Raw genomic sequence first — 57,671 nt, forward strand, 5'->3', positions numbered from 1 at the left:
GGAACAGCATTTTACCCAGCCGCCTCCGCGCTATACTGAGGCCCGATTGGTTAAAACGCTTGAAGAACTAGGTATCGGCCGTCCTTCCACTTATGCTCCGACGCTTGATACGATTCAGCGGCGCGGGTACGTTGGTCTGGATAATAAACGGTTTGTTCCCACAGAATTAGGGCAGATCGTGCTTGAGTTGATCATGGAATTTTTCCCTGAAATCATTAACGTTGAGTTTACGGCAAAAATGGAAAAAGACCTTGATAATGTTGAGGAAGGCAATATAGAATGGGTACAGATTATTGATAACTTCTATACCGATTTTGAAAAGCGCGTGAAAAAAGCCGAATCAGAAATGAAGGAAGTTGAAATTGAGCCTGAATATGCCGGAGAAGATTGTGAATTCTGCAGTTCTCCTATGGTGTATAAAATGGGCCGATACGGTAAATTCCTAGCTTGCTCCAATTTCCCCGATTGCCGGAATACAAAGCCGATTGTCAAACAAATCGGTGTGAAGTGCCCGAGCTGCGGAGAAGGAAATATTGTTGAGCGAAAATCGAAAAAGAAACGGATTTTTTACGGCTGTGACCGTTATCCGGACTGTGAATTCGTTTCCTGGGACAAACCAATTGAACGAAAATGTCCGAAATGCGGAAAAATGCTTGTTGAGAAAAAGCTCAAAAAAGGCATACAAGTCCAATGCGTGGAATGCGATTATAAGGAAGAACCACAGAAGTAGCGGTGAGCAGGGTCTTGCTCACCTTCTTTGTGTGTTAAAAGAAGACAATGAATAATAAACTAGGAGATGTGAAAGATGAACCAACAAACAGTGAATGTAATCGGAGCCGGACTTGCAGGCAGTGAAGCGGCATGGCAGCTTGCCAAACGGGGGATTCAAGTCAGATTATATGAAATGCGCCCAGTCAAACAGACGCCTGCCCATCATACTGATAAATTTGCAGAACTGGTATGCAGCAACTCTTTACGCTCCAATACACTTGCTAACGCTGTAGGTGTATTAAAAGAAGAAATGCGTGCGCTTGATTCAGCAATTATCGCTGCGGCTGACGAATGCTCAGTGCCTGCCGGCGGCGCACTCGCGGTAGACCGGCACGAATTTGCGGCAAGTGTGACAAACCGGGTGAAAAACCATCCCAACGTTACTGTTATTAATGAAGAAGTAACAGAAATACCGGAAGGACCAACAATTATCGCAACTGGTCCGTTAACTTCAGAATCATTGTCTGCACAGTTAAAAGAGCTTACTGGAGAAGACTATTTATACTTCTATGATGCAGCGGCGCCTATCGTAGAGAAAGACAGCCTTGATATGGATAAAGTGTATTTGAAGTCCCGTTATGACAAAGGAGAAGCGGCTTATCTAAACTGCCCGATGACAGAAGAAGAGTTTGACCGATTTCATGAAGCTTTGACTTCGGCGGAAACTGTGCCGTTAAAAGAATTTGAAAAAGAGATTTTCTTTGAAGGCTGCATGCCGATTGAAGTAATGGCAAAACGAGGAAAGAAAACAATGCTTTTCGGACCGATGAAGCCAGTGGGATTAGAGCATCCTGTTACCGGAAAACGTCCATATGCAGTCGTTCAGCTTAGACAGGATGATGCGGCGGGAACTCTCTATAATATTGTAGGATTCCAAACTCATTTAAAATGGGGAGACCAAAAGGAAGTCCTCAAATTGATTCCCGGACTTGAAAATGTGGAAATCGTCAGATACGGCGTTATGCACAGAAATACATTCATTAATTCTCCAAGCTTGTTAAAGCCGACTTACCAATTTAAAAAACGGAACGATTTGTTCTTCGCAGGACAAATGACGGGAGTAGAAGGATATGTGGAATCTGCTGCTTCTGGACTTGTAGCAGGTATTAATGCGGCTAAACTTGTTTTAGGAGAAGAGCTTGTCACTTTTCCTCAGGAAACAGCAATAGGCAGTATGGCTCACTATATTACAACAACAAACCAGAAGAACTTCCAGCCGATGAACGCAAACTTTGGGCTTTTAAAAGAATTGCCTGTTAAAATTAAAAATAAAAAAGAGCGTAATGAACAGTACGCAAATCGGGCGATCGAGACAATTCAAACAATTTCGAAAACAATTTAGGTATTGATTGCAACTTGAACGCGATTTGTGATACCATTTAAAAGCCCTTCCTGGGGAGGTATTTGGCATGGAGAATGTTAAGAATTTCGTAAACTTATTCGTTGAATATTTACAAATTGAAAAAAATTATTCACAATATACTATTGTGAATTATGTGGATTCAATTGAAGAATTTGAGACTTTCCTGCGTGTTCAAGGTATAAATGGATTTGAAGAAGCTGCATATCAAGATACTAGAATTTTTTTGACGGAAGCCTATGAAAAGGGTTTATCAAGAAGAACAATCAGTAAAAAAATTTCTGCATTGAGAAGTTTTTACAAATTTCTGATGCGGGAAAAGCTTGTTGATGATAATCCGTTCCAGCTTGTTCATCTGCCGAAACAAGAGAAACGGATACCGAAGTTTCTATATCAAAAAGAGCTTGAGGAACTGTTTGAAGTTTCAGATATAAGCCAGCCGACCGGCATGAGGGATCAAGCGCTATTAGAGCTTCTCTATGCCACCGGAATGAGGGTCAGTGAATGCTCTTCCATAACGGTTCATGATCTTGATTTATTTATGGACACTGTGCTTGTTCACGGGAAAGGCAAGAAGCAGCGTTATATCCCTTTTGGGTCTTACGCCCGCGAAGCGTTGAAGTTATATATGAATAGCGGAAGACAGTGCTTGCTGAAAAAAGCAAAGGAACCTCATGATCTATTATTCGTGAATCAAAGAGGCGGACCGCTTACAGCCCGAGGCATTAGGCACATTTTAAGCGGGCTTGTCAAAAAAGCGTCCGGCACTTTACATATCCATCCGCATATGCTTCGACATACGTTCGCCACTCATCTGTTAAACGAAGGAGCAGATTTGAGGAGCGTTCAAGAACTGCTCGGGCATTCCAATCTGTCTTCGACACAGATATACACGCACGTTTCGAAGGAAATGCTGAGAAACACATATATGTCTCACCATCCAAGAGCTTTTAAGAAAAATTAAAGGAGGCCCTTTATGTCATCTTTTCATGCGACTACAATCTTTGCAGTACAGCATCAGGGACGAAGCGCAATGTCCGGAGACGGTCAAGTTACATTTGGTCAGGCTGTTGTAATGAAACATACTGCGAGAAAAGTAAGAAAACTGTTTAACGGCAAGGTTCTCGCAGGATTTGCGGGATCTGTTGCAGACGCTTTCACTCTATTCGAAAAGTTCGAAGCGAAACTTGAAGAATATAATGGCAACTTAAAACGGGCTGCTGTTGAGCTTGCAAAGGAATGGCGAAGCGACAAAGTACTTAGAAAGCTTGAAGCCATGCTGATCGTTATGAATCAAGATACCTTGCTTCTCGTATCGGGAACTGGTGAGGTTATCGAACCGGATGACGGCATTCTGGCAATTGGATCAGGCGGCAACTACGCTTTGGCAGCCGGAAGAGCGCTGAAAAAGCATGCCGGTGACAGCATGACTGCAAGTGAGATTGCTAGAGCTGCGCTGGAAACAGCGGGCGAAATTTGTGTATACACGAACGATCAAATCATACTGGAAGAGCTTGAATAGAAAGGACTTGAGGCGCATGGAAAAAACACCGTTAACACCAAGACAGATTGTAGATCGGTTAGACCAATACATCGTCGGTCAGCAAGACGCGAAAAAAGCTGTCGCCGTGGCATTAAGAAACCGCTATAGAAGAAGTCTTCTGGATGAAAAGCTGAAAGACGAGGTCGTTCCGAAAAACATTTTAATGATGGGGCCTACCGGGGTAGGGAAAACTGAAATTGCCAGACGAATCGCTAAGCTTTCAGGTGCGCCATTTATCAAAATTGAAGCAACAAAATTTACAGAAGTCGGCTATGTAGGCAGAGACGTTGAATCAATGGTCAGAGACCTTGTGGAAACTTCTGTACGTCTTATAAAAGAAGAAAAAATCAACGAAGTGAAGGAGCAGGCTGAAGAAAATGCAAACAAACGCATTGTGCGCCTGTTAGTCCCAGGGAAGAAAAAACAATCAGGCGTTAAAAACCCGTTTGAAATGTTTTTTGGCGGCAGCCAGCCAAACGGCGAAGATGAAACGGAAAGCCAGGAAGAAGCAAACATTGAAGAAAAAAGAAAACGCATGGCTCATCAGCTGGCATTAGGAGAGCTGGAGGACCACTATGTTACTGTAGAAGTTGAAGAGCAGCAGCCTTCTATGTTTGACATGCTGCAGGGCTCGGGTATGGAGCAGATGGGCATGAATATGCAGGATGCACTGAGCGGATTGATGCCAAAGAAAAAGAAACGCCGTAAAATGACAGTCAGAGAAGCCAGAAAAGTCCTGACGAATGAAGAAGCAAGCAAACTCATTGATATGGATGAAGTCAGCCAGGAAGCTGTCCATAGGGCAGAAGAGAGCGGAATTATCTTTATCGACGAGATTGATAAAATTGCAAAAAACGGTGGCGCGTCATCTTCAGCTGATGTATCAAGAGAAGGTGTTCAGCGGGATATTCTCCCAATCGTTGAGGGTTCTACCGTTGTCACTAAATACGGTTCAGTTAAAACAGACCATGTATTGTTTATCGCAGCGGGAGCATTCCATATGGCCAAACCGTCTGATCTGATTCCTGAACTGCAAGGGCGTTTTCCAATTCGTGTAGAACTGAGCAAACTGACGGTTGACGATTTCGTGAGAATCTTAGTTGAACCCGATAACGCGCTCTTAAAACAATATCAGGCATTATTACAGACAGAAGGTATATCTCTTGAATTTTCTGACGAAGCTATTCATAAGATTGCTGAAGTCGCCTATCATGTGAATCAGGAAACAGATAATATCGGTGCGAGACGCCTTCATACAATACTCGAACGTCTGTTAGAAGATCTTTCTTTTGAAGCCCCGGATGTAACAATGGAGAAAATAACGATTACACCGCAGTATGTGGAAGAAAAGCTCGGAACGATAGCTAAAAACAAAGATTTAAGTCAATTTATATTGTGAAAATTTAATAAGAGGAATGTTTAGGAGGATCATTTATCATGGCTTTATTACAAAAAACAAGAATTATTAACTCCATGCTGCAAGCTGCGGCAGGGAAACCGGTTAACTTTAAAGAAATGGCGGAAACGCTTCGGGATGTAATTGATTCCAATATTTTCGTTGTGAGCCGCAGAGGAAAACTTCTCGGGTACTCTATCAACCAGCAAATTGAAAATGACCGCATGAAAAAAATGCTTGAGGATCGCCAATTCCCAGAGGAATATACGAAGAATCTGTTCAACGTCCCTGAAACATCTTCTAACCTGGATATCAATAGTGAGTATACTGCTTTTCCTGTTGAAAACAGAGACTTGTTCCAAGCTGGTTTAACAACAATTGTGCCGATCATCGGAGGCGGAGAAAGATTAGGTACACTCATTCTTTCACGTTTACAGGATCAGTTTAATGATGATGATTTAATTCTTGCTGAATACGGCGCTACAGTTGTCGGAATGGAAATTCTGAGAGAAAAAGCAGAAGAAATTGAAGAAGAAGCAAGAAGCAAAGCAGTCGTACAAATGGCAATCAGCTCTCTTTCTTATAGTGAGCTTGAAGCAATTGAACACATCTTTGAAGAGCTTGACGGAAACGAAGGCCTTCTTGTTGCAAGTAAGATTGCAGACCGTGTCGGCATTACTCGCTCAGTTATTGTTAACGCACTCAGAAAGCTTGAAAGTGCTGGAGTAATTGAGTCAAGATCATTAGGAATGAAGGGTACTTATATCAAAGTGCTGAACAACAAATTCCTGATTGAATTAGAAAATCTGAAATCTCATTAATGAACAGAAGAACCCCTTAAAAGAGGGGTTCTTTTTTGCATTCAAATAAAGGAAATCAATAAGCTTTATTTCCTGGGCGAAAAGTCTTTCTCTGTAATATGTTAATAAAATTGATGATTTTCTTCATAAAAACAGAAAAAAGACGATAAATGAATGGGGAAATACAGAAATTAAGCTATTTTCAGCCTTATATTAATGTAAAAAACATAGTTCAAATAATCTAGGACTATGTACCTATTTGTAAAATAGATATATATGAGGACATTTTTTTACACGAACTTCATAGACTTTATGCCTGTTATTTCTTACAATAAGCATATGGTTTTACAAATCTCGACAAGGATATTGAGGGTGAAAAAAACTGAAATGGAGGTAAGTGGATTTGAGCCTATTTTCTGGAACGATACAAAATCTTGAAAATGCCTTGGGCAGAGCGAATATTAAGCAAAAAGTCATAACCAATAATATTGCTAATATAGATACACCGAACTATAAGGCGAAAAAAGTCTCTTTCCAAAATTTATTAGATCAAGAATCCTCTCGTCTCGAATCTATAAAAACAGACTATCGGCATGTTGATTTTTCTGATGCTGATTCAAATTATTCAATTGTAACGAGCGGAGATACATCTTATCAGCAAAACGGAAATAACGTTGACGTTGACAAAGAGATGACAGAACTAGCAGAAAATCAGATTAACTATCAAGCTTTAGTTGAAAGAATGAACGGAAAATTCAATTCTCTGAAGACCGTACTAACAGGAGGAAAGTAATGACAGCTTTTCAAAGCTTAAATGTTTCAGCATCAGCTTTAACTGCTCAGCGCCTCAGAATGGATGTTGTATCGTCTAACTTGGCGAATATGGATACGACAAGAGCCAAGCAGGTAAACGGTGAGTGGTTGCCTTACAGAAGGAAAATGGTTTCGCTTCAGTCAAAAGGTGAATCGTTCTCATCGATTTTGAATTCTAAAATGAGCGGCAGCGGCAATGTCGGAAATGGGGTAAAGGTTACAAAAATCACTGAGGATAACTCTGATTTTAATCTGGTCTATGATCCGACCAATCCTGATGCAAACGCTGAAGGATATGTGCAAAAGCCAAATGTTGATCCATTAAAAGAAATGGTTGACCTTGTCAGCAGTACGAGATCATACGAGGCCAATGTCACAGCGATGAATGCCTCAAAGGGAATGCTGATGAAGGCTCTAGAAATCGGAAAGTAAGGTGATGAATGTGATCAATAAAATTTCTCCTTTTCAGGTTCAAAATACTCAAAACACTCAAAATGCAACAAATCAAGTAAACAATAGCCAAAAAACAGATTCTTCAAATCAAACAAGCTTTTCGGAGCTTTTAAAAAACTCTATAAGTTCGTTAAATGAGTCCCAAGTAGCTTCTGACAATATGACTAATGCCTTGGCTGCAGGGAAAGATGTGAATCTTGATGAGGTCATGATCGCCGCTCAAAAAGCAAGCATCTCTCTGACTGCTGCAACTGAGTTCCGCAACAAAGCTGTGGAAGCATACCAGGAGATTATGAGAATGCAAATGTAGGGGGTCTGACGAGAAAGAGAAAGAGTGGAATGACCGGGGGTTAACATGAATCGTACTCTAATGCAAATGAAAAACAAAACGAGTGAGTTTTGGAAAAATAGATCTAAATTACAAAAGATTTTAATGATTGGTGCTTTAGCGGCAATTATCATTCTTGCCATTATTATCAGTATTTTTTCTTCTAATCAGAAAATGGCGCCGCTGTACAAAGATTTGTCAGCTGAAGAAGCCGGACAGATCAAAGAAGAACTGGATGCGAAAAAAGTGCCTAGCGAACTTTCAAATGGCGGTACGGTTATTAAGGTTCCGGAAGATCAGGTTGATTCACTGAAAGTTCAGCTGGCTGCAGAAGGGCTTCCTAAAACCGGATCAATTGATTACTCATTTTTTGGACAGAACGCCGGCTTTGGTTTAACAGATAATGAATTTGATATGGTGAAAGTCAAAGCCACACAAACGGAACTGTCCAATCTGATTAATGAAATGGACGGTATCAAAAATTCAAAAGTAATGATTAACCTTCCGAAAGACGCTGTCTTTGTCGGTGAAGAGCAATCAGCAGCATCTGCTTCAATCGTTCTGCAGATTCAGCCTGGATACACACTAGATCAAAGCCAGATCAACGGATTGTATCATCTGGTATCAAAAAGTGTGCCGAACTTAAAAGAAGATAATATCGTCATCATGGACCAGAACTCTACATACTACGACAAAACAGACAGCGGTGCAGGGTCCTACGCGGATAGTTATTCTTCACAGCAGGGAATTAAATCCCAAGTTGAAAAAGACATTCAAAAACATGTTCAGTCATTGCTTGGAACGATGATGGGGCAGGACAAAGTTGTAGTTTCTGTCACGGCCGATATTGACTTTACAAAAGAAAAACGGACAGAAGACATCGTCGAGCCTGTTGACAAAGAAAACATGGAAGGCATTGCGGTTAGTGCTGAAAAAGTATCGGAAACATATCAGGGAGACGGCGCAGCTAATGGCGGAACTGCCGGAACCGGGGATGAAGATGTAACAAACTATCAAGCTGACGGCGAAAATACCGAAAGTGGGAACTACGAAAAAAGCAGTAATAAAATCAATTATGAGGTTAACCGAATCCATAAAGAAATAGCTGAAAGCCCTTATAAGGTAAGGGATTTAGGGATTCAAGTAATGGTAGAGCCGCCTGATGCCAAAAACACGGCGTCGCTATCAACCGAAAGACAGGATGATATACAAAAAATTCTTTCAACTGTTGTCAGAACATCATTGAATAAGGATGAAACACAGAACCAGAACCTTTCTGATGAAGATATCAGTAATAAAATTGTTGTCTCCGTTCAGCCTTTTGATGGAAAAGTAAGTCTTGATACTGATACGGAAAAATCCTCCGGTATCCCAATGTGGGTATATATCGTTGGGGGCGTTTTGATCGCAGTCATCATCATTCTGATCATTATGTTTATCAGAAAGAAACGCGCTCAAGAGGATGAATTTGAGGAATACACGTACGAAGTGCCTCAGGAGCCTATCAATTTGCCTGATATAAATGAAGAGGAAAATGAAACAGAGGAAACAGTCAGACGAAAACAGCTTGAAAAGATGGCGAAAGATAAGCCTGAAGACTTTGCAAAACTGCTGAGAAGCTGGCTGGCCGAGGATTAGGAGGGATTAGAAATGGCGAGACGTGATCAAGATAAGCTTACAGGAAAACAAAAAGCAGCCATTCTCATGATTTCCTTAGGTTTAGATGTGTCAGCTTCTGTATATAAGCATTTAACCGATGAAGAAATTGAAAGGCTTACTCTTGAAATATCAGGAGTTAGAAGTGTCGATCATCAAAAAAAGGATGAAATTATAGAGGAATTTCATAATATAGCGATTGCCCAAGATTATATTTCTCAGGGCGGTTTAAGCTATGCCCGACAAGTTCTTGAGAAGGCGCTGGGAGAAGATAAGGCTGAAAACATACTAAACAGGCTGACTTCTTCTCTGCAAGTTAAACCATTTGACTTTGCCAGAAAAGCAGAGCCAGAACAAATTTTAAATTTCATTCAACAAGAGCATCCGCAAACGATGGCTTTAATCTTGTCTTACCTTGACCCTGTGCAGGCCGGACAAATTTTATCCGAGCTGAATCCTGAGGTTCAGGCAGAAGTCGCAAGAAGGATTGCGGTAATGGACAGAACGTCACCTGAAATTATTAATGAGGTAGAACGGATTCTGGAACAGAAATTATCCTCCGCATTCACTCAGGACTATACACAAACCGGCGGAATCGAAGCTGTTGTTGAAGTCTTAAACGGTGTAGACAGAGGAACAGAAAAGACGATATTGGATTCCTTGGAAATTCAGGATCCTGATCTTGCTGAAGAGATCAAGAAGCGGATGTTTGTCTTTGAGGACATTGTTACACTTGATAACCGCGCAATTCAGAGGGTTATTCGCGATGTTGAAAACGACGATCTGCTCCTTTCATTAAAGGTGGCAAGCGAGGAAGTCAAAGAAATTGTATTCAACAATATGTCACAGCGTATGGTTGAAACATTCAAAGAAGAAATGGAATTTATGGGCCCTGTACGTTTGAAGGATGTAGAAGAGGCTCAATCAAGAATTGTAAGCATCGTCAGAAAGCTTGAAGAAGCCGGTGAAATTGTGATAGCAAGAGGCGGAGGAGACGATATTATTGTCTAATATCATTAAACAAGAATCATCTTTTTCCCCACAGCAGGAAAGAAGGAAGCTTTCTTTACAAGAGGTTCGGATCGATCATTCACATCTTTTACAGAATGAAGAAAATCCGGAAGCTTTAATGGCCCGGGTCAAAGAAGAAGCTAATCGGATTTCCGAGCAAGCGAACAGCCAGATGGAAGATATCCGCCGTCAAATTGAGCAGGAAAAAAATGATTGGGCGGCTGAAAAACAGCAGCTTATTGAAGAAGCGAAAGCAGAAGGATTCGAAAAAGGTGTGGCATTAGGGAAAACTGAAGCCTTACAACAGTATGCTGAGCTGATCAGTCAAGCAACCAGCATAATGGAAATGTCCAGAAAAGCTGTAGAGGATAAACTTGAAGATGCCTCCGGAGAAATCGTTGAGCTTGCCGTTGCGTTAGCTAAAAAAGTATGGCAGCAAAAATCTGATGATAAAGAGGCCTTTATCCTGCTTGTGAAACAGGTGGTAAACGAAGTAAAGGAATATGACGATATATCAATATATGTAGATCCTTATTACTATGAAACAGTTTTTCAGCATAAAGACGAAATTCAGCAGCTTCTATACAAAGAATGCCGGCTTGGTTTATACGCCGACGAAAAAGCTGAAAAAGGATCATGTTATATAGAAACTCCCTTTGGCAGAGTAGATGCAAGCATTGATACCCAGCTGGTGCAACTGAAGCATAAGCTCCTTACAGCACTGGAAGCAGGTGCGGATCTATGAAGACACAGAGTCTGATAGATTGCATAGAAATGACAGACTCGTATAAGCGTTATGGAAAAGTGAAACGGGTAATCGGCCTGATGATTGAATCAAAGGGGCCGGCAAGCTCAATTGGTGATCTATGCCTGATTTACGCAAAGGGTCAATCAGGTAAAGTCATCAAAGCTGAAGTTGTTGGCTTTCAGGAAGAAAATATTCTGTTAATGCCCTATTTAGAGGCCGCAAGCATTGCGCCCGGGAGCATTGTTGAAGCCACCGGTGAATCTCTTCGTATAAAGGTAGGAGCCGGTCTGATCGGACAAGTCATTGATGCGTTTGGCGAACCGCTCGACGGGAAAATTTTGCCAAAAGGACTTTCGCCTGTATCAACGGAGCAATCACCGCCTAACCCGATGAAACGTCCGCCTATCCGTGAAAAGATGGGTGTTGGAGTCAGGTCTATTGACAGTCTGCTGACTGTCGGAAAAGGCCAGCGGATTGGTATTTTTGCAGGAAGCGGCGTCGGAAAAAGCACATTAATGGGAATGATCGCTAAACAGACCGAAGCTGACTTGAACGTAATTGCACTCGTCGGAGAACGCGGTCGAGAGGTTCGGGAGTTTATTGAAAAAGATCTGGGAGCAGAGGGACTGAAGCGGTCAATTGTAGTCGTTGCTACCTCAGATCAGCCTGCATTAATGAGGTTGAAAGCCGCATATACGGCGACAGCCATTGCTGAGTACTTTCGTGATAAAGGCCAAAATGTCATGTTTATGATGGATTCTGTCACAAGGGTGGCGATGGCTCAGAGGGAGATCGGACTTGCCGCTGGAGAGCCCCCGACGACAAAAGGATATACACCCTCTGTGTTCGCTATTTTACCTCGGTTGTTAGAGAGAACAGGTGCAAATGAACACGGAACAATCACAGCGTTTTATACAGTGTTAGTAGACGGAGATGACATGAATGAACCTATTGCTGATACGGTACGCGGAATTTTAGACGGACACATTGTGTTAGACAGGGCTCTTGCTAATAAAGGCCAGTTTCCTGCCGTCAATGTGCTAAAAAGCATCAGCAGGGTGATGTCAAACATCTCGACAAAACAGCACTTAGACGCAGCGAATAAATTCCGTGAACTTTTATCAACGTATCAAAATTCTGAAGACCTGATTAATATTGGAGCTTACAAAAGAGGGTCCTCAAGAGAAATTGATGAGGCGATACAATTTTATCCGCAGCTTATTCAATTTCTGAAGCAGGGAACAGAAGAATCAGCATCATTGGAAGAAAGCATTGCAGCATTAACTAGTTTGACAGGAAATGAGGAATAGAACGTGGCCTATCAATTTAGATTCCAAAAGCTGCTGGAACTAAAAGAGAATGAGAAAGACCAGTCTTTATCTGAGTATCAGCAATCAGTTTCTGAATTCGAAACTGCAGCGGAGAAACTATATGAGAACATGAGCAAAAAGGAATTGCTTGAACAGAATAAAGAAAACAAACTGAAAAGCGGGATGAGCGTTCAAGAGATGAGGCATTATCAGCAATTTGTCTCAAATCTTGAAAACACAATTTATCACTACCAAAAGCTTGTCATTATGAAAAGGAATCAAATGAACCAAAAGCAAGAAGTATTAACAGAAAAAAATATTGAAGTGAAGAAGTTTGAAAAGATGCGTGAAAAACAGTTTAAAATGTTTGCTCTTGAAGACAAAGCTGCAGAGATGAAAGAAATGGACGATATCTCGATCAAGCAGTTTATGATTCAAGGCCATTAGGAGCGAATGTAATGTCCGGCAAAAAGAAAGAATCAGGTAAATTCCGATCGGTGTTGCTGATCATTATCCTTCCGCTGATTTTTCTGCTTATAGCAGGGGGGATTGTTCTCTGGGCGGCTGGTGTCAATGTCTTAAAGCCGATACAGGAAGCTGCAGCCAAAACGCCAGTGCTTAAAGAATTGGTTCCTGAGACCGAAGATAGAAAAGATACATCATCAACAGCTAAGAATAACAGTAATACGGCGGCTCTGGAAAAAACCATTAAGGATCAAAAAAGTGAGATCAGTATTTTGAATAAAGATTTAGAAACAAGCAAATCTGAAATTGACAGGCTGAATCAAAAGATCCGTTCTCTTGAAAAAACAGCGGAAGACCAAAAAAAGACATCAAAGGATAACTCAGAAGAATCATCAAGTTCTGATACAGCTTCTAATGATAAAGTCATCAGTGTTTATAAAAGCATGGACAGCGGAAAGGCTGCGAAAATCATTGCCCAATTAAAGGAGAAAGAAGCGCTGAAAATATTGAATGGACTGAGCAAAAAGCAGCTTGCTGAAATTTTGGCAAAAATGACTCCTGAGCAAGCGGCAACATATACAGAAAAAATTGCTGCCAGCCAAGAATAGGGGGAATAAAGGTGAAGCTGCTTGAATTAGCCGGACCTCGGCTGCAAACTACAGCAGGGACAGCTGCTAAAACAATCAAAAATAGCCAGGGAGTTTTTCAAAATTGGCTTATGTCTGAAGCCGGCTCGAAAGAACCTTCATCACAAGGAAAAGGGACTCTGACTGACGATCAGCTTTTGAAAGATGCATGTAAAAAGATCAGTGGTTGGCTAAAAGCAACTCCTGAAAATCAAGACAAGCAAAAAGCCGATCTTCTGCAAACGTTAAGTGAACTAACAGGAAAGCAACTGGATGAATCCGCTCAGCAAATATTACAGAGCCTACTGCAAGCAGTTGAATTAAAATTGGCTGACGAAACTGATCAACTGCATATGGGGCAAATACTTGCTGAAAAAATCATTTCTGAAGATAAAACGGCTCTGACTGCAAAGAATTCAGCTGGTGATGCCGCTACTGATGAACTCAAGTCTGATAGAGAGCAAGGAGTTCAGGAAAATGAGGCATCAGCAGAAGTTGATAAAGCGCTTATCTATATCCAAATGCTTATCAGTCAGCTTTTAGAAGGAAATAAAATGACTGACGGTGATAATCAAGCTCATACTGTCTACAAAAATGGAGATGAATTTCTTTCTGCATTAGAAAAAAAGGGCATATCTGAACAGCTTATTCAGGATCTTAAACAGCAGATATTTACTAAAGATGAGTCAAGTTCAAAGCTTTATACGATGTCAAAGTCAGAGCTGAAAAGTTTTCAAAGCTTAATGGAACAGATGTCATTGCTTCCTCAAAAAGGGACGAAGGAATGGAATATGACTGAAAGTCAGCTGAAAGCTTTCTTGTTATCGAAATCATCCGAATCATCACAAGATGTCGCAAAACGTGCCTTTACACCGGACACTCCAACGCCAGGTAATAAAAGTACGACAGACTCCTCTGTGAGTATTCAGCCAATAGATAGTAAGTCAGGAATTCAAATGATGTTTTCAGGCTACCGGAGCACCGGAGGAGTTCAGACACTCGATTTGCAGCTCTCATCTGATTTACATACAGCAGAAACAAAAACGGTTGCTGATCAAGTGATCAGTGCATGGAAGCAGATGAAATATACACCCTTTGGGAGATCAACCGGCAGCTTTACAATTCGGCTGAACCCTGAACATTTAGGATTTGTCACAATTAAGCTGACAAATGAAAATGGAATGTTCCAGAGTAAAATCATTGCATCCAGCCAATCTGCAAAAGAGCTGCTCGAACAACATCTGCCTCAGCTGAAGCAATCACTGCCCAATATGGCTGTCCAAGTTGACCGTTTTACTTTGCCGATTCAAAGCGGTGACCAGCCGATATATGGCCAGCTTGCTGATGAACAGAAACAGCAGCAAGAGGGTCAGAAGCAGCAAAGACAGAAAAAGCAATCAAACGAGTTTGGAGACTTGCTTGATGAAGTGTCAATGGTTGAATTGGAGGAAGAAGAATGACATCAATAAGCTCAGAATATAAATTGCCTGAAAAAAAAAGCAGCACTGCGCCTGGAAGCAACAGCAGCTTGGGAAAAGACGAGTTCTTAAAAATATTAATGACTCAAGTCCAAAACCAAGATCCGCTTAATCCGGTTGATGACAAAGAATTTATCAGCCAGATGGCAACTTTTTCAAGTCTGGAACAGATGATGAATCTGAATACGACGATGACGAAATTCGTTGAAAACCAAGATCCGTTTACAACGTATGTTGATTGGATGGGAAAAGAAGTATCTTGGACTGATGGTAAAAGTGCAACAGATAAAACAGGCACAGTAAGCTCTGTTAAACATTCTCAAGGAAAATATTATCTCGTTCTTGATGATGGGACCGAGATCAGTCCGGCGAATGTCATGTCTGTGGGACAGTCTTCTAAATAAAAACATCTGGGGGAATATATTATGTTACGTTCACTTTATTCTGGAATCAGCGGTATGAAAAACTTTCAAACTAAACTTGATGTTATCGGCAACAATATTGCCAACGTAAATACAGTGGGATTCAAAAAGAGTCGGGTTACATTTAAAGATATGGTGAGTCAAACGATTGCCGGCGGTTCTGCTGCTGGTGCAACAATCGGCGGAACTAACTCTAAGCAGATCGGTTTAGGTTCATCATCTGGCACAATTGATACCATTCATTCAACAAGCGCAACACAAAGCACAGGAAGAACGCTTGATTTAGCGATTGACGGCGACGGTTATTTTCAAATTGATACAGGTGATGGAACGGCTTACACAAGAGCCGGAAACTTCTATTTAGATAATACCGGAACATTGGTGACTGGTGACGGCTACCATGTATTAAATATGACCGGAGGAACAATAAAAATTCCTCTTGATGCTCAAAGCTTTAGCATCGGATCTGATGGAAAAGTATCAATTGTTGATGCTGGCGGTAAACCGCAAGATGGCGGCCAGATTGGAGTTGTTACTTTTGCAAACAGTGACGGTTTAGATAAAATCGGAAGCAACTTATATCGTGAATCTTTGAACTCTGGAACTGCTAGTGCAGCTAATCAGCCTGGTGATGGCGGTACAGGTGCCTTGAAGTCAGGATTTATAGAAATGTCTAACGTTGATTTAACTGACGAGTTTACTGAAATGATTGTTGCTCAGCGCGGGTTCCAATCAAACTCCAAGATTATTACAACATCGGATGAAATCCTTCAAGAGCTGGTTAACCTTAAACGTTAAGGAGGGAGGGGAGGCGAGTAATCGCTTCTCCGCTGTTTTATGATTAAAGTAACCCGTTTAAATGGGCAGCCCTTTACGCTGAATGCGTTATTTATTGAACAGATTGAATGCTTTCCGGATACTACAATCACACTGTCGAACGGTAAGAAGTTTGTAGTAAAAGAAGATGAAGAAGCTGTTCTGGAGAAGATTGTGTCTTTCTATCAAAAAATACAAATATTTTCAATGGACCATGGAATAGAGGAACCGGAATGAAGAAAAAATTATTGATCATTTTACTCATTATTCTAATCGTAATTGGTGCTCTCGGGGCGGCGGCTTATTTTGTTTTAGGCGGAAAGTCCGAAAAAAGTGAGGCAAAACGAAGTATTGATGAAATCGTTGCATCTTCTGTTGATGTAGCAGAAATCACAACGAATTTAAAGTCCGATAACATTATTCGCTTAGCGATTAAACTTGAAACTGACTCTGATAAATCAAAAGAAGAGCTTGAAAAACGTGATTTTCAAGTGAAAGATGCTGTTATATCACTGCTGGCTGATACGAATGCTGATGAGATTGAGGGAGACAAGGGAAAAGAAACCTTTAAGAAGGAACTAAAAGATAAAGTAAATAGCTACCTCCAAGAAGGAAAAGTAGAAAAAGTGTATATTACCTCTTTTAATCTGCAATAAAGCATAATTTGACAGAATACGGAGGTGAGGAAAATGTCAGGAGAAGTTCTCTCCCAAAATGAAATAGATGCACTGCTTTCTGCAATATCAACGGGTGAAATGGATGCTGAAGAGCTGAAAAAAGAAGAAAAAGAGAAAAAAGTAAAGGTTTATGATTTCAAACGCGCGCTGCGGTTTTCTAAAGACCAAATCCGCAGTTTAACAAGAATTCATGACAATTTTGCAAGACTTCTTACAACTCACTTTTCTGCTCAGCTCAGAACGTATATCCATATATCGGTCAGCTCTGTTGATCAGGTTCCATACGAGGAATTTATCCGATCCATACCGAATATGACGATTCTGAATTTATTCGATGTCCATCCGATGGAAGGCAGAATTATGATGGAGGTCAACCCGACGATTGCCTATACGATGATGGATCGTGTGATGGGTGGCATCGGGATCAGTCATAATAAGGTTGATAGTTTAACAGAAATTGAAACGAAAATTATTTCTAATTTATTTGAAAATGCACTGGGAAATTATAAAGAAGCTTGGCAGTCCATAGCTGATATTGAACCCGAAATGACTGAGTTTGAAGTGAATCCGCAATTTGTTCAGATGGTATCTCCTAATGAAACGGTTGTTGTTATTTCACTCAATACCCAAATCGGGGAAATCAGCGGTGTCATTAATCTTTGTATCCCGCATATCGTCCTCGAGCCGCTCATACCAAAGCTTTCGGTCCATTATTGGATGCAATCAGAAAGAAATGAACCGAAACCTGAGGAAACAAAGTCGCTTGAAAAACGTATCATGACAGCACAAATACCTGTCGTGGCCGAACTCGGCACATCTGAACTGACAATAGAAGAGTTTTTAAGTTTAGAAGTCGGAGACTGCATAACTTTGGACAAATCAGTAACAGATCCTCTTACTGTATTGGTCGGAGATAAGCCGAAATTTTTAGGACAAGCCGGCCGGGTGAATCGAAAACAGGCAGTGCAAATTTTAGACCACGACATAAGAGGTGAACAAGATGGAGAATAACAGATTATCTCAAGATGAGATTGACGCGCTTCTTAACGGCACGAGCAGCACACCTGATGAGCCTGAGGCTCCGGAAGTGCATGACTTATCGGACATGGAGCGTGATGCGATCGGTGAAATCGGAAATATTTCATTCGGCAGTTCAGCGACAGCTTTATCCACGCTTTTAAATCAAAAAGTTGATATTACGACTCCAAACGTAACTGTCATCCCAAGAAGCAAAATCAGTGATGCGTTTCCTGAACCGTATGTTGCAATTGAAGTGAATTATACGGAAGGTTTCAGCGGCAGCAACCTGCTAGTCGTCGAACAAAGTGACGCGGCGATTATTGCGGACCTAATGATCGGGGGAGACGGGAAAGGTGCAGATCCTTCACTTGGAGAGATCCATTTGAGCGCGGTTCAAGAAGCGATGAACCAAATGATGGGGTCGGCAGCAACGTCAATGTCTACTGTATTCAGTAAAAAAATTGATATTTCACCCCCGCGTGTAGAACTGCTTGATGTAAATGAAGAAAAAGGAACAGACCGTATTCCTGCTGATGAAATGCTGGTTAAAGTTTCTTTCCGCTTGAAGGTGGGCGAGTTAATAGACTCTAACATCATGCAGCTATATCCGCTGACATTTGCTAAAGATTTGATCTCGAGCCTTATGAACACGGAGGAAAGTCCAGTTGAAGAAACAACACCGGAGCCTGAGGTTACATATGAACAGCCGAAAGAGCCTGTGATGCCCGAGCCACGGAACGAACCGCAGCAGCAAGCGCCGGCTAAAAGGCAGGGGAAACCGAAGAAAGCCGCGCCTGTTCAAGTTTCACCAGTGGAATTTTCATCATTTGATCCGAATGAGAGCACACAAGCTCCTATCAACAATCTGGATATGCTTTTGGATATCCCGCTTTCGATCACTGTTGAACTCGGCAGAACGAAAAGAAGCGTAAAGGAAATTTTAGAGCTTTCAGCCGGAAGTATTATTGAGCTTGATAAATTAGCCGGTGAGCCGGTAGATATTTTAGTGAATCAGCGTATCGTTGCCAAAGGCGAAGTCGTGGTCATTGAGGAAAACTTCGGAGTAAGGGTCACTGACATTTTAAGCCAGGCAGAACGCATTAATAATTTAAAATAAAGAAACACGAGGAGAGAGAAAAAATTATGGCACATAGAATTTTAATTGTAGATGACGCAGCATTTATGAGAATGATGATCAAAGATATTTTGGTGAAAAACGGTTTTGACGTAGTTGCAGAAGCCGAAAATGGCGCTCAGGCTGTAGAAAAATTTAAAGAGCATTCTCCTGACTTAGTTACAATGGATATCACAATGCCAGAAATGGACGGTATCACTGCATTAAAAGAAATTAAACAAATTGATGCGCAAGCTAAAATCATTATGTGCTCTGCCATGGGACAGCAATCAATGGTTATCGATGCTATTCAAGCAGGCGCTAAGGATTTTATCGTAAAACCTTTCCAGGCAGACCGTGTGCTTGAAGCAATCAACAAAACATTAAGCTAAAGGGTGTACGACTGTTGAAAAAGAGTCAATATTTCATTGCTTTTATATGTTTTTTCATTTTATTCAGTGTACATCCGCTTGCTGCTGATGCCGCGGCATCTGAAGATTCAACTGTAAACGAATGGTTTCAAAAGAAAGATGAAAAGACCGCAGATAAGTCAGAGCAAAAGAAAGAAAAAACGACACAAACTGCTGATGAGACGGAGGGAGCTGCTGCTCCTTCTGTTTCAGCCTTTGATTTTGTGAAGATGATTTTCGCTTTATTGTTTGTCATCGCGCTGATTTACGGGCTTGTTAAGCTTATGAACAAAAGAAACCGGCTGCTAAAGCCTTTTCAATATGTCGAAAATATCGGCGGAACATCGGTTGGCCAAAACCGATCTATCCAATTGATTAAAGTCGGCAACAGTGTTCTCGTCGTTGGGGTAGGAGAGACAATCCAGCTTCTTAAAGAAATTGAGGATGAAAAGGAAATCGAAGACATTCTCAGTCAGCATGAAGAGGCGATGTCAAGCAAAATAGAATGGCAAAAGCTTGCGAAACCCCTAAAGGGTTCTGAGAATCAGCCGCAGCAAAAGCTGACTTCATTTTCAAAAGCATTAAAAGAGCAGCTTGAAGAGCTAAAACAAAACCGTTCAGAAGGAAAAAAGAAAGGCCCACGTCATCATGAATGAGTTTATAAATATTTTCAGTTCAAGCGATCCGGATAACGTCAGTTCAACGGTTAAACTACTATTATTGTTAACTGTATTTTCAGTGGCGCCTGGAATATTGATTCTTATGACCTGTTTTACCCGCATCGTCATCGTTCTGTCTTTTGTCAGAACTTCACTGGCGACGCAATCAATGCCGCCAAATCAGGTCCTTATCGGCCTTGCGCTATTTTTAACGTTTTTTATTATGGCTCCCACTTTTTCAGAGATTAATAAAGAAGCGCTGACACCATTGATGGACAATAAAATCAGTTTGGAAGAAGCGTATACAAAAGCTGAGGAACCGATTAAAGAATTTATGAGTAAGCATACAAGGCAGAAGGATTTGGCACTGTTTATGAATTACGCGAAAATGGATAAACCCGAATCGTTAAAAGATATTCCTCTTACAACGATGGTTCCCGCTTTTGCCATTTCGGAGCTCAAAACAGCGTTTCAAATTGGCTTTATGATTTTTATCCCCTTTTTAATTATTGATATGGTAGTGGCGAGCGTTCTGATGTCAATGGGGATGATGATGCTCCCTCCAGTTATGATTTCTCTGCCCTTTAAAATTTTACTTTTTGTTTTAGTAGACGGCTGGTATTTAATTGTGAAATCTTTGCTTCAGAGCTTTTAGGGTAGGTGCTAAACGTGAATTCAGAATTTGTAATTTCTATGGCGGAAAAAGCTGTATATGTAACGCTGATGATCAGCGCGCCTCTGCTTGCGATTGCTTTATTGGTCGGATTAATCGTCAGTATCTTTCAGGCCACAACTCAAATCCAGGAACAGACTTTGGCGTTTATTCCCAAAATCGTGGCAGTCCTGTTGGCACTGATTTTTTTCGGGCCATGGATGCTGTCGACGATCCTTTCGTTCACAACAGAGCTGTTTTCTAATTTAAATCGATTTGCAGGGTAATACAGTGATGAATTCAATTATTGATTTATTTCCTGCTTTTTTATTGGTTTTTATTAGAATCTCTGCTTTTTTTGTAACGGTCCCGTTATACGGCCACCGAAACGTACCGGCTGTACATCGTGTCGGATTTGCTTTTTTTCTTGCAGTCATATGTTTCAGCACGATTGATAAACCCCCGTCTATGGAGGTTGACGAGCAATATATGCTGCTGGCGTTTAAAGAAGCTTTGGTGGGGCTGTGTCTTGGTTTGATTGCTTATATGATGATTGCTGCTGTTCAGATAGCCGGTTCGTTTATTGATTTTCAGATGGGTTTTTCAATTGCGAACGTTATCGATCCGCAAACGGGTGCACAGAGTCCATTGATTGGCCAGTTTATCTATACGATGGCTCTTTTGTTTATGCTGAGTGTCAATGCGCATCATTTGCTGCTGGACGGTATTTACTACAGCTTTCAGTATATTTCAGTTGATCAGGCATTTCCGAATTTTGGCGATGAAAAGTTTGCTTATCTTATCGCCAAAAGCTTTAATGCAATGTTTATTATCGCATTTCAAATGTCGGCACCGGTTGTGGCCAGTTTGTTTCTTGTGGATCTTGCATTAGGCATCGTAGCCCGGGCGGTTCCGCAATTAAATGTATTTGTTGTCGGTCTGCCTTTAAAGATCGCTGTCAGTTTTATCATGCTCATCGTGTGTATGTCCGTTATCTTCGTCGTTGTTCGGAATGTTTTCGGCTTAACGATTGAAACGATGCGGAATCTTTTAGCATTGGTCGGTGTTTCTTAATGAAGCTAAGAATTGACCTCCAATTTTTTGCGGGAGAGAAGACCGAGAAAGCCACTCCGAAAAAACGGAAGGATACTAGAAAAAAAGGGCAGGTTGCAAAAAGCTCTGATGTGAATACCGCCGTTTCATTATTAGTCATCTTCCTTTCGTTTATTGCGATCGGTCCGTATATGAGAGACAGGCTGCTGTCATTTATAGAGACATTTTACACGGAGTCACTCACAATGAAGCTCTCAGAATCAAATGTACATACCCTGTTTATCAGCTTATTAAAGGATACTGGCATCGTACTTGCTCCGATTCTGCTCGTCGCTCTTGTTGCAGGAGTTGTAAGCAACTATATGCAGGTTGGATTTTTATTTTCTACGGAAGTGATCCAGCCTAAGCTTGAAAAATTGGATCCGATAAAAGGCTTTAAACGGATATACAGCATGAGGGCGATTGTAGAACTGCTTAAATCGGTTTTGAAAATTGCTGTAGTCGGGTTTGCGGCGTTTGTTGTGCTTTGGGTGCACTATGGAGAAATTCTCCGTCTCCCGCTTTTGACACCTGAAGAAGCGCTTTCCTTTGTTTCAAAACTCACCCTGTGGATGGGGCTGAGCGGAGCAGGGGCTTTGTTGATTCTTGCCGGACTCGATTATTTATATCAGAGATTTGACTATGAGAAAAATATCAAAATGTCAAAGCAGGATATAAAAGATGAGTACAAAAAATCTGAGGGAGACCCGATTATTAAGTCTAAAATTAAGCAAAGACAACGGGAAATGGCAATGAGGCGGATGATGCAGGAAGTGCCGAAAGCTGATGTCATCATCACAAACCCGACTCACTATGCGATCGCACTTAAATATGACGAAGAAAAAATGGACGCACCTTACATTGTTGCAAAAGGTGTTGACCACCTTGCATTAAAAATAAGAAAGATTGCTAAAGAGCATGATGTCATGATGGTAGAAAACAGGCCGCTTGCCCGTGCGTTATATGATCAGGTTGAAATTGATCAGGCAGTGCCGGAAGAGTTTTTTAAAGTCTTGGCAGAAATCCTGGCTTACGTATTTAAAACGAAACAAAAAGTAAATTGAATTTTATGATTCAAAAGGAGAGAAAAAACAGCATGTCAACAAGAGATTTATCCGTTTTAATAAGTGTTGTCCTCATTGTGGCAATGCTGGTGATACCATTTCCTCCATGGCTGTTAAGTATTTTGATCATTATTAATATTTCTCTTGCGTTGATCGTGCTTCTCACCACAATGAATATGCAAGAACCGCTGCAGTTTTCGATTTTTCCGTCTCTGCTGCTGCTTTTGACCTTATTTCGTCTGGGCTTGAATGTGTCCACGACGCGTTCGATCCTTTCGCACGGTGAAGGAGGGAAGGTTGTTGAGACCTTCGGTAACTTCGTTGTCGGCGGAAATGTTTTAGTCGGACTTGTTGTATTTATTATCTTAATTATTATTCAGTTTATCGTCATCACAAAGGGCGCGGAACGTGTTTCCGAGGTTGCGGCAAGATTTACGCTTGATGCAATGCCGGGGAAGCAGATGAGTATTGATGCAGATTTAAATGCAGGCATGATCAATGAACAGGAAGCGAAACACCGCCGTGAAAAAGTAGCTCGGGAAGCAGACTTTTACGGTGCGATGGACGGTGCCAGCAAATTTGTGAAAGGTGATGCAATTGCCGGAATTATTATTGTCATGATCAATAGCATTTTCGGAATCATTATCGGTATGCTGCAGCAAGGCATGGCGATACAAGAGGCCGCCTCTCATTTTACGATGCTGACTGTAGGGGATGGAATTGTATCGCAAATTCCGGCACTTTTAATTTCTACAGCTACAGGTATTGTCGTGACAAGAGCAGCCTCCGAAGGAAACTTAGGTCATGACATCACAGGCCAGCTGTTCGCTTATCCAAAGCTCTTATATGTTACAGCAGCAACCATTCTGCTTCTTGGCTTGTTTACTCCGATTGGTATTTTCCTAACAGGGCCGCTTGCAGGTCTGCTTGCTTTTGGCGGTTATACGCTATCTAAAACAGGCAAGGAAAAAGAAGAAGTGGATGAGATTCTTGAGGAAGAGGCTGAAGTTGACGAGCTCAAAAGCCCCGAAAGTGTTGTACAGCTCTTGCATATAGATCCGATAGAATTCGAGTTTGGCTATGGCCTGATTCCGTTGGCGGATGCTAATCAGGGCGGGGATTTATTAGACCGGATTGTGATGATTCGCCGTCAGCTGGCGCTGGAACTTGGGCTTGTCATTCCTGTCGTGCGTATCAGAGACAATATTGCTTTGCAGCCCAATGAATATCGATTAAAAATTAAAGGAAATGAAGTAGCGAAAGGCGAGTTATTACTAGATCATTATCTAGCAATGTCGCCTACGCCTGAAGACGACTTGATTGAAGGGATCGAGACAGTAGAACCGTCGTTTGGACTTCCAGCCAAATGGATTGGTGAATCAGTGAAGGATGAAGCTGACATGTTGGGCTATACAGTTGTAGATCCGGCTTCAGTTGTTTCAACACATATTACAGAGAAAATTAAGCAGCATGCTCATGAATTAATCGGCAGACAGGAGACGAAACAGCTGATTGATCATTTGAAAGAAACGTATCCGGTCCTGGTGGAAGAGGTTACGCCAAATCCATTATCTGTCGGAGATATTCAGAAAGTGCTTGCTAAGCTGTTAAAAGAAAAAGTTTCAATCCGCAATTTGGTAACCATTTTTGAAACGCTTGCCGATTATGGAAAACTGACAACAGACTCTGATCTTTTGACAGAGTACACAAGGCAGGCGCTTGCTAAGCAAATTACTGCCCAGTTTGCCAAAGAAAATGAAGTGTTAAAAGTTATCACTTGCTCGGGCCGTGTAGAAAAGGCTATTGCTGACGGCGTACAGCAAACAGAACATGGGAACTATTTGTCGCTTGAACCTGATGTGTCGGAAAGTATTGTGCGCTCTGTTGCAAAAGAAGCCGAACAGCTCTCAATACGGCAAGAAACTGCGATCCTTCTTTGCTCGCCGCCTGTAAGGATGTATGTGAAACAGCTTCTGGAACGATATTTTCCAGATCTCCCTGTTCTTTCTTATAACGAGCTTGAGGCTAATGTCGAAGTTCAAAGCATTGGAGTGGTGGATATTTAATGAAAATCAAAAAATTTACTGCTGCTTCAATGCAAGAAGCGGCACTTCTTATCAGAAAAGAACTAGGGAATGAAGCGGTTATACTAAATTCTAAAAAAATCAATAAGCGAAAATGGTTCGGGCTTTTAAAAAAACCGGCTGTTGAAGTAATTGCTGTATTGGATCAAGATTTTCTCGAGAAAAAGACAGCTGAAAAGGCAGCAGAGCCGAAACAAACGTCAAAATCACCTGTCAGCAGTCCGAAAATAGAGGAGGGGATAACCCCTCAAATGCCTGCTCAATCTGAGCCAGGCGATTTTTCAGCTTATCAATCCGTACTTCCTGAATCGCTCAGAAAAGCTGAACTGCTTTTGGATGAAACCGGTGTTAATGAATCAATTAAGACCAGTACTATGAAAAAAATACTGCAATTCTCTGTTGAATCGGGCGGACTGACGGAAGAAAATGTGGTCGGTAAACTTCAGGATATTCTGTGCGAGGCACTTCCTCCAGCAAACAAGTGGCAGGAGCCCATTCATTCGAAATATATCGTGCTGTTTGGTTCGACGGGTGCGGGAAAAACAACAACGCTTGCAAAACTAGCAGCGTCTTCTCTGCTTGAAAAACAGAAAAAAATTGCTTTTATTACAACAGATACTTACCGGATTGCAGCTGTTGAACAGTTGAAAACATATGCCGAGCTGCTGCAGGCTCCTCTGGAAGTTTGTTATACAAAAGAGGAATTTCAGCGGGCGAAAGAATTATTTGCTGAATATGATCATGTATTTATCGATACAGCAGGCAGAAACTTCAGAGAACAGCAATATATTGATGAACTGAAAGAGACGATTCCTTTTGAAAGCAGCATTCAGTCATTTCTCGTTTTGTCAGCGACTGCAAAGTATGAAGATATGAAACAAGTTGTCAGACGTTTTTCATCTGTTCCTGTCAATCAGTTTATCTTTACTAAAATAGATGAGACTGCTTCATTAGGCTCTGTATTCAGTATACTGGCAGAATCGAAGATAGGCGCCGGGTTTATCACAAACGGCCAGAATGTGCCGGAGGATATACAGACAGTCTCTCCGCGGGAGTTTGTAGGGATGCTGTGCAGATGAACAGATTTGACCAAGCAGCAACTTTACGGGCGAAAATGAAGAAGCGTCAGCGCGATCTGCCGATTGTTTTTGAACAGAAAGCTAAAACACTTGCAGTCATCAGCGGCAAGGGCGGTGTCGGAAAATCCAATATCACTTTAAATATGGCTCTTGCGCTGCAGGATAAAGGTAAGAAGGTACTGCTTATTGATCTTGATATCGGAATGGGGAACATTGATATATTAATGGGAAACTCATCCTCCGCCACGATTATTGATGTTCTAACTGAGCGCAAGCCTTTTATGCAATCCATATCTACAGGGCCAAAGGGTCTACGGTATATATCTGGCGGAACTGGGCTGGATGTGATGTTTCAGCTGGACCAGGAAAAATGGCCCTTTTTTGCTAATGAGCTTTCTCATGCGTTAAGTCAGTTCGATTATGTACTGTTTGACATGGGGGCGGGCTTATCAAAAGACCAGCTGCCTTTTATTTTATCAGCAGAAGACATTTTGATCATAACAACCCCGGAGCCTACAGCCATTATGGATGCATACAGCGCTGTCAAACATCTCGCTCTGACAGGAAATCAGCTTTCAATGAAAGTAGCAGTCAATCGGTGCCGTGGTCAAAAGGAAGGGCTTGACGCTTTTACCCGCCTTTCCCGGACCATTCAGATGTTTTTAGGCGAAGCGGTTCAGTTTGCCGGTTCAGTCCCTGACGACGTGATCGTGAGCGAAGCAGTTGTCGAACAGGTTCCTTTTTTATTAAAAAGTCCTCAGGCAAAAGCCAGCCGGTCAGTCCGTCTCTTAGCGGACGCCTTGTTTGAAAGAGAAGAAACTAGACACAAAGAAGAAAAACAGACATTTATTGAGAAATTATCTTCTTTTTTAATGAGGAGGGCTTAATTTGATTCGTGTGCTTGTAGTTGATGATTCGGCATTTATGAGAAAAATGATAAGTGATTTTCTAACCGAGGAAAAGCAGATAGAAGTAATCGGAACTGCGAGAAACGGAGAAGAGGCACTTAAAAAGATAGAGTTGCTGAAACCGGATGTTATTACACTTGATATTGAAATGCCGGTGATGAATGGAACAGACACACTACGGAAAATTATTGAGATTTATCAGCTGCCGGTTATTATGGTTTCAAGTCAGACCCAGCAAGGAAAAGAGTGCACGATTAACTGTTTAGAGATAGGAGCCTTTGATTTTATTACAAAGCCATCTGGTTCTATATCTCTAGATTTATACAAAATTAAAGAACAATTAGTTGAGCGGGTCATCGCGGCTGGACGTTCTACTCACCAAAAAGCTGCGGCTCCGACGGTCATTCGGCCTGAGCCTAAACCTAAACCCATCGCTAAGCCAGTATGGAGTCAGCCAAAATCTGGTCCAAACAGACATATTGTTTGTATCGGCACGTCAACGGGCGGCCCAAGGGCGCTTCAAAAGGTAATACCAAAGCTTCCTAAAGATTTAAACGCGCCTGTAGTCGTTGTACAGCACATGCCTGAAGGTTTTACTGCTTCTCTGGCTGATCGGCTGAACCATCTGTCTGACATTCATGTAAAGGAAGCAAAAGATGGAGAAGCAGCTATTAACGGCTGTGTGTACATAGCTCCGGGGGGAAAAAACATATCCGTTATCAAAAACAGCGGCAGCCTTAAAATCGTGCTTGATAATCACGATACACCAAGCCGTCACAAACCATCAGCAGACTACTTGTTCCGTTCTGTCGGCAAACTTGCAGACTATGAAAAAGTAGCGGTCATTATGACTGGAATGGGCAGCGACGGTACTGCCGGTCTTAAGGACATGCTTGCGTCCGGCAATGTGAAAACCATTGCAGAGTCTGAAGAATCTTGTGTTGTATTTGGGATGCCGAAAGCAGCCGTTAAGGCGGGCCTCGTTCATGAAATTAAACATGTGGAAGATATCGCAGCATCCATCACAAGCTGTGTGAAAAAAGAGAGGGTGTGATTCAAATGGATATGAATCAATATTTAGATGTCTTTATTGATGAAAGTAAAGAACATTTACAAACATGTAATGAAAAGCTGCTCCTTTTAGAGAAAGACCCGACAGATCTTCAGCTCATCCACGATATATTCAGGGCTGCCCATACACTAAAAGGAATGAGTGCAACAATGGGTTATACGGATTTAGCCCATTTAACCCATTTGCTTGAAAATGTATTGGATGCTTTTCGAAACGGAGATATGGCAGTTACATCAGACTGGATGGATATCTTGTTTGAAGCTCTGGATCATCTGGAAGCAATGGTTCAGTCTATTATTGACGGCGGGGATGGTAAAAGAGACATCTCTGAAGTGAGCGCAAAGCTTGACGTGAACGGTGTGCATGCTGAGACTGCTGCTTCAGCGGAACCTGCTGAAGCGAAGGGTTCAGCATCTGACTGGGAATATGATGAGTTTGAACGAACAGTAATAGAAGAAGCAGAGGAGCAGGGTTTCAAACGGTATGAAATTACAATTTCTCTGAAAGAAGACTGTATGTTAAAAGCAGTCCGTGTATATATGGTTTTTGAAAAGCTAAATGAAATCGGAGAGGTAGCCAAAACAATACCGAGTGCGGAAGTGCTTGAGACGGAAGATTTCGGCACTGACTTCCAGGTTTGCTTCTTAACGAATCAAACGGCAGAAGACGTTGAACAGATCATCAACGGAGTTTCAGAGGTTGAGCAGGTTGAAATTATTCAGGGCTCGCCTCTACAACCAGCTGAAAAACCGGAAGAGCCTCAGGCGGATATACCAGCTGCTGCACAGACACCTGTTAAGCAGGACAAACAAAAGCAGCCTGCTAAAAACGATGAACAGTCGAAGCATACAGCCGGCGGATCTAAAACAATTCGTGTCAATATTGACAGACTTGATTCTTTAATGAACCTGTTTGAAGAGCTTGTCATTGACCGCGGGCGTCTTGAGCAGATTGCAAAAGAGCTTGAGCACAATGAATTGACTGAAACAGTAGAGCGAATGACGAGAATTTCCGGCGATTTGCAGTCTATTATACTCAACATGAGAATGGTTCCGGTTGAAACCGTTTTTAACCGTTTCCCGAGAATGATTCGCCAGCTTCAAAAAGAGCTGAATAAAAAAATCGAACTCTCCATCATCGGCGCGGAAACAGAACTTGATCGAACAGTAATTGATGAAATTGGAGATCCGCTCGTTCACTTAATCAGAAACAGTATTGACCATGGGATTGAGTCTCCGGAAACGCGTTTGCAAAAAGGGAAACCTGAGTCTGGCAAAGTTGTGCTGAAAGCTTATCACAGCGGAAATCACGTCTTTATTGAAGTGGAGGATGACGGAGCAGGCCTTAATCGAAAAAAAATCCTTGAAAAAGCGCTTGAGCGCGGTGTCATTACAGAAAGAGAAGCTGAAACATTAGAAGACAATGAAATTTATGAATTGATATTTGCTCCGGGGTTCTCTACAGCTGATCAAATTTCGGATATTTCCGGACGGGGCGTCGGACTTGATGTTGTAAAAAACAAACTCGAATCACTCGGCGGTTCAGTCAGTGTGAAATCTGCAGAAGGACAAGGATCACTATTCAGCATCCAGCTTCCGCTTACATTGTCCATTATTTCAGTTCTGCTGATCAAATTAGAAGAAGAGACATTTGCGATTCCGATTTCTTCTATAATTGAAACGGCCGTTATCGATAGAAAAGACATTCTGCAAACGCATGACCGTGAAGTCATCGATTTTAGAGGCCATATTGTCCCTGTCGTTTATTTAAAAGAAGAGTTTAAAATAGAAGATACTAGACAAGATGCGGAACAGCTCCATATCATTGTCGTGAAAAAAGGCGACAAACCTACTGCATTTGTGGTGGACTCCTTTATTGGCCAGCAGGAAGTTGTGCTGAAATCACTCGGAGATTATTTAACAAACGTCTTTGCAATTTCCGGAGCTACTATTTTAGGAGACGGAGAAGTAGCGCTCATTATCGATTGTAACGCACTGATTATTTAACCATACGAGGAGGTGTCTCACATGACTGCAGAAATTAAAACAGGCGAAAAAATGATTGTCTTTATGGTAAACGGCAAAGAATATGCCATTTCTGTCACTCAGGTGAAATCAATTGAGAAATGGCAAAAGCCGACGAGAGTGCCAGGGGTTGAGCCTTATATTTGCGGAGTGATCAATTTGCGCGGCGTGGTGACTCCAGTTATTGATTTAAGAAAGCGTCTCAGCTTGCCTGAGTATGAAATTACCGATGAAACACGAATTATCATTATTGCTTATCGTGATATTGAAGTCGGCTGGATAGTGGATGAAGCAAATGATGTCATAACAGTACAGGAAAGTGAAATAGAGTCCGCTCCAGAAAGTGTTCAAAAAGACACGTATGTGTCGATCAAACAGATTGTAAAACAAGAGAACAGGCTCTTAAATATTATTGATGCAAATGCGGTTTTGGATAAAGAATCATCTCAGTCCGCTGTGCCCGATCAAGCTTAATCTTAAAGGGGTTATGACATGAGTATTTTTAATGGAATCAAAGAAGAGCAGATGGACATTTTGCGGGAAGTCGGCAATATCGGAGCCGGCCACTCTGCTTCTGCAATGGCCCAGCTGTTAAATAGAAAGATTGATATGGAAGTCCCGTTTGCAAAGTTATTATCGTTTGATGAACTTGTAGACTTTTTCGGCGGAGCAGAAATGCCGGTCGCCAGCATTTTTTTAAGAATGGAAGGCGATTTGACGGGCTCGATGTTCTTTATAATGCCTTTTTATCAGGCGGAACAGTTTATCAGAGAGCTGATAGGCAACCCGGATTTTGATATTGAAAATTTGGGTGAAGATCATATGAGTTCTTCCGCTTTGCATGAACTGGGCAATATTTTAGCAGGATCATATTTAACGGCATTGGCTGATTTGACGAAACTCCAGCTTTACCCGAGTGTTCCAGAAGTTTCACTGGACATGTTCGGTGCTGTCATCAGTGAAGGTCTGATGGAGCTCAGTCAGGTTGGGGAACATGCAATTGTTGTTGACACGTCAATTTTTGATCAAAGCCATCAGCAGGAGCTAAAAGCGCATATGTTTATGCTGCCGGACTATGATTCATTTGAAAAGCTCTTTGTTGCCTTGGGTGCTTCATTATGAGTACGACTGAGGCTGCTGTTGTAAAGGTTGGAATTGCGGACGTGAAGATTGCCCGCTTCCCGGATTCGATCCGGACGTCTGGTTTAGGGTCGTGTGTGGGGCTGGTGCTTTACGATAAAGAAAAGCAAACGGCGGGGCTTGTTCATGTCATGTTGCCGGATTCGACGTTATCCAAAACAGCTGAACTCAATCGGGCAAAATATGCCGATACCGCTGTAAAAGCTACGATTGATATGCTGGTAGAAGCGGGCTGCCGAAAGTTTGCGTTAAAAGCAAAGCTTGCCGGTGGATCAGAGATGTTTAAATTTAAAATGACGAATGATTTGATGAAGATCGGACCGAGAAATGTCTTAGCGATAAAGGAACAGCTGTCATTATATAATATTCCGATTATCAGTGAAGATACGGGCGGCTCAAGCGGCCGGACGATAGAATTTGAACCGAAGTCCTGCATGCTGCATATTCGAACTGTTAAACAAGGTGAAAAAACGATTTAATTAAGGTATTAGGGGGATAACAATGCAATCCTTGAATTATGAAGATCAGGTGCTTTGGTCGCGCTGGAAAGAGTGGAAAGATCCTAAGGCCGGTGATGATTTAATGCGCCGTTATATGCCGCTTGTCACATATCATGTAGGCAGAATTTCTGTCGGACTGCCAAAATCGGTGCATAAAGACGATCTTATGAGCCTTGGTATGCTTGGTTTATATGATGCCCTTGAAAAATTTGACCCTAGCCGGGACTTAAAATTTGATACCTACGCCTCGTTTAGAATTCGCGGTGCAATTATTGACGGGCTTCGTAAAGAGGATTGGCTGCCCAGAACCTCGCGTGAAAAAACAAAGAAGGTAGAAGCGGCGATTGAAAAGCTTGAACAGCGCTACCTTCGGAATGTATCGCCCGCAGAAATTGCAGAGGAACTCGGAATGACGGAACAGGATGTAGTGTCAACAATGAATGAAGGTTTTTTTGCAAACCTGCTGTCAATTGACGAAAAGCTTCATGATCAGGATGACGGGGAAAACATCCAGGTCATGATCAGAGATGACAAAAATGTCCCGCCGGAAGAAAAGATCATGAAAGATGAACTGATTGCGCAGCTTGCGGACAAGATTCACGAACTCTCTGAGAAAGAACAGCTTGTGGTCAGTTTGTTCTATAAAGAGGAATTGACATTGACAGAAATCGGACAGGTATTGAATCTTTCTACGTCCCGTATATCACAAATACATTCAAAGGCACTATTTAAATTAAAGAATTTGCTGGAAAAAGTAATTCAATAAAGAATTCTCATGATTAGCGAGTGAAAAACATGTCAACACTATTATGGCTTTTAAGCTTCACGCTTCACGGCGTTCTTCTGTACGCTGTCATCATCCTGTATATGAGGCTCGCAGCTGTGAAAGAAACAGAAAAACAGCAAAAGAAGATGCTGGAAGAGACGGAGAACACACTTGCGGCATTTCTTCTTGAATTAAAAGAAGAAAATGAGAAGTTGATAGACAACTTGGATGCAGCTTCTAGTCAAACTGAAGAAAAACAGAAGACGGAGCATCTGCACGCTGAACAACATTCAGAGCGGAATGCTGTTCAGGAAGAAGATAACACTCTTCCCGAGCATATCGAAGGTCTCATCAATGAGGTTGAGAGGACGGAAGAGAACGTAAACAGCGATGCCCGATCATTTGAAGATCAAGTTATGGCATTACATGAGCAGGGATATTCAGCTGGTGAAATTGCTCAGAAATTGAAGAGCGGAAAGACAGAAATCGAGCTATTTTTAAAATTTCGCTCCAAAGCTGTAAAGGATTCTTGATTGTCGCATAAAGCTGTGTTATATTATGTCTTGGTGTTAAATACACACGCTTAACGATTTATGCAGAGGGTGCTGCAGGCGGCAGTTCTGCACAAAAATGACCTAAGCGGAGGAAAAAAACCATTATATTAGGAGGAAATAACATGTCAGTCATTTCTATGAAGCAATTGCTTGAAGCTGGTGTTCACTTCGGTCACCAAACACGCCGTTGGAACCCAAAAATGAAGCGTTATATTTTCACGGAGCGTAACGGAATCTACATCATTGACCTTCAAAAAACAGTCAAAAAAGTAGAGGAAGCTTACAACTTCACTAAAAATCTTGCTGCTGAAGGCGGAAGAATCCTTTTCGTTGGAACAAAAAAACAAGCTCAAGATTCTGTTAAAGAAGAAGCTCAACGCTCTGGCATGTACTATGTCAACCAACGCTGGTTGGGCGGTACATTAACAAACTTTGAAACAATCCAAAAACGTATTAAACGTCTTAAAGACATTGAAAAAATGCAAGAAAACGGTACGTTTGAAGTACTTCCTAAAAAAGAAGTCGTTCAATTGAAAAAAGAATTAGAGCGTCTTGAAAAATTCCTAGGCGGAATTAAAGAAATGAAGGATCTTCCTGATGCATTATTCATCATCGATCCTCGTAAAGAGCGCATCGCTGTTGCTGAAGCTCGCAAATTAAACATCCCTATCATCGGAATTGTAGATACTAACTGTGATCCTGATGAAATCGATGTTGTAATTCCTGCGAACGATGACGCTATCCGCGCTGTTAAACTTCTAACTTCTAAAATGGCAGATGCAATCTTAGAAGCGAAGCAAGGCGAAGAAGAAGCGGAAGTTGCTGAAGATACTGCACCAGAAACAGAAACAACAACTGCGTAACCTATTCAAAAGGTGATAAGAGGGACTGCCTTTTATCACCTTTTTTCAAGAAAAATGTAATGATACATATCTTGTTTAAACATATAAGGAGGAATACAAATGGCTATTACTGCACAGCAAGTAAAAGAACTGCGTCAAAAAACTGGCGCGGGTATGATGGATTGTAAAAAAGCGTTAACTGAAACTGATGGAGATATGGACAAAGCAATTGACCTTCTTAGAGAAAAAGGAATTGCAAAAGCAGCGAAGAAAGCTGACCGTATCGCAGCAGAAGGTTCAACTCTAATTAAAACTGACGGCAACAAAGGTGTTATTTTAGAAGTAAACTCTGAAACTGATTTCGTTGCGAAAAACGAAGGCTTCATAGAGCTTCTTAACACATTAGCTGACCACCTTCTTGCAAACACTCCTGCAGATGTTGAAGAAGCAATGGGACAAAAAATGGACAACGGATCTACTGTAGAAGAGTACATTACAAGTGCAGTAGCTAAAATCGGTGAGAAAATCACTCTTCGCCGCTTTGCTGTTCTTACAAAAGACGACAGCTCTGCATTCGGTGCTTACCTTCACATGGGCGGACGCATCGGCGTATTAACTGTTCTTAACGGTACAACTGACGAAGAAACTGCAAAAGATATCGCAATGCATGTTGCTGCGGTTAACCCTCGTTACATTTCTCGTGACCAAGTATCAGCAGAAGAAACAGACCATGAGCGTCAAATCTTAACTCAGCAAGCTCTTCAAGAAGGAAAACCTGAAAACATCGTAGCGAAAATGGTTGAAGGCCGTCTGAACAAATTCTTCGAAGAAATTTGTCTTTTAGACCAAGCATTCGTTAAAAACCCAGATGAAAAAGTGAAACAAGTTGTTGCAGCGAAAAACGCAACTGTTGAAACTTTCGTTCGCTATGAAGTTGGAGAAGGTATCGAAAAACGTCAAGAAAACTTTGCTGAAGAAGTAATGAACCAAGTGAAAAAATAATGGTGAAAAGATTTCGCGATCAAGTCGCGTCTTTTCAGGCAGTATAGGGGACACACTTTGTGTTCCCTATTTTTAAAACTATATTTACAAACCTTTTTTTCTCTTGCATAATAGAAAACGGCAATGTTTACACTTGGAGGTTATTATGGAAAAACCAAAATACAAACGTATCGTATTAAAGCTTAGCGGTGAAGCATTGGCAGGGGAACAGGGTAACGGAATTAACCCTACTGTCATTCAATCCATTGCAAAGCAAGTGAAAGAAATCGCTGAGCTTGAAGTCGAAGTGGCTGTTGTAGTAGGCGGCGGCAACTTATGGCGCGGAAAAACAGGAAGTGACCTGGGCATGGACCGTGCAACTGCTGACTATATGGGGATGCTGGCCACAGTGATGAACTCGCTTGCTCTTCAAGACAGCTTAGAAACACTCGGAATCCAGTCCAGAGTGCAAACATCCATTGAAATGAGACAAGTTGCTGAACCATACATCAGAAGAAAAGCGATACGCCACTTAGAGAAAAAACGTGTCGTGATTTTTGCTGCGGGCACAGGGAACCCATACTTCTCAACTGATACGACAGCTGCACTGCGGGCTGCTGAAATTGAAGCAGACGTTATTTTAATGGCTAAAAACAATGTTGACGGTGTGTATAATGCTGACCCTAGAAAAGATGAATCAGCTGTTAAATATGAATCGCTTTCTTACCTTGACGTTTTAAAAGACGGTTTGGAAGTTATGGATTCAACAGCATCATCTTTATGCATGGATAATGACATTCCGCTAATCGTCTTTTCTATTATGGAAGAAGGAAATATTAAACGCGCTGTGACAGGCGAATCAATCGGAACGATCGTGAGGGGGAAATAACGTGTCAAAAGAAGTATTAACACAAACGAAAGAAAAAATGGAAAAAGCAATTGCTGCTTATCAGCGTGAACTGGCTACTGTACGAGCAGGCCGTGCGAACCCATCTTTATTAGATAAAGTAACAGTTGAATATTACGGAGCACAGACACCTTTAAATCAGCTGTCTTCTATTAACGTGCCTGAAGCCCGTATGCTGGTTATAACACCATACGACAAGTCAGCAATCGGAGATATCGAAAAAGCAATTTTAAAAGCGGATTTAGGCTTAACGCCAACGAGTGACGGCAATATGATTCGCATTGCGATTCCTGCGTTAACAGAAGAAAGACGTAAAGAATTAGTCAAAGTTGTAAAAAAATATGCTGAAGACGCGAAAGTGGCTGTGCGAAATGTACGCCGTGATGCGAACGATGATCTCAAAAAACTTGAGAAAAGCGGAGACATCACTGAAGACGAACTGCGTGCTTCCACTGAAGATGTTCAAAAACTGACAGATGAATATGTGTCAAAAATTGACAGTGTCACAAAAGACAAAGAAAAAGAAATCATGGAAGTTTAATGAAAAACTATGTACAATAGATAATAGTGAAAAGACCCTCTCATGTTTACAGGGGGTTTTTTTGTTAATACTGTTGATTACATCGTTATCAGCAGGGAATGCAACCTTTTTGGGTGACGGAGGAATCTCATGCTCAACATACTCAAAAATTGGAAGAACCAGCAAACTGCGGCTTCCAACTTAGAACGCTATACAAAAGAAGACATACTTAAGGGAGAAATTCCCGAACACATCGCCATTATAATGGATGGAAATGGCCGTTGGGCTAAAAAACGCTCTCTTCCCCGAATTGCAGGCCACCATGAAGGAATGAAGGTGGTTAAAAGGACGACAAAGCTTGCTAACGAATTGGGTGTCAAAGTACTGACTTTGTACGCATTTTCAACAGAAAACTGGAAGCGGCCGAAAATGGAAGTTGATTTTTTGATGAAGCTTCCTGAAGAATTTTTAAATACGTATCTCCCGGAGCTTGTTGAGGAGAATGTGCAGGTCCGGATTATAGGAGATGAATCAGCCTTGCCGCCGCACACAATGCGTGCGATTGAAAAGGCTGTAAAGGATACGGCGCAAAATGACGGGTTGATTCTTAATTTTGCTCTCAACTATGGGGGACGTACTGAAATTGTCACTGCCGCAAAAACACTCGCGGAAAAAGTCAAGGAGGGTTCTTTGAATATAGAAGACATTGATGAATCGCTTTTTTCTAAACATTTAATGACTGAATCTTTGCAGGATCCTGAACTTTTAATCCGAACGAGCGGCGAGATTAGACTAAGCAACTTTATGCTTTGGCAGGTTGCCTACAGTGAATTTGTCTTTACTGACGTCCTGTGGCCTGACTTTAAAGAAAATCATTTCTTGCAGGCGTTAGGAGAATATCAGCAACGGGGCCGGAGGTTTGGCGGAATTTAGAGGATGGTGGACATGAAACAAAGAATTTTGACAGGTGTTCTGGCAGCAATTGTATTTTTATTTTTAGTTATTGTCGGGGAATTGCCGTTCACCATATTAGTTTATGCAATGGGCAGTGTAGCGCTTTTTGAGCTTTTGCGGATGAAAAAACTTAAGCTTGTTTCACTGCCGGGATTAATCAGTCTTTTATTATTGTGGATGTTCTTAATGCCAAGCCAGTATTCTTTTTTTGAAGCGATTGGTATCTCGAAAATTGAAGCGGCTTTGTTCGCAGTACTTATTTTATTGACGTACACAGTATTGGTGAAGAACACTTTTACCTTTGATGAAGTCGGCTTTATTACCCTTGCAACGATTTACATCGGAATGTGTTTTCATTATTTTATTGAAATCAGAAACCTTGATCAGCACGGGCTGACATATATCTTTTATGCCTGTGTCGTGATTTGGTCGACTGATTCCGGCGCATATTTTGTCGGGAAGTCGCTTGGTAAACGAAAACTGTGGCCTGAAATCAGCCCTAATAAAACAGTTGAGGGATTTGTTGGCGGAATTGTCATTGCACTTGTACTCTCGACAATTTTTCAGCTTGTCGCAAACCTGCCGATCCCATATTTCTATCTGCTTTTGATCACACTGTTTTTGTCTGTTTTCGGACAGATTGGGGATTTAGTAGAATCCGCTCTGAAAAGACATTACGAGGTAAAGGATTCTGGGAAGATTCTTCCCGGGCATGGCGGGGTGCTAGACCGTTTTGACAGTTTTTTGTTTGTCATGCCTTTCTTGTACTTTCTGCTTGCCCTTTTTTCATAAAAAAGTCTAATATGAATATGAGACTGATTATGCAGCAAAAAGAATAGGAGTAGTGGCACTTTGAAAAATATTTGTCTTTTAGGAGCAACAGGATCAATCGGCGAACAGACTCTTGACGTATTGCGTACGCACCAAGACCAATTTCAGCTGATATCTATGTCGTTCGGCAAAAATATTGATAAGGCCGTGCCGATGATAGAGGCCTTTCAGCCGAAGTTTGTATCTGTCGGTGATCTGGATACATATCACAAATTAAAACAAGTTTCTTTTGCATTTGATTGCCAAATCGGGCTTGGAGAAGAAGGCCTGATTGAAGCGGCCGTTATGGAGGAAGTCGATATTGTTGTCAATGCCTTGCTTGGAAGTGTCGGTCTCATCCCTACATTAAAGGCGATCGAACAGAAAAAAACAATTGCGCTTGCAAATAAGGAAACTCTTGTCACTGCCGGGCATATAGTTAAAGAACATGCTAAGAAATACAATGTTCCGCTGCTGCCCGTTGACAGTGAGCATTCAGCCATTTTTCAAGCGCTACAAGGCGAACAGGCTAAAAACATTGATCGCCTCATCATTACGGCATCCGGCGGAAGTTTTCGGGACAAGACGCGGGAGCAGCTTGAATCAGTTACAATTGAAGATGCATTACAGCACCCGAATTGGTCAATGGGTGCAAAAATCACGATTGATTCGGCTACAATGATGAATAAGGGATTAGAGGTGATTGAGGCGCATTGGCTTTTCGATATTCCGTATGAACAAATCGATGTGGTCTTACATAAGGAGAGTATCATCCATTCCATGGTAGAGTTTCATGACAAAAGTGTGATTGCACAGCTTGGCACTCCGGATATGAGGGTTCCGATTCAATATGCGCTCACCTATCCCGACCGATTGCCATTGCCAGACGCCAAAAGACTCGAGCTGTGGGAAATCGGCAGTCTTCATTTTGAGAAAGCTGACTTTGCCAGGTTCCGCTGCTTACAATTTGCCTTTGAATCAGGTAAAATAGGAGGAACAATGCCGACTGTGCTAAACGCGGCAAATGAAGTGGCTGTCGCCGCCTTTTTAGCCGGCAAGATATCGTTTTTGGCGATTGAAGACTGTATCGAAAAGGCATTAAACCGCCATCAGCTTATTCAAAAGCCTAGCTTGGCAGACATTCAGGAAGTGGACAAAGATACCCGGGGATACGTCAATTCAATACTCACATAAGGTGGTATGTTCGTGAATACAGTTATAGCGTTTATCATTATTTTCGGAACGCTCGTTTTCTTCCATGAACTGGGCCATTTGCTGTTAGCCCAAAGAGCGGGAATTCTGTGCCGTGAATTTGCGATCGGCTTTGGTCCAAAAATCTTTTCGTTCAAAAAAAATGAAACGGTGTATACGATCAGACTTCTTCCGGTCGGCGGATTTGTCCGCATGGCCGGAGAAGATCCGGAAATGATTGAGGTGAAACCTGGCTACACGATCGGGCTTCTTTTTAACAAAGAGGATCAGGTTGAAAAAGTCATCATCAATCAAAAGGAAAAATACCCGGATGCTTTAATCATCGAGGTGGAAACGGCGGACCTAGAGCATGACATGAAGATCACCGGCTATGAACAGGGGAAAGAGGATGAGCTTTCCAGCTTTACTGTGAGTGAAACCTCCTTTTTCATTGTGGACGGAGAAGAAGTGCAGATCGCGCCGTATAACCGCCAATTTGGTTCCAAACCTGTGTGGCAGCGAATTAAGGCGATTGCCGCAGGCCCGATTATGAATTTCATTTTGGCTTATGTTATTTTGGTGATGCTTGGGCTGATTCAGGGTGTTCCGTCAAATGAGCCTATGCTTGGACAGCTGACAGACAACGGACGGGCGGCCGAAGCAGGGCTAAAAGAAGGAGATTACATTCAAAGCATTAACGGAGAGAAGATGAGGTCCTGGACCGATATTGTCTCTGCTGTAAAAGAAAACCCGGATAAAGAAATTGACGTTGAGGTAAAAAGAGATAACAAAACGCTCCATATTTCAGTTACTCCGGAAGCCGTTAAAGACGAGAACAAAAAAACAATCGGCCGCTTTGGTTCATACGCGCCGACTGAGAAAGGCGTTCTCTCAGCAGTTGCTTACGGTGCAACATCAACTGTTGATGTTACAAAAGCGATATTAACGAATCTCAGTAAATTAGTGACAGGACAATTTAAAATTGATATGCTCTCGGGTCCTGTCGGCATATACGATATGACAGACCAAGTGGCAAAGACGGGAATCATTAATTTATTCCAGTTTGCTGCGTTTTTAAGTATTAACCTTGGTATCATCAACCTGCTTCCGATTCCGGCTCTTGACGGTGGAAGACTGTTGTTTCTATTTATAGAAGCGATTCGGGGCAAACCGATCAACAGAGAAAAAGAAGCCTTTGTGGTGTTTATCGGAGTCGCTTTCCTAATGCTTCTTATGCTGGTCGTTACATGGAACGATATCCAGCGGCTGTTTTTGTAAATGAAAAGTAAATCAATCAGAGGTGCGAAGAAATGAGACAAAGCTTGACGCTTATTCCTACGCTCCGTGAAGTACCAGCTGATGCCGAAGCGAAAAGTCATCAGCTTCTTCTAAGAGCAGGATTTATCAGACAGAATACGAGCGGGGTATACAGCTATATGCCTCTTGCGTATAAGGTTATTCAAAACATTCAGCAGATTGTCCGTGAGGAAATGGAAAAAATCGACGCTGTAGAAATGCTTATGCCCGCGCTGCAGCAGGCTGAGACATGGCAGGAATCAGGCAGATGGTATACGTACGGTCCTGAACTTATGAGACTTAAAGATCGTCACGGCCGTGAATTTGCTTTAGGGGCAACGCATGAAGAAGTGATCACTTCACTCGTTCGCGATGAGGTTAAATCCTATAAGCGTCTCCCTCTGACTCTGTACCAAATCCAGTCTAAGTTCAGGGATGAAAAACGCCCGCGCTTCGGTTTATTAAGAGGCCGCGAATTCATTATGAAGGATGCTTATTCTTTCCATGCTTCCGAAGAGAGCTTGGATGAAACATATCAAAAAATGTACAACGCGTATTCTAATGTTTTCGCCCGCTGCGGCATTAATGTAAGACCTGTTATCGCTGACTCAGGTGCCATGGGTGGAAAAGATACACATGAGTTTATGGCGCTTTCTGAAATCGGAGAGGATACCATTGCGTACTCTGATGAATCCCAATATGCGGCCAATATCGAAATGGCTGAAGTTCTTTATCAGGAAGTCCCTTCAAATGAAGAGCCTATCGCTTTAGAAAAAGTGCACACTCCTAATGTGAAAACGATTGATGAGCTGACTGCATTTTTACAGGTTTCGGCTGAAGCCTGCATTAAATCGGTATTGTTTAAAGCGGATGACCGTTTTGTTCTGGTGCTTGTTAGAGGGGATCACGAAGTAAATGATATTAAAGTGAAGAATCTCCTGCATGCAGAGGTTGTGGAACTTGCTTCTCATGAAGAGGTCGTTCAGCAGCTTGGAACAGAGCCAGGCTTTGCCGGACCTATCGGTGTGAATCAAGAGATTGACGTCTATGCAGATGTCGCTGTTAAAGCAATGGTTAATGCTGTTGCCGGTGCGAATGAAGGAGATTATCATTATAAAAATGTCAACGTAAACCGGGATGCGCAAATTAAAGAATTTGCAGATCTTCGTTTTATTAAGGAAGGCGATCCGTCACCAGACGGTAAAGGCACGATCCGTTTTGCAGAAGGAATCGAAGTCGGACAAGTCTTTAAGCTTGGAACTCGTTATTCTGAAGCGATGAATGCGACATATTTAGATGAAAACGGACGAGCGCAGCCAATGCTGATGGGCTGTTACGGAATCGGTGTTTCCAGAACCCTTTCTGCCATTGCTGAACAGCATCACGACGAAAAAGGTTTAATATGGCCAAAAAGCGTGGCGCCGTATGATCTTCATATTCTTGCATTGAATATCAAAAACGATGCGCAAAGAGAATTGGCTGAAAAGCTGTACGCTGATTTAAAAGCGAAAGGCTATGAAGTGCTGTATGACGATCGGGCGGAACGCGCCGGCGTAAAATTTGCTGACTCGGATCTAATCGGTCTTCCAATCCGTATTACTGTCGGCAAACGGGCTGATGAAGGAATTGTAGAGGTTAAAATCCGCAAAACGGGTGAGTCAACAGAAGTTTCTGTTGATGAGTTATCTGCTTTTATCAGCAAGCAGTAAACACCATAACGATTTATCAAAAAACATGTTAAAATAGAAATAATAGAAGGTACCTCATTGCCTGAGGTACCTTCACTTATGATGTTTTTAAGGGGGGAATACTGTCTTAATGGAACAGTTATCAGTAAACAGAAGGCAGTTTCAAATTCTTCTGCAGCAGATTAATATGACAGATGATACCTTCATGACATACTTTGAAGATGGCGAGATTGAAAAGCTGACGATACACAAAGCGTCTAAGTCTTGGCATTTTCATTTTAAATTTAAATCTTTGCTGCCTTATCAAATATATGACATGTTAACCATGAGGCTGACTCAATCGTTTGCCCATATTGCAAAAGTGACGTCCTCAATCGCAGTGCATGATGCCGAGGTTGACGAAGGTCTCGTGCAGGATTATTGGACACGCTGCATTGAAGAGCTGCAAGGCATTTCACCGCCGATTATCAGTCTCTTAAGCCAGCAAAAACCGAAGCTGAAGGGCAACAAACTGATTGTCAAAACAAAAACGGATACAGAAGCATCTGCTCTTAAGAACAAATACAGTGCGATGATTCAAGCGGGATACCGTCAATTTGGGTTTCCAGATTTTCAGCTTGATGCTGAAATATTTGTATCTGATCAAGAAGTACAAAAGTTTCGGGAGCAAAAGCTAGCTGAAGACCAAGAGCGGGCGATGCAGGCGTTAATTGAAATGGAAAAGAAAGATAAAGAAAGTGATGAAGATCAAGTTCCTTCAGGACCCCTTGTCATCGGCTATCAAATTAAAGATAACGAGGAAATCAGAACACTTGACAGCATAATGGACGAGGAACGGAGAATTACGGTTCAGGGTTATGTGTTTGATGTGGAAACCAGAGAACTGAAAAGCGGGCGCACGCTGTGCATCTTTAAAATTACTGACTACACAAATAGTATCTTAATTAAAATGTTTGCAAGAGAAAAAGAAGATGCGGCCCTCATGAAGTCTCTGAAAAAAGGTATGTGGGTAAAAGCGCGCGGAAGCATTCAAAACGACACATTTGTCCGAGATTTGGTCATGATTGCAAACGATGTAAATGAAATAAAAGCAAAAACCCGTGAGGATACGGCGCCTGAAGGAGAAAAAAGGGTAGAGTTGCATCTGCATTCCCCAATGAGCCAAATGGATGCTGTAACAGGCATCGGAAAGCTTGTCGAACAGGCGAAAAAATGGGGGCATGAGGCGATCGCTTTGACTGACCATGCTGTCGTTCAATCCTTCCCAGATGCGTATTCTGCTGCCCAAAAACATGGAATTAAAATGATTTATGGAATGGAAGCAAATATCGTGGATGACGGGGTGCCGATTGCCTATAATCCCGCACACCGTTTGCTTGATGAAGAAACCTATGTTGTTTTTGACGTCGAGACAACCGGACTATCCGCTGTGTACGATACGATTATTGAACTGGCGGCTGTAAAAGTGAAAGGCGGGGAGATCATTGATAAATTTGAGTCATTTGCCAACCCGCATCGTCCGCTTTCAGCGACTATCATTGAACTGACAGGCATCACTGATGATATGCTGGTCGACGCGCCGGATGTAATAGACGTGATAAGAGATTTCAGAGAATGGATTGGCGATGACATTCTCGTTGCCCATAATGCAAGCTTCGATATGGGATTTTTAAACGTTGCTTTCAAAAAGCTTCTCCAAGTCGAGAAAGCAAAAAATCCTGTCATTGATACGCTGGAGCTCGGCCGTTTCCTTTATCCGGAATTTAAGAATCACCGTCTGAACACGCTATGTAAAAAGTTTAACATTGAACTTACACAGCACCACCGTGCGATCTATGATACCGAGGCGACCGCTTATTTGCTTATGAAAATGCTGGAGGATGCTGCTGAAAAGGGTATTCAGTATCATGATCAGCTGAATGAAAATATGGGTCAATCCAACGCTTATCAAAGGTCAAGACCCTATCATGCAACGGTGCTGGCGGTGAACAGCACAGGCTTGAAAAACTTATTTAAGCTCGTTTCACTTTCTCATATTCATTATTTTTACAGAGTGCCGCGTATTCCGAGATCTCAGCTTGAGAAATACAGGGAAGGCCTTCTGATCGGTTCCGCCTGCGACAGAGGAGAGGTTTTTGAAGGCATGATGCAAAAGTCGCCGGAAGAGGTGGAAGATGTTGCGTCATTCTACGATTATCTCGAGGTTCAACCGCCTGAGGTATACCGCCACTTGCTTGAGCTAGAACTGGTTCGCGATGAAAAATCGCTGAAAGAAATCATTACGAATATCACCAAACTCGGTGAAAAGCTTAATAAACCTGTTGTTGCAACAGGAAATGTTCATTATTTGAATGATGAGGACAAAATTTACAGAAAGATTTTAGTATCCTCACAGGGCGGCGCGAATCCGCTGAACAGACATGAACTTCCGAAAGTGCATTTCAGAACGACAGATGAAATGCTTGAAGCTTTTTCCTTCTTAGGGGAAGAAAAAGCGAAGGAAATCGTTGTAACCAACACACAAAAGATTGCATCTTTAATCGAAGACATCAAGCCGATTAAAGATGATCTATATACGCCGAAAATCGAAGGCGCTGATGAAGAGATCAGGGAAATGAGCTATCAGCGTGCACGAAGCATTTACGGAGAGCAGCTCCCTGAAATTGTTGAAGCGCGTATTGAAAAAGAATTAAAAAGTATCATCGGCCACGGCTTTGCTGTTATTTATTTGATCTCTCATAAACTCGTGAAGAGATCTCTAGATGACGGGTATCTGGTAGGATCACGGGGATCGGTAGGTTCTTCTTTAGTTGCGACACTTACTGAGATCACAGAGGTGAACCCGCTGCCGCCGCACTATATATGTTCTGAATGCCAGCATTCTGAGTTCTTTAATGACGGATCTGTCGGCTCAGGTTTTGATCTGCCTGACAAAATGTGTCCTCATTGCAAAACGCCTTTGAAAAAAGATGGGCACGATATTCCGTTTGAAACGTTCCTGGGATTTAAAGGAGATAAAGTACCTGATATCGATTTGAACTTCTCTGGGGAATATCAGCCGCAGGCCCACAATTATACAAAAGTATTGTTCGGAGAAGACAACGTATATCGTGCCGGAACGATCGGTACGGTTGCAGAAAAAACAGCCTACGGTTATGTAAAAGGCTATGCCGGCGACAATAATCTCCATATGCGCGGCGCCGAAATCGACCGGCTTGTGCAGGGCTGTACAGGTGTAAAACGGACGACCGGACAGCACCCTGGCGGTATTATCGTAGTTCCTGATTATATGGATATTTATGATTTCTCTCCGATTCAGTTTCCGGCAGATGCGACAGGTTCTGAATGGAAAACGACGCATTTTGACTTCCATTCCATTCATGACAACCTGCTGAAGCTTGATATTCTGGGGCACGATGATCCGACGGTAATCCGTATGCTCCAAGATTTAAGCGGCATTGATCCGAAAACGATTCCGACGGATGACCCTGAAGTAATGAAAATCTTCCAAGGAACCGAATCACTCGGTGTCACTCAGGAACAGATAGGATGTAAAACGGGCACCTTGGGAATCCCTGAATTCGGAACCCGCTTTGTCCGGCAAATGCTTGAAGACACAAAGCCGACAACCTTTTCTGAGCTCGTTCAGATTTCAGGGCTGTCTCATGGAACAGATGTATGGCTCGGCAATGCGCAAGAACTCATTCACAATAATATTTGTGAGCTGAGTGAGGTGATCGGCTGCCGTGATGACATTATGGTTTATTTAATCTATCAAGGCCTCGAGCCGTCACTAGCGTTTAAAATCATGGAATTTGTGCGTAAAGGAAAAGGTTTAACGCCTGAATGGGAAGAAGAAATGAAAAATAACAATGTCCCAGACTGGTATATCGATTCCTGCAAAAAGATTAAATACATGTTCCCGAAAGCCCACGCCGCGGCTTATGTATTAATGGCAGTCCGCATTGCTTACTTTAAAGTGCATCACGCACTACTGTATTATGCGGCTTATTTTACCGTTCGTGCAGACGACTTTGATATCGATACGATGATCAAAGGCTCCACAGCAATCAAAGCTGTAATGGAGGATATCAACTCCAAAGGGCTTGATGCGTCACCGAAGGAAAAAAACCTTCTCACAGTATTAGAGTTAGCGCTGGAAATGTGTGAAAGAGGCTATTCGTTCCAAAAAGTCGATTTATATCGCTCCAGTGCAACGGAATTTATTATTGACGGCAACAGCCTGATCCCGCCGTTTAATTCTATTCCTGGTTTAGGTACGAACGCCGCTCTAAATATTGTAAAGGCCCGTGAAGAAGGAGAATTTCTCTCAAAAGAAGATTTGCAAAAGAGAGGGAAAGTATCAAAAACGATTTTAGAGTATTTAGATCGTCACGGCTGTTTGGAGTCATTGCCGGATCAAAACCAATTATCGCTGTTTTAGCATATAAAAGCAGAATTTCTTAAGAAATTCTGCTTTTATGCATACATGTGCGGCAAAAGTGCAATCGTATGATGAGAGCCCCTGTGATCAGCTTAACAGCGTAAAGGTAAACGTATATCCATTTGCAATAAAAATATGGTTATGGTATAGTTTTATTGGAAATGCTAACGATTACCGAGGCAAAGAGTGGGGAAACCCGCTCTTTTGTATTGAACAAGACAATTTTGTCTCGACATGTTCATCGTTTACTTTAAAGCCCCTGCTCTTTTGAAGCAGGGTTTTTATGCAGAGTGACGAGACGAATATGATATCGACAGCACAAGGAGGAAGAACATGAGCAAAAAAGTGACTGACACCGTTCAAGAAATGGCTCAGCCAATCGTAGACAGCCTTCAGCTTGAACTCGTTGACATTGAATTCGTCAAAGAGGGTCAAAGCTGGTTCCTTCGCGTGTTTATTGATTCCGATGACGGTGTGGATATTGAGGAATGTGCCAAAGTAAGCGAAGCTCTAAGCGAGAAGCTTGATGAGGCAGACCCAATCAGCCAAAATTACTTTCTTGAGGTTTCATCCCCGGGAGCTGAGCGTCCATTAAAGAAAAAAGCCGATTTTGAAAAATCACTAGGGAAAAATGTATACATTAAGACCTATGAGCCGATTGACGGCGTAAAAGTGTTTGAAGGAGAGCTGGCTGAATTTGATGGACAAACAGTGACAGTTGAGATGACAATCAAAACAAGAAAGAAACGGATCGATATTCCGTATGAAAAAATAGCTAACGCAAGATTAGCTGTAACATTCTAATGAATATAAGTTTTAAGGGGGGAGACCGTTAACATGAGCAGTGAATTATTAGATGCTCTCACCATTCTTGAAAAAGAAAAAGGCATCAGCAAAGAAATTATCATTGAAGCAATCGAAGCTGCTTTAATTTCTGCTTATAAGCGCAATTTTAATCAGGCGCAAAATGTACGGGTGGATTTGAACCGTGAAACAGGTTCAATCCGTGTATTCGCAAGAAAAGATGTCGTTGATGAGGTATATGATCAAAGACTGGAGATCTCAATCGAAGAGGCGCAAAGCATCCATCCGGAATATATGGTGGGCGATGTTGTAGAGATTGAAGTAACGCCTAAGGATTTCGGACGCATTGCAGCCCAAACAGCGAAGCAGGTCGTGACACAGCGTGTGCGCGAAGCTGAACGCGGTGTGATCTATTCTGAGTTTATTGACCGTGAAGAAGACATCATGACAGGTATCGTCCAGCGCCTGGACAACAAGTTTATCTATGTGTCTTTAGGAAAAATTGAAGCCTTGCTGCCGGTTAATGAGCAAATGCCGAATGAAAGCTATAAGCCTCATGACCGCATTAAGGTGTATATCACAAAAGTAGAAAAAACGACGAAAGGCCCGCAGATTTATGTGTCAAGAACACACCCAGGCCTCTTAAAGCGTTTATTTGAAATCGAAGTGCCAGAAATTTATGATGGAACTGTGGAGCTGAAATCTGTTGCCAGAGAAGCAGGAGACCGTTCGAAAATTTCTGTCCGCACAGATGATCCTGATGTGGATCCAGTAGGCTCTTGCGTCGGTCCTAAAGGCCAGCGTGTTCAGGCGATTGTCAATGAATTAAAAGGTGAAAAAATTGACATTGTCAACTGGTCGAATGACCCTGTAGAATTTGTCGCGAATGCGCTCAGCCCTTCGAAAGTGCTGGATGTCATCGTGAATGAAGAAGAAAAAGCGACAACTGTTATTGTTCCTGATTACCAGCTGTCTCTGGCGATTGGCAAAAGAGGACAAAACGCACGCTTAGCTGCTAAATTGACAGGCTGGAAGATTGATATTAAGAGCGAAACAGACGCAAGAGAGCTTGGAATCTATCCGAGAGAACTTGAAGAAGACGACGAAGAGCCGCTCTTTACGGAGCCTGAAACTGCTGAATCGGATGAATAAGAGGTGACCTTAGGTGAATAAACACAAAAAAATCCCGTTACGCAAGTGTGTGGTGACTGGTGAAATGAAGCCTAAAAAGGAACTAATCCGAGTTGTTCGTTCAAAAGAAGGCGAAATCTCAGTAGATCCGACCGGGAAAAAGAACGGGCGGGGTGCTTATTTAACGCTGGATAAAGAGTGCATCTTAGCAGCAAAAAAGAAAAACACTTTGCAAAATCAATTTCAATCACAAATCGATGACCAGATTTTCGAAGAATTGCTGGAACTGGCGGAAAAGGTGAAAAAATAAAATGTCTGGAATGGAATGGTTTCCCTTGCTGGGTCTGGCCAATCGAGCTCGTAAGGTCGTGTCAGGCGAAGACTTGGTTATTAAAGAAGTCAGGAATGCGCGTGCGAAGCTTGTCCTGCTTACAGAGGATGCATCATCTAACACAGCAAAGAAAGTAACCGACAAGTGCAATTATTATAAAGTTCCTTATAAAAAAGTCGCGAATCGCGCGGTTCTTGGCCGCTCTATCGGTAAAGAATCCCGTGTCGTTGTCGCCGTCACTGACCAAGGTTTTGCGAATAAGCTAATCAGCTTGCTCGATTAATATTTTTGGGGGTGAACGAATGGCTAAAATGAGAGTATACGAATATGCAAAAGCGTTAAATGTTTCAAGTAAGGAAATTTTGACCGCACTGAAGAACATGGATTTAGAAGTGAATAATCATATGGCCATGCTTGAAGAAAAGGCCATTAAACAGCTTGATGCCAAATTTAAAAAAGGCGGCGCAGCCGTTAAATCTCAAAAGCCTGCGGAAACGAACAAAAACAAACAGCCGCAAGGGGTAAATCAGCAGTCTGCTGGAAATCAACCAAATAAAATTCGAGACGGAAAGAAGAATGACGTGCAGAATAATCAATTTAACAAAAACAAGAAGAATAACAACAACAAAAAAAATAAACGCAACAATAACAACAACAGAAACCAACATCAGCAAAAGCCTGTGAAGCCGAAAAAAGAGCTTCCTGAAAAAATTACGTTCTCAGGCACTTTAACAGTAGGCGCACTGGCAGAAGAGCTAGGCAAAGAGCCTTCTGAACTCATCAAAAAACTGATGCTTCTTGGTGTTATGGCGACCATTAACCAAGAGCTCGATAAAGACACAATCGAACTGATTGCATCAGAATACGGTGTTGAAACTGAAGAAGTTATTGTCCTTGAAGAAACTGAATTAGAGAAATACGAAGAGCCTGATAAAGAAGAGGATCTTGAAATTCGTCCTCCTGTCGTTACAATCATGGGTCACGTTGACCATGGGAAAACAACGCTTCTTGACAGCATCCGTAAAACAAAGGTTGTTGAAGGAGAAGCTGGCGGAATCACTCAGCATATCGGAGCCTACCAAATCGAAGAAAACGGCAAGAAGATCACTTTCTTGGATACGCCGGGTCACGCCGCATTTACAACCATGCGTGCACGCGGTGCGGAAGTAACCGATATTACGATCCTAGTTGTTGCTGCGGATGACGGTGTAATGCCGCAAACAGTAGAGGCGATCAATCACGCGAAAGCAGCTGAAGTACCGATCATCGTTGCTGTAAATAAAATTGATAAAGAAGCTGCGAACCCTGACCGTGTCATGCAAGAACTGACGGAATACGGACTAGTGCCTGAAGCTTGGGGCGGAGAAACGATTTTTGTGCCGCTTTCCGCTTTAACTGGAAAAGGCATTGATGAACTTATTGAAATGATTTTGCTTGTCAGTGAGGTAGAGGAACTGAAAGCGAACCCGAACCGCCAGGCAAAAGGAACTGTTATTGAAGCAGAACTGGATAAAGGCAGAGGGTCAGTTGCGACATTGCTCGTACAGACTGGAACACTGCATGTCGGTGATCCGATCGTAGTCGGCAATACATTTGGCCGCGTCCGTGCAATGGTCAATGATCTCGGACGCCGTGTAAAAACAGCGGGCCCGTCTACACCGGTTGAAATTACTGGTCTAAATGACGTGCCTCAAGCAGGAGATCAATTCCTTGTCTTTAAAGACGAAAAAACAGCTCGTTCTGTTGGTGAAGCCCGTGCTTCCAAACAGCTTGAAGAGCAGCGCAGCGATAAAGCAAAGCTGAGTCTTGACGACTTATTCGAGCAAATTAAACAAGGTGATGTAAAAGACATCAACCTTATCGTAAAAGCTGACGTTCAAGGATCTGCCGAAGCTTTAACAGCCGCACTTCAAAAAATTGAAGTTGAAGGTGTTAAAGTGAAAATCATCCACACAGGCGTTGGTGCAATCACTGAATCTGACATTATTTTAGCATCTGCTTCCAATGCAATTGTTATCGGGTTTAATGTGAGACCGGACGGTAATGCTAAGAGTACGGCTGAAGCTGAAAACGTAGATATTCGTCTTCACCGTATTATTTACAAAGTAATTGACGAGATTGAAGCAGCTATGAAAGGTATGCTTGATCCTGAATATGAAGAAAAAGTAATTGGTCAAGTAGAAGTGCGCCAAACATTCAAAGTATCTAAAATCGGTACGATTGCCGGCGGATATGTTACTGAAGGAACAATCACGCGCAATAGCGGTCTCCGTTTAATTCGTGACGGCGTCGTAATCTTCGAAGGCGAAGTGGACGTTCTGAAACGCTTTAAAGACGATGTGAAAGAAGTTTCACAAGGCTACGAATGTGGTATAACGATTAAGAAATACAATGACATTCGTGAAGGTGACATCCTTGAAGCGTTTGTCATGCAAGAAATTGAAAGAACGTGATCGGATTTGCGGAATGTGAATGCATCATTTATGATGCAGGATCGTTAAAAGAAAAGCGTGCCGTTCTAAAGCGGATCTTAACCAGGGTTCAAAATAAGTTCAATGTTTCGATTTCGGAGATTGGCTATCAGGACACATGGCAAAGAACCAGCTTTGGAATCGCCGCTGTTTCTTCCTCTCGCGTTCAAACAGAAAAAGAATTGCAGCGTGTTCTTGCGTTTATCGATTCTTTTCCTGAAATTGAACGGACGATCACTAGAACAGAGTGGTTTTAACTTAGAGGTGATTGAATTGAGTATGAGAGCAAACCGTGTTGGCGAGCAAATGAAAAAAGAACTCGGTGATATTATCAGCCGAAAGCTGAAGGATCCGAGAATTGGTTTTCTGACAGTAACAGATGTACGTGTATCAGGTGATTTGCAAATTGCAAAGGTGTATATTTCCGTTCTCGGAGACGAGAAAAAACGGGAAGAAGCGCTGAAAGGACTGGCTAAGGCGAAAGGGTTTATACGCTCTGAAATCGGCAGTCGCATCAGACTTCGTAAAACGCCTGAGATTGAATTTGAGTTCGATGAATCAATTGATTACGGAAACCGAATCGAAACATTGATTCACCAATTGAATTCAGAGAACCCGTCTGAATAACAAATGAAGAGGATAGGCGTTCGTCGTCTGTCCTCTTTTCTGCGTTTTAAAGAAAATTTACACAACAGAAGGAGTGAAAGGCATATGGTTAACGGAGTTCTCCTTTTACATAAACCGGTAGGCATGACATCGCATGATTGTGTCATGAAGATCCGGAAGCTGCTTAAAACAAAAAAAGTCGGACACACGGGAACGCTTGATCCTGAGGTATCAGGTGTGCTTCCGATTTGTGTAGGCCGGGCAACAAAAATTGTTGAATATTTAACTGAGAAGTCTAAAACATATGATGCTGAAATTACGCTTGGCATTTCAACGACGACAGAGGATCAAACCGGAGAACCCGTTGATACAAAGCCAGTAGTTCAAACTATTGATGAAGCAGAAGTAGAAAAGGTGTTAAACAGCTTAAAGGGAAAACAAGAACAAATTCCCCCGATGTATTCAGCAGTAAAGGTAAACGGCAAAAAATTATATGAGTATGCAAGAGCGGGACTTGAAGTAGAACGGCCAAAACGTCTTATTACCATTGAAGACATTGCGCTCACAACAGGGGTTAAACATAATGGAGAGACAGCGAGTTTCCGGTTTACGGTAACATGTTCAAAAGGAACATATGTGCGGACACTGGCGGTTATGATTGGCGAAAAGCTCGGATATCCGGCTCATATGTCTCATTTGATCCGTACGGCGTCCGGTGACTTTTCCCTTGATGAATGCTTTACGTTCGAAGAGCTGGAAGCTCAAGCCGAATCCGGAACTATAACAGAGCATACAGTCTCTATTGAACGTGCGCTCAATCATTTGCCGAAATGGATCATAAGTGATACATTAGCTAAGAAAGTAGAAAATGGGGCTTTGCTTGAAACACCTGAACAATTCTCGGATCTGACAAGCGACGACCGTATCGCAGTCTATACGGAATCCGGAAGCTGTCTGGCGATTTATTTCCCCCATCCTACAAAACACGGGCTGTTAAAGCCGGCAAAAGTATTGATGCAAAAAAGCGAACAATAGAAAAAAGGTGACCGTTCTGTGAAGACGATACATATTACACATCCGCATCATTTAATAAAAGAGGAGCAGCCAGAATCTGTGATGGCGTTAGGTTATTTTGACGGCGTTCATCTAGGGCATCAAAAGGTAATCGGCACAGCTAAACAGATAGCTGAAGAAAGAAATCTGACATTAGCCGTGATGACATTTCACCCCCATCCCTCTCATGTGCTGGGCAGGGATCAGGAACCAAAGGATCTGATTACTCCTCTTGAAGATAAAATCAGTCAAATTGAACAATTAGGCACGGAGATTCTGTATGTCGTTAAATTTAATGAAGAGTTTGCTTCTCTGACTCCAAAGCAGTTTGTTGATCAGTACATTTTAGGCCTTAATGTACAGCATGCAGTGGCAGGCTTTGACTTTACGTACGGCAAATACGGCAAAGGAACAATGGAAACGATGCCGCTTGATTTAGATGGAAAAGCTGATTGTACGATGGTAGAAAAATTGACGGAGCAGGATAAAAAAATCAGCTCCAGCTATATTCGGACTGCACTTCAAAACGGAGACGTTGAACTGGCCAATGTTTTGCTTGGACAGCCCTACTTTATTAAAGGAATTGTCATTCACGGAGATAAAAGAGGGCGGACAATCGGGTTTCCGACTGCCAATGTCGGCTTAAATAACAGCTATATTGTCCCGCCGACCGGTGTATATGCCGTCAAGGCGGAAATAAACGGCGAGCTTTACAACGGCGTTTGCAATATCGGCTATAAGCCGACGTTTTATGAAAAACGTCCGGAACAGCCTTCGATTGAGGTCAATTTATTTGATTTTGATCAAGATGTATACGGAGCCGCTATAAAAATTGAATGGTATAAACGAATTCGGAGCGAGCGCAAGTTCAACGGCATTCAAGAATTAACAGAGCAAATTGAGAAAGATAAGCAGGAAGCGATCCGTTATTTCAGCAATTTGCGGAAATAACATGCAGCGCACACAAATTTTAATCTAAAATATTTGCATATAGGCTCGATTTTTAGTATGATAGTCTTCGTAGTCTTAAAACCTTTGCTTGGCAATCCGAAGTCACCGACGGTTGCTAGGTAACTGGGGCTAAATATGATTTGGAGGTGAAACAGGATGGCAATTACTCAAGAGCGTAAAAACCAACTCATCAGTGAGTTTAAAACACACGAATCTGATACTGGATCTCCAGAAGTTCAGATCGCTATCCTAACTGATTCAATTAACAACTTGAACGAGCATTTACGTACACACAAGAAAGACCACCATTCACGTCGCGGTCTTCTTAAAATGGTAGGTAAGCGTCGTAATCTTCTTACGTATCTGCGTAATAAAGACGTAACTCGTTACCGTGAGTTAATTAACAAACTAGGCTTACGTCGATAATCGTAAAAAGCGGGAGGATTCCCGCTTTTTTATCGTATTAAAGCGAAAAATTTTATAACAATCATTGAAATCCTTTTACATACTACTTTGACATTGATATGTTCAATCCATTTCGTTCATAATAGGAGTAATTGATTATTTCACACAACGAAGAGAGGAGTTCGTAATCGTATGGGACAAGAAAAACATGTCTTTACCATAGATTGGGCCGGAAGAACGCTTACTGTTGAAACCGGCCAGCTTGCCAAACAGGCAAACGGTGCTGTTATGGTCCGCTACGGCGACACAGCAGTACTCAGTACAGCAACCGCTTCAAAAGAACCGAAACCGCTTGATTTCTTCCCGCTTACTGTAAACTACGAGGAAAGATTATATGCGGTAGGTAAAATACCTGGCGGGTTTATTAAAAGAGAAGGACGTCCAAGTGAAAAAGCAGTATTGGCGAGCCGTTTAATCGACCGTCCGATCCGGCCTTTGTTCGCCGATGGATTCCGTAATGAAGTTCAAGTCATCAGCATCGTCATGAGTGTTGACCAAGACTGCTCTTCAGAAATGGCTGCTATGTTCGGTTCATCGCTTGCACTTTCTGTATCAGACATCCCGTTTGAAGGACCGATTGCAGGGGTAACTGTCGGACGCATTGATAATCAATTTGTCATTAACCCGACGGTTGATCAGCTTGAGAAAAGTGATATCAATCTTGTCGTTGCCGGAACTAAAGATGCAATTAACATGGTGGAAGCGGGAGCAGACGAAGTTCCTGAGGAAACGATGCTAGAAGCGATTATGTTCGGCCATGATGAGATTAAACGCCTGATTGCATTCCAAGAAGAAATTGTTGCAGCTGTCGGCAAAGAAAAGTCAGAAATTAAGCTCTATGAAATTGATGAAGAGCTGAATGAAAAGGTAAAGGCTTTAGCAGAAGAAGATCTGCTGAAAGCAATCCAAGTTCATGAAAAGCATGCGCGCGAAGATGCCATTACTGAAGTGAAAAACACAGTGGTAGCAAAATTCGAGGAAGATGAGCATGATGAAGAAACAATCAAGCAAGTCAAACAAATTTTGTCCAAGCTTGTCAAAAATGAAGTGCGCCGCCTGATTACTGAAGAAAAGGTAAGACCTGACGGCCGCGGAGTCGATCAAATTCGCCCGCTTTCTTCTGAGGTCGGCCTCTTGCCGAGAACACACGGTTCCGGATTGTTCACAAGAGGACAGACTCAGGCTCTCAGCGTTTGTACGTTAGGTGCTCTCGGGGATGTGCAGATCCTTGATGGTTTAGGTGTCGAAGAATCGAAACGGTTTATGCACCATTACAACTTCCCGCAATTCAGCGTTGGGGAAACAGGACCAATGCGTGGGCCGGGACGCCGTGAAATCGGACACGGAGCACTGGGTGAGCGTGCGCTTGAGCCAGTTATTCCGTCGGAAAAAGACTTCCCTTACACTGTCCGTCTTGTGTCAGAAGTGCTTGAATCAAACGGTTCTACGTCTCAAGCAAGTATTTGCGCAAGCACACTTGCAATGATGGATGCCGGTGTACCAATCAAAGCACCAGTCGCAGGTATTGCAATGGGACTTGTCAAATCAGGCGAACACTATACTGTTTTAACTGATATTCAAGGCATGGAAGATGCGCTTGGAGACATGGACTTTAAAGTTGCCGGAACTGCAAAGGGCGTAACGGCGCTGCAAATGGACATTAAAATTGATGGCCTTTCCAGAGAGATTCTCGAAGAAGCGCTTCAGCAGGCGAAAAAAGGAAGAATGGAAATCCTCAACAGTATGCTTGCTACATTAAGCGAATCAAGAAAAGAGCTTTCCCAATATGCGCCTAAGATTCTAACAATGGCGATCAATCCTGATAAAATCCGCGATGTCATCGGGCCTAGCGGAAAACAAATCAATAAAATCATCGAAGAGACCGGTGTTAAAATTGATATCGAGCAGGATGGTACAATCTTTATTTCTTCGACAGTTGAAAGCAGCAACCAAAAAGCGAAGAAAATCATCGAAGACCTCGTCAGAGAGGTTGAAGTCGGTCAGCTTTACTTAGGTAAAGTAAAACGAATTGAAAAATTCGGTGCGTTCGTTGAAATTTTCAGCGGAAAAGACGGTTTGGTGCACATTTCAGAGCTTGCGCTTGACCGCGTAGGAAAAGTTGAAGATGTTGTCAAAATCGGAGATGAGATTCTTGTGAAAGTTACTGAAATCGATAAGCAAGGACGGGTCAACTTGTCTCGTAAAGCTGTGCTCCGTGAAGAGAAAGAAAAAGAAGAACAAAAATCTTAAATGAAAACATAAAAGGAGCCTGGGAGACCCCGGCTTCTTTATTTTGACGCTTTAAAAAGCAAGCGGGTTCTACCTTGTCCTTCTCCTTCATAATGTGAGGTGAGGGGGGACAAAACATGTACAAAAAATTTGTACCGTTTGCCGTTTTTCTATTTCTTTTTTTTGTTTCATTTGAGATGATGAAAAATCCGCACACACTTGATTATATAGGGGCAATGAAACAAGATACGGTGACCGTCTCGGCGTCCAAAGACCCGTTATATGAAGAATTGCTTCAAAAGGCGCCAGATTATGAAGTAAAGCCTCAGAATGCAAGAATAGATAAGGTGTGGAAAAGCATTCCCGGTTACAATGGTTTAAAGGTCAATATTGAAAAATCCTATAAAAAAATGAAAAAGCACGGTGAGTTTCGGGAAAACGATTTAGTGTACAGTCAAGTAAAACCAAGCGTTCATCTTGAGTCTCTTCAGCCAGAGCCTATTTACAAAGGGAATCCTGAAAAACCGATGGTGGCTTTTTTAATTAATGTGGCATGGGGAAACGACTATTTGGAAAGAATGCTCCCTGTACTTCAAAAGCATAAAGTAAAGGCAACGTTTTTTTTGGAAGGCAATTGGGTGAAACACAATGAACAGTTGGCTAAAAAGATTGCGGAAGAAGGACATGAAATCGGAAATCATTCATACAATCATCCGGATATGAGCAAACTGACAACAGGAAGAATTTCCGAACAGCTCGACAAAACGAATGAGCAGATAGAAAAAACGCTCGGTGTCAAGCCGAAATGGTTCGCTCCGCCAAGCGGGAGTTTCAGGAAAGCGGTTGTTGACATTGCAGCTGACAAACATATGGGAACAGTGATGTGGACAGTTGATACAATCGACTGGAAAAAACCGGCTCCGTCTGCACTTCAAACACGGGTGTTAAGCAAGATACATAATGGTGCCATGATTTTAATGCATCCGACAGATCCCACGGCGGAAAGTCTTGAAGCGCTGATTACAAAGATAAAAGAGAAAGGATATGCGCTTGGAACAGTCACTGAACTAATGGATGAAACAAGACTGTTGAAGTAACAGGGCAGGCAGCTAGTCTTTGAATAGGAGGAACAAATTTGATTAAACGATATACATGTCAAAATGGTGTAAGAGTTGTGCTTGAAAAT

At 42.1% G+C, this 57,671-nt stretch carries 61 protein-coding genes (2 of these 61 running past the window's edge); all 61 read left to right on the forward strand.

The genetic code is table 11. From position 1 onward, the window contains the following. Positions 1-730: the 3' end of a type I DNA topoisomerase gene (gene topA, locus HC660_RS08750; protein ID WP_168747819.1), read on the forward strand. Its footprint begins 1,346 nt before the window's first position; only the last 730 of its 2,076 coding nucleotides appear in the window; the start codon falls outside the window, past its left edge; its stop codon occupies positions 728-730. 75 nt (positions 731-805) lie between these two features. Next, the gene (gene trmFO, locus HC660_RS08755; RefSeq protein WP_010334239.1) at positions 806-2,113 is read left to right on the forward strand and encodes an FADH(2)-oxidizing methylenetetrahydrofolate--tRNA-(uracil(54)-C(5))-methyltransferase TrmFO; all 1,308 of its coding nucleotides are present in this window, start codon (positions 806-808) and stop codon (positions 2,111-2,113) included. Positions 2,114-2,180: 67 nt separating this feature from the next. Next, positions 2,181-3,095 carry a tyrosine recombinase XerC gene (xerC, locus tag HC660_RS08760; protein WP_010334240.1) on the forward strand — a complete coding sequence of 305 codons (915 nt, stop codon included), beginning with the start codon at positions 2,181-2,183 and terminating at the stop codon, positions 3,093-3,095. 12 nt (positions 3,096-3,107) lie between these two features. Then, on the forward strand, positions 3,108-3,653 hold the full coding sequence (gene clpQ / locus HC660_RS08765; protein ID WP_010334241.1) for an ATP-dependent protease subunit ClpQ: 546 nt from the start codon (positions 3,108-3,110) through the stop codon (positions 3,651-3,653). A 16-nt stretch (positions 3,654-3,669) separates the two neighbouring features. Continuing rightward, positions 3,670-5,073: an ATP-dependent protease ATPase subunit HslU gene (hslU, locus tag HC660_RS08770; protein WP_029441258.1), complete on the forward strand. Its 1,404-nt coding sequence runs from the start codon at positions 3,670-3,672 to the stop codon at positions 5,071-5,073. 38 nt (positions 5,074-5,111) lie between these two features. Further along, positions 5,112-5,891, forward strand: a complete 780-nt coding sequence (codY, locus tag HC660_RS08775; protein ID WP_003220850.1) for a GTP-sensing pleiotropic transcriptional regulator CodY — start codon at positions 5,112-5,114, stop codon at positions 5,889-5,891. A gap of 382 nt (positions 5,892-6,273) precedes the next feature. Then, positions 6,274-6,663, forward strand: a complete 390-nt coding sequence (gene flgB, locus HC660_RS08780; RefSeq protein ID WP_010334244.1) for a flagellar basal body rod protein FlgB — start codon at positions 6,274-6,276, stop codon at positions 6,661-6,663. Next, positions 6,663-7,115, forward strand: a complete 453-nt coding sequence (flgC, locus tag HC660_RS08785; protein WP_010334245.1) for a flagellar basal body rod protein FlgC — start codon at positions 6,663-6,665, stop codon at positions 7,113-7,115. The genes flgB and flgC overlap by 1 nt, the downstream gene beginning before the upstream one ends. Before the next feature lie 10 nt (positions 7,116-7,125). Continuing rightward, positions 7,126-7,446, forward strand: a complete 321-nt coding sequence (gene fliE / locus HC660_RS08790; RefSeq protein WP_029441259.1) for a flagellar hook-basal body complex protein FliE — start codon at positions 7,126-7,128, stop codon at positions 7,444-7,446. 45 nt (positions 7,447-7,491) lie between these two features. Then, positions 7,492-9,102 (forward strand): flagellar basal-body MS-ring/collar protein FliF, encoded by a 1,611-nt coding sequence (fliF, locus tag HC660_RS08795; RefSeq protein ID WP_010334246.1) that lies wholly within the window; start codon positions 7,492-7,494, stop codon positions 9,100-9,102. Between the two features lie 12 nt (positions 9,103-9,114). Then, the gene (gene fliG / locus HC660_RS08800; protein WP_003231981.1) at positions 9,115-10,131 is read left to right on the forward strand and encodes a flagellar motor switch protein FliG; all 1,017 of its coding nucleotides are present in this window, start codon (positions 9,115-9,117) and stop codon (positions 10,129-10,131) included. Further along, positions 10,124-10,876: a flagellar assembly protein FliH gene (gene fliH, locus HC660_RS08805; protein ID WP_168747821.1), complete on the forward strand. Its 753-nt coding sequence runs from the start codon at positions 10,124-10,126 to the stop codon at positions 10,874-10,876. Before fliG ends, fliH begins: the two co-directional genes overlap by 8 nt. Further along, positions 10,873-12,189: a flagellar protein export ATPase FliI gene (fliI, locus tag HC660_RS08810; RefSeq protein WP_010334248.1), complete on the forward strand. Its 1,317-nt coding sequence runs from the start codon at positions 10,873-10,875 to the stop codon at positions 12,187-12,189. Before fliH ends, fliI begins: the two co-directional genes overlap by 4 nt. Positions 12,190-12,192: 3 nt before the next feature. After that, positions 12,193-12,636, forward strand: coding sequence for a flagellar export protein FliJ (fliJ, locus tag HC660_RS08815; protein WP_168747823.1), 444 nt, complete (start codon positions 12,193-12,195; stop codon positions 12,634-12,636). An 11-nt stretch (positions 12,637-12,647) separates the two neighbouring features. Beyond that, positions 12,648-13,262, forward strand: a complete 615-nt coding sequence (locus HC660_RS08820; RefSeq protein WP_168747824.1) for a MotE family protein — start codon at positions 12,648-12,650, stop codon at positions 13,260-13,262. Between the two features lie 11 nt (positions 13,263-13,273). Further along, positions 13,274-14,740, forward strand: a complete 1,467-nt coding sequence (locus HC660_RS08825; protein ID WP_168747826.1) for a flagellar hook-length control protein FliK — start codon at positions 13,274-13,276, stop codon at positions 14,738-14,740. After that, positions 14,737-15,162 (forward strand): flagellar hook assembly protein FlgD, encoded by a 426-nt coding sequence (gene flgD, locus HC660_RS08830; RefSeq protein WP_010334252.1) that lies wholly within the window; start codon positions 14,737-14,739, stop codon positions 15,160-15,162. The genes HC660_RS08825 and flgD overlap by 4 nt, the downstream gene beginning before the upstream one ends. Before the next feature lie 21 nt (positions 15,163-15,183). Beyond that, positions 15,184-15,978 carry a flagellar basal body rod protein FlgG gene (flgG, locus tag HC660_RS08835; RefSeq protein WP_029441260.1) on the forward strand — a complete coding sequence of 265 codons (795 nt, stop codon included), beginning with the start codon at positions 15,184-15,186 and terminating at the stop codon, positions 15,976-15,978. Between the two features lie 39 nt (positions 15,979-16,017). Beyond that, positions 16,018-16,233, forward strand: a complete 216-nt coding sequence (gene swrD / locus HC660_RS08840; RefSeq protein ID WP_010334253.1) for a swarming motility protein SwrD — start codon at positions 16,018-16,020, stop codon at positions 16,231-16,233. Then, complete coding sequence (gene fliL / locus HC660_RS08845; RefSeq protein ID WP_024121403.1) at positions 16,230-16,652, forward strand: flagellar basal body-associated protein FliL; 423 nt, start codon at positions 16,230-16,232, stop codon at positions 16,650-16,652. The genes swrD and fliL overlap by 4 nt, the downstream gene beginning before the upstream one ends. Before the next feature lie 33 nt (positions 16,653-16,685). Then, positions 16,686-17,684: a flagellar motor switch protein FliM gene (fliM, locus tag HC660_RS08850; RefSeq protein ID WP_010334255.1), complete on the forward strand. Its 999-nt coding sequence runs from the start codon at positions 16,686-16,688 to the stop codon at positions 17,682-17,684. Continuing rightward, positions 17,674-18,810, forward strand: coding sequence for a flagellar motor switch phosphatase FliY (fliY, locus tag HC660_RS08855; RefSeq protein ID WP_168747828.1), 1,137 nt, complete (start codon positions 17,674-17,676; stop codon positions 18,808-18,810). Before fliM ends, fliY begins: the two co-directional genes overlap by 11 nt. A 26-nt stretch (positions 18,811-18,836) precedes the next feature. Further along, positions 18,837-19,199 (forward strand): chemotaxis protein CheY, encoded by a 363-nt coding sequence (cheY, locus tag HC660_RS08860; RefSeq protein ID WP_010334256.1) that lies wholly within the window; start codon positions 18,837-18,839, stop codon positions 19,197-19,199. A 14-nt stretch (positions 19,200-19,213) separates the two neighbouring features. Next, positions 19,214-19,873, forward strand: a complete 660-nt coding sequence (gene fliZ / locus HC660_RS08865) for a flagella biosynthesis regulatory protein FliZ (protein WP_010334257.1) — start codon at positions 19,214-19,216, stop codon at positions 19,871-19,873. Continuing rightward, positions 19,866-20,531 carry a flagellar type III secretion system pore protein FliP gene (fliP, locus tag HC660_RS08870; protein WP_010334258.1) on the forward strand — a complete coding sequence of 222 codons (666 nt, stop codon included), beginning with the start codon at positions 19,866-19,868 and terminating at the stop codon, positions 20,529-20,531. The genes fliZ and fliP overlap by 8 nt, the downstream gene beginning before the upstream one ends. A gap of 14 nt (positions 20,532-20,545) precedes the next feature. Beyond that, complete coding sequence (gene fliQ, locus HC660_RS08875) at positions 20,546-20,815, forward strand: flagellar biosynthesis protein FliQ (protein ID WP_010334259.1); 270 nt, start codon at positions 20,546-20,548, stop codon at positions 20,813-20,815. A gap of 7 nt (positions 20,816-20,822) precedes the next feature. Next, a complete protein-coding gene (gene fliR / locus HC660_RS08880; RefSeq protein ID WP_168747830.1) occupies positions 20,823-21,602 on the forward strand; it encodes a flagellar biosynthetic protein FliR in 780 nt (259 codons plus the stop codon). Beyond that, complete coding sequence (gene flhB, locus HC660_RS08885) at positions 21,602-22,684, forward strand: flagellar biosynthesis protein FlhB (RefSeq protein ID WP_168747832.1); 1,083 nt, start codon at positions 21,602-21,604, stop codon at positions 22,682-22,684. The genes fliR and flhB overlap by 1 nt, the downstream gene beginning before the upstream one ends. Positions 22,685-22,716: 32 nt before the next feature. Further along, positions 22,717-24,750 (forward strand): flagellar biosynthesis protein FlhA, encoded by a 2,034-nt coding sequence (gene flhA / locus HC660_RS08890; RefSeq protein WP_244956488.1) that lies wholly within the window; start codon positions 22,717-22,719, stop codon positions 24,748-24,750. Further along, complete coding sequence (locus HC660_RS08895) at positions 24,750-25,847, forward strand: flagellar biosynthesis protein FlhF (RefSeq protein ID WP_168747835.1); 1,098 nt, start codon at positions 24,750-24,752, stop codon at positions 25,845-25,847. The genes flhA and HC660_RS08895 overlap by 1 nt, the downstream gene beginning before the upstream one ends. Then, positions 25,838-26,734: a MinD/ParA family protein gene (locus tag HC660_RS08900; RefSeq protein WP_168747838.1), complete on the forward strand. Its 897-nt coding sequence runs from the start codon at positions 25,838-25,840 to the stop codon at positions 26,732-26,734. The genes HC660_RS08895 and HC660_RS08900 overlap by 10 nt, the downstream gene beginning before the upstream one ends. A gap of 1 nt (position 26,735) precedes the next feature. Further along, the gene (gene cheB / locus HC660_RS08905) at positions 26,736-27,809 is read left to right on the forward strand and encodes a protein-glutamate O-methylesterase CheB (RefSeq protein WP_168747840.1); all 1,074 of its coding nucleotides are present in this window, start codon (positions 26,736-26,738) and stop codon (positions 27,807-27,809) included. Positions 27,810-27,814: 5 nt separating this feature from the next. Continuing rightward, on the forward strand, positions 27,815-29,833 hold the full coding sequence (gene cheA, locus HC660_RS08910) for a chemotaxis protein CheA (protein ID WP_168747842.1): 2,019 nt from the start codon (positions 27,815-27,817) through the stop codon (positions 29,831-29,833). Positions 29,834-29,854: 21 nt separating this feature from the next. Further along, positions 29,855-30,325, forward strand: a complete 471-nt coding sequence (gene cheW / locus HC660_RS08915) for a chemotaxis protein CheW (protein WP_010334267.1) — start codon at positions 29,855-29,857, stop codon at positions 30,323-30,325. Positions 30,326-30,343: 18 nt separating this feature from the next. Next, on the forward strand, positions 30,344-30,973 hold the full coding sequence (gene cheC, locus HC660_RS08920; protein WP_024121415.1) for a CheY-P phosphatase CheC: 630 nt from the start codon (positions 30,344-30,346) through the stop codon (positions 30,971-30,973). Further along, on the forward strand, positions 30,970-31,470 hold the full coding sequence (gene cheD / locus HC660_RS08925; protein WP_024121416.1) for a chemoreceptor glutamine deamidase CheD: 501 nt from the start codon (positions 30,970-30,972) through the stop codon (positions 31,468-31,470). Before cheC ends, cheD begins: the two co-directional genes overlap by 4 nt. A 22-nt stretch (positions 31,471-31,492) precedes the next feature. Next, positions 31,493-32,257 carry an RNA polymerase sigma-28 factor SigD gene (sigD, locus tag HC660_RS08930; protein ID WP_010334270.1) on the forward strand — a complete coding sequence of 255 codons (765 nt, stop codon included), beginning with the start codon at positions 31,493-31,495 and terminating at the stop codon, positions 32,255-32,257. Positions 32,258-32,286: 29 nt separating this feature from the next. Continuing rightward, the gene (locus HC660_RS08935; protein ID WP_168747844.1) at positions 32,287-32,790 is read left to right on the forward strand and encodes a Swarming motility protein SwrB; all 504 of its coding nucleotides are present in this window, start codon (positions 32,287-32,289) and stop codon (positions 32,788-32,790) included. A 143-nt stretch (positions 32,791-32,933) separates the two neighbouring features. Next, positions 32,934-33,674, forward strand: coding sequence for a 30S ribosomal protein S2 (gene rpsB / locus HC660_RS08940; protein WP_010334272.1), 741 nt, complete (start codon positions 32,934-32,936; stop codon positions 33,672-33,674). 99 nt (positions 33,675-33,773) lie between these two features. Then, positions 33,774-34,655, forward strand: coding sequence for a translation elongation factor Ts (gene tsf, locus HC660_RS08945; RefSeq protein ID WP_029441263.1), 882 nt, complete (start codon positions 33,774-33,776; stop codon positions 34,653-34,655). A gap of 145 nt (positions 34,656-34,800) precedes the next feature. Further along, positions 34,801-35,523, forward strand: coding sequence for a UMP kinase (gene pyrH / locus HC660_RS08950; protein WP_010334275.1), 723 nt, complete (start codon positions 34,801-34,803; stop codon positions 35,521-35,523). A gap of 1 nt (position 35,524) precedes the next feature. Continuing rightward, positions 35,525-36,082 carry a ribosome recycling factor gene (gene frr / locus HC660_RS08955; protein ID WP_010334276.1) on the forward strand — a complete coding sequence of 186 codons (558 nt, stop codon included), beginning with the start codon at positions 35,525-35,527 and terminating at the stop codon, positions 36,080-36,082. A 129-nt stretch (positions 36,083-36,211) separates the two neighbouring features. Continuing rightward, positions 36,212-36,994, forward strand: a complete 783-nt coding sequence (locus tag HC660_RS08960) for an undecaprenyl pyrophosphate synthase (RefSeq protein ID WP_029441264.1) — start codon at positions 36,212-36,214, stop codon at positions 36,992-36,994. Positions 36,995-36,997: 3 nt separating this feature from the next. After that, entirely contained in the window at positions 36,998-37,807 is an 810-nt protein-coding gene (cdsA, locus tag HC660_RS08965) for a phosphatidate cytidylyltransferase (RefSeq protein WP_168747846.1), read from the forward strand. 60 nt (positions 37,808-37,867) lie between these two features. Next, positions 37,868-39,019, forward strand: coding sequence for a 1-deoxy-D-xylulose-5-phosphate reductoisomerase (gene dxr / locus HC660_RS08970; protein ID WP_010334278.1), 1,152 nt, complete (start codon positions 37,868-37,870; stop codon positions 39,017-39,019). Between the two features lie 6 nt (positions 39,020-39,025). Further along, positions 39,026-40,294: an RIP metalloprotease RseP gene (gene rseP, locus HC660_RS08975; RefSeq protein ID WP_168747848.1), complete on the forward strand. Its 1,269-nt coding sequence runs from the start codon at positions 39,026-39,028 to the stop codon at positions 40,292-40,294. A 32-nt stretch (positions 40,295-40,326) separates the two neighbouring features. Further along, a complete protein-coding gene (gene proS, locus HC660_RS08980) occupies positions 40,327-42,021 on the forward strand; it encodes a proline--tRNA ligase (RefSeq protein ID WP_168747849.1) in 1,695 nt (564 codons plus the stop codon). Positions 42,022-42,130: 109 nt separating this feature from the next. Beyond that, positions 42,131-46,444 (forward strand): PolC-type DNA polymerase III, encoded by a 4,314-nt coding sequence (locus HC660_RS08985; RefSeq protein WP_168747851.1) that lies wholly within the window; start codon positions 42,131-42,133, stop codon positions 46,442-46,444. 333 nt (positions 46,445-46,777) lie between these two features. Next, positions 46,778-47,248 (forward strand): ribosome maturation factor RimP, encoded by a 471-nt coding sequence (gene rimP, locus HC660_RS08990; protein WP_010334281.1) that lies wholly within the window; start codon positions 46,778-46,780, stop codon positions 47,246-47,248. Positions 47,249-47,281: 33 nt separating this feature from the next. After that, positions 47,282-48,400 carry a transcription termination factor NusA gene (gene nusA, locus HC660_RS08995; RefSeq protein ID WP_010334282.1) on the forward strand — a complete coding sequence of 373 codons (1,119 nt, stop codon included), beginning with the start codon at positions 47,282-47,284 and terminating at the stop codon, positions 48,398-48,400. Positions 48,401-48,413: 13 nt separating this feature from the next. Further along, positions 48,414-48,689 (forward strand): RNase P modulator RnpM, encoded by a 276-nt coding sequence (rulR, locus tag HC660_RS09000; RefSeq protein ID WP_010334283.1) that lies wholly within the window; start codon positions 48,414-48,416, stop codon positions 48,687-48,689. 1 nt (position 48,690) lies between these two features. Then, a complete protein-coding gene (locus HC660_RS09005; protein WP_010334284.1) occupies positions 48,691-48,993 on the forward strand; it encodes a YlxQ family RNA-binding protein in 303 nt (100 codons plus the stop codon). A gap of 19 nt (positions 48,994-49,012) precedes the next feature. Further along, positions 49,013-51,163, forward strand: a complete 2,151-nt coding sequence (gene infB, locus HC660_RS09010; RefSeq protein ID WP_168747853.1) for a translation initiation factor IF-2 — start codon at positions 49,013-49,015, stop codon at positions 51,161-51,163. After that, complete coding sequence (locus HC660_RS09015) at positions 51,160-51,438, forward strand: DUF503 domain-containing protein (protein ID WP_003220950.1); 279 nt, start codon at positions 51,160-51,162, stop codon at positions 51,436-51,438. Before infB ends, HC660_RS09015 begins: the two co-directional genes overlap by 4 nt. Before the next feature lie 16 nt (positions 51,439-51,454). Then, positions 51,455-51,808: a 30S ribosome-binding factor RbfA gene (gene rbfA, locus HC660_RS09020; protein WP_010334286.1), complete on the forward strand. Its 354-nt coding sequence runs from the start codon at positions 51,455-51,457 to the stop codon at positions 51,806-51,808. Positions 51,809-51,892: 84 nt separating this feature from the next. Beyond that, the gene (gene truB, locus HC660_RS09025; protein WP_168747855.1) at positions 51,893-52,822 is read left to right on the forward strand and encodes a tRNA pseudouridine(55) synthase TruB; all 930 of its coding nucleotides are present in this window, start codon (positions 51,893-51,895) and stop codon (positions 52,820-52,822) included. A gap of 18 nt (positions 52,823-52,840) precedes the next feature. After that, the gene (gene ribF / locus HC660_RS09030) at positions 52,841-53,791 is read left to right on the forward strand and encodes a bifunctional riboflavin kinase/FAD synthetase (protein WP_168747857.1); all 951 of its coding nucleotides are present in this window, start codon (positions 52,841-52,843) and stop codon (positions 53,789-53,791) included. 156 nt (positions 53,792-53,947) lie between these two features. Further along, positions 53,948-54,217, forward strand: a complete 270-nt coding sequence (gene rpsO / locus HC660_RS09035; protein ID WP_003154182.1) for a 30S ribosomal protein S15 — start codon at positions 53,948-53,950, stop codon at positions 54,215-54,217. Positions 54,218-54,388: 171 nt separating this feature from the next. Continuing rightward, on the forward strand, positions 54,389-56,506 hold the full coding sequence (gene pnp, locus HC660_RS09040) for a polyribonucleotide nucleotidyltransferase (RefSeq protein ID WP_010334288.1): 2,118 nt from the start codon (positions 54,389-54,391) through the stop codon (positions 56,504-56,506). 116 nt (positions 56,507-56,622) lie between these two features. Then, on the forward strand, positions 56,623-57,582 hold the full coding sequence (locus HC660_RS09045) for a polysaccharide deacetylase family protein (protein ID WP_168747859.1): 960 nt from the start codon (positions 56,623-56,625) through the stop codon (positions 57,580-57,582). A 38-nt stretch (positions 57,583-57,620) separates the two neighbouring features. Continuing rightward, a protein-coding gene (locus tag HC660_RS09050; protein WP_010334290.1) for a M16 family metallopeptidase crosses the window boundary here: on the forward strand, positions 57,621-57,671 show its start. Its footprint extends 1,179 nt past the window's final position; only the first 51 of its 1,230 coding nucleotides appear in the window; the start codon lies at positions 57,621-57,623; the stop codon falls past the right edge of the window.

Origin of the sequence: Bacillus mojavensis (genome assembly GCF_012648005.1) — a bacterium.
Taxonomy (GTDB): Bacteria; Bacillota; Bacilli; order Bacillales; family Bacillaceae; genus Bacillus; species Bacillus mojavensis.

Coding starts and splice junctions, on each gene's coding strand:
- HC660_RS09045 (WP_168747859.1), top strand. CDS start 56,623: ATGTACAAAAAATTTGTACCGTTTGCCGTTTTTCTATTTCTTTTTTTT.
- tsf (WP_029441263.1), top strand. CDS start 33,774: ATGGCTATTACTGCACAGCAAGTAAAAGAACTGCGTCAAAAAACTGGC.
- cheY (WP_010334256.1), top strand. CDS start 18,837: ATGGCACATAGAATTTTAATTGTAGATGACGCAGCATTTATGAGAATG.
- flgG (WP_029441260.1), top strand. CDS start 15,184: ATGTTACGTTCACTTTATTCTGGAATCAGCGGTATGAAAAACTTTCAA.
- fliY (WP_168747828.1), top strand. CDS start 17,674: ATGGAGAATAACAGATTATCTCAAGATGAGATTGACGCGCTTCTTAAC.
- HC660_RS09005 (WP_010334284.1), top strand. CDS start 48,691: ATGTCTGGAATGGAATGGTTTCCCTTGCTGGGTCTGGCCAATCGAGCT.
- flhA (WP_244956488.1), top strand. CDS start 22,717: ATGTCAACAAGAGATTTATCCGTTTTAATAAGTGTTGTCCTCATTGTG.
- proS (WP_168747849.1), top strand. CDS start 40,327: ATGAGACAAAGCTTGACGCTTATTCCTACGCTCCGTGAAGTACCAGCT.
- cheW (WP_010334267.1), top strand. CDS start 29,855: ATGACTGCAGAAATTAAAACAGGCGAAAAAATGATTGTCTTTATGGTA.
- HC660_RS08960 (WP_029441264.1), top strand. CDS start 36,212: ATGCTCAACATACTCAAAAATTGGAAGAACCAGCAAACTGCGGCTTCC.
- rimP (WP_010334281.1), top strand. CDS start 46,778: ATGAGCAAAAAAGTGACTGACACCGTTCAAGAAATGGCTCAGCCAATC.
- infB (WP_168747853.1), top strand. CDS start 49,013: ATGGCTAAAATGAGAGTATACGAATATGCAAAAGCGTTAAATGTTTCA.
- pnp (WP_010334288.1), top strand. CDS start 54,389: ATGGGACAAGAAAAACATGTCTTTACCATAGATTGGGCCGGAAGAACG.
- truB (WP_168747855.1), top strand. CDS start 51,893: ATGGTTAACGGAGTTCTCCTTTTACATAAACCGGTAGGCATGACATCG.
- flgC (WP_010334245.1), top strand. CDS start 6,663: ATGACAGCTTTTCAAAGCTTAAATGTTTCAGCATCAGCTTTAACTGCT.
- fliG (WP_003231981.1), top strand. CDS start 9,115: ATGGCGAGACGTGATCAAGATAAGCTTACAGGAAAACAAAAAGCAGCC.
- trmFO (WP_010334239.1), top strand. CDS start 806: ATGAACCAACAAACAGTGAATGTAATCGGAGCCGGACTTGCAGGCAGT.
- hslU (WP_029441258.1), top strand. CDS start 3,670: ATGGAAAAAACACCGTTAACACCAAGACAGATTGTAGATCGGTTAGAC.
- cdsA (WP_168747846.1), top strand. CDS start 36,998: ATGGTGGACATGAAACAAAGAATTTTGACAGGTGTTCTGGCAGCAATT.
- cheD (WP_024121416.1), top strand. CDS start 30,970: ATGAGTACGACTGAGGCTGCTGTTGTAAAGGTTGGAATTGCGGACGTG.
- HC660_RS08935 (WP_168747844.1), top strand. CDS start 32,287: ATGTCAACACTATTATGGCTTTTAAGCTTCACGCTTCACGGCGTTCTT.
- HC660_RS08895 (WP_168747835.1), top strand. CDS start 24,750: ATGAAAATCAAAAAATTTACTGCTGCTTCAATGCAAGAAGCGGCACTT.
- sigD (WP_010334270.1), top strand. CDS start 31,493: ATGCAATCCTTGAATTATGAAGATCAGGTGCTTTGGTCGCGCTGGAAA.
- rpsO (WP_003154182.1), top strand. CDS start 53,948: ATGGCAATTACTCAAGAGCGTAAAAACCAACTCATCAGTGAGTTTAAA.
- fliR (WP_168747830.1), top strand. CDS start 20,823: ATGAATTCAATTATTGATTTATTTCCTGCTTTTTTATTGGTTTTTATT.
- rseP (WP_168747848.1), top strand. CDS start 39,026: ATGTTCGTGAATACAGTTATAGCGTTTATCATTATTTTCGGAACGCTC.
- fliF (WP_010334246.1), top strand. CDS start 7,492: ATGAATCGTACTCTAATGCAAATGAAAAACAAAACGAGTGAGTTTTGG.
- fliM (WP_010334255.1), top strand. CDS start 16,686: ATGTCAGGAGAAGTTCTCTCCCAAAATGAAATAGATGCACTGCTTTCT.
- nusA (WP_010334282.1), top strand. CDS start 47,282: ATGAGCAGTGAATTATTAGATGCTCTCACCATTCTTGAAAAAGAAAAA.
- flgD (WP_010334252.1), top strand. CDS start 14,737: ATGACATCAATAAGCTCAGAATATAAATTGCCTGAAAAAAAAAGCAGC.
- HC660_RS08820 (WP_168747824.1), top strand. CDS start 12,648: ATGTCCGGCAAAAAGAAAGAATCAGGTAAATTCCGATCGGTGTTGCTG.
- codY (WP_003220850.1), top strand. CDS start 5,112: ATGGCTTTATTACAAAAAACAAGAATTATTAACTCCATGCTGCAAGCT.
- rpsB (WP_010334272.1), top strand. CDS start 32,934: ATGTCAGTCATTTCTATGAAGCAATTGCTTGAAGCTGGTGTTCACTTC.
- cheC (WP_024121415.1), top strand. CDS start 30,344: ATGAGTATTTTTAATGGAATCAAAGAAGAGCAGATGGACATTTTGCGG.
- swrD (WP_010334253.1), top strand. CDS start 16,018: ATGATTAAAGTAACCCGTTTAAATGGGCAGCCCTTTACGCTGAATGCG.
- fliL (WP_024121403.1), top strand. CDS start 16,230: ATGAAGAAAAAATTATTGATCATTTTACTCATTATTCTAATCGTAATT.
- xerC (WP_010334240.1), top strand. CDS start 2,181: ATGGAGAATGTTAAGAATTTCGTAAACTTATTCGTTGAATATTTACAA.
- pyrH (WP_010334275.1), top strand. CDS start 34,801: ATGGAAAAACCAAAATACAAACGTATCGTATTAAAGCTTAGCGGTGAA.
- flhB (WP_168747832.1), top strand. CDS start 21,602: ATGAAGCTAAGAATTGACCTCCAATTTTTTGCGGGAGAGAAGACCGAG.
- fliI (WP_010334248.1), top strand. CDS start 10,873: ATGAAGACACAGAGTCTGATAGATTGCATAGAAATGACAGACTCGTAT.
- fliP (WP_010334258.1), top strand. CDS start 19,866: ATGAATGAGTTTATAAATATTTTCAGTTCAAGCGATCCGGATAACGTC.
- HC660_RS08985 (WP_168747851.1), top strand. CDS start 42,131: ATGGAACAGTTATCAGTAAACAGAAGGCAGTTTCAAATTCTTCTGCAG.
- cheA (WP_168747842.1), top strand. CDS start 27,815: ATGGATATGAATCAATATTTAGATGTCTTTATTGATGAAAGTAAAGAA.
- clpQ (WP_010334241.1), top strand. CDS start 3,108: ATGTCATCTTTTCATGCGACTACAATCTTTGCAGTACAGCATCAGGGA.